The organism is Phycicoccus sonneratiae, assembly GCF_016887965.1.
Classification (GTDB): Bacteria; Actinomycetota; Actinomycetes; order Actinomycetales; family Dermatophilaceae; genus Phycicoccus; species Phycicoccus sonneratiae.
Genome location: NZ_JAFDVD010000026.1, coordinates 1 through 57,100, shown reverse-complemented (window position 1 = coordinate 57,100; position 57,100 = coordinate 1). Strand labels below are relative to the sequence as shown.

53 protein-coding genes (1 of these 53 cut by a window edge) are annotated in these 57,100 nt (G+C 74.2%); 23 read left to right on the top strand and 30 right to left on the bottom strand.

Annotated features, from left to right (window positions below; all coding sequences use genetic code 11):
• The 5 genes in view from JQN70_RS18840 to JQN70_RS18820 are tightly spaced (at most 55 nt apart) and all read right to left on the bottom strand, a layout consistent with a single transcriptional unit that may run on beyond the window.
• Positions 1–661 carry the 5' portion of a threonine aldolase family protein gene (locus JQN70_RS18840; RefSeq protein WP_204132923.1) on the bottom strand. Its footprint begins 386 nt before the window's first position, so the window shows 661 of its 1,047 coding nt (coding positions 1–661); it begins with the start codon at positions 659–661; its stop codon lies beyond the left edge, outside the window.
• An 8-nt stretch (positions 662–669) separates the two neighbouring features.
• Entirely contained in the window at positions 670–2,022 is a 1,353-nt protein-coding gene (locus JQN70_RS18835; RefSeq protein ID WP_307836087.1) for a class II 3-deoxy-7-phosphoheptulonate synthase, read from the bottom strand.
• A gap of 55 nt (positions 2,023–2,077) precedes the next feature.
• Complete coding sequence (locus JQN70_RS18830) at positions 2,078–2,797, bottom strand: response regulator (RefSeq protein ID WP_204132921.1); 720 nt, start codon at positions 2,795–2,797, stop codon at positions 2,078–2,080.
• Entirely contained in the window at positions 2,794–3,975 is a 1,182-nt protein-coding gene (gene macS, locus JQN70_RS18825) for a MacS family sensor histidine kinase (RefSeq protein WP_204132920.1), read from the bottom strand. Before macS ends, JQN70_RS18830 begins: the two co-directional genes overlap by 4 nt.
• A gap of 8 nt (positions 3,976–3,983) precedes the next feature.
• Positions 3,984–4,814, bottom strand: coding sequence for a lysophospholipid acyltransferase family protein (locus tag JQN70_RS18820; RefSeq protein WP_204132956.1), 831 nt, complete (start codon positions 4,812–4,814; stop codon positions 3,984–3,986).
• Positions 4,815–4,957: 143 nt separating this feature from the next.
• Here JQN70_RS18820 and JQN70_RS18815 point away from each other — a divergent pair, with 143 nt between their 5' ends.
• Positions 4,958–5,506, top strand: coding sequence for a hypothetical protein (locus JQN70_RS18815; RefSeq protein WP_204132919.1), 549 nt, complete (start codon positions 4,958–4,960; stop codon positions 5,504–5,506).
• Between the two features lie 30 nt (positions 5,507–5,536).
• Here the strand turns inward: JQN70_RS18815 and JQN70_RS18810 are convergent, their stop codons facing one another.
• The 4 genes from JQN70_RS18810 to JQN70_RS18795 are packed head-to-tail and all read right to left on the bottom strand — an operon-like array spanning position 5,537 to position 8,045.
• Positions 5,537–6,217, bottom strand: a complete 681-nt coding sequence (locus tag JQN70_RS18810; RefSeq protein WP_204132918.1) for an endonuclease/exonuclease/phosphatase family protein — start codon at positions 6,215–6,217, stop codon at positions 5,537–5,539.
• A gap of 7 nt (positions 6,218–6,224) precedes the next feature.
• Positions 6,225–7,250, bottom strand: a complete 1,026-nt coding sequence (locus JQN70_RS18805) for an ROK family glucokinase (protein WP_204132917.1) — start codon at positions 7,248–7,250, stop codon at positions 6,225–6,227.
• Positions 7,243–7,593: a hypothetical protein gene (locus JQN70_RS18800; RefSeq protein WP_204132916.1), complete on the bottom strand. Its 351-nt coding sequence runs from the start codon at positions 7,591–7,593 to the stop codon at positions 7,243–7,245. Before JQN70_RS18800 ends, JQN70_RS18805 begins: the two co-directional genes overlap by 8 nt.
• 8 nt (positions 7,594–7,601) lie before the next feature.
• A complete protein-coding gene (locus JQN70_RS18795; protein ID WP_204132915.1) occupies positions 7,602–8,045 on the bottom strand; it encodes an SRPBCC family protein in 444 nt (147 codons plus the stop codon).
• A 74-nt stretch (positions 8,046–8,119) separates the two neighbouring features.
• Here JQN70_RS18795 and JQN70_RS18790 point away from each other — a divergent pair, with 74 nt between their 5' ends.
• On the top strand, positions 8,120–9,910 hold the full coding sequence (locus tag JQN70_RS18790; protein WP_204132914.1) for an AMP-dependent synthetase/ligase: 1,791 nt from the start codon (positions 8,120–8,122) through the stop codon (positions 9,908–9,910).
• Positions 9,903–11,261, top strand: coding sequence for a hypothetical protein (locus JQN70_RS18785; RefSeq protein ID WP_204132913.1), 1,359 nt, complete (start codon positions 9,903–9,905; stop codon positions 11,259–11,261). Before JQN70_RS18790 ends, JQN70_RS18785 begins: the two co-directional genes overlap by 8 nt.
• Here JQN70_RS18785 and JQN70_RS18780 read toward each other — a convergent pair.
• The 3 genes from JQN70_RS18780 to JQN70_RS18770 all read right to left on the bottom strand — a co-directional run bounded on the left by JQN70_RS18780 (position 11,218) and on the right by JQN70_RS18770 (position 19,213).
• A complete protein-coding gene (locus JQN70_RS18780; RefSeq protein WP_204132912.1) occupies positions 11,218–12,498 on the bottom strand; it encodes a hypothetical protein in 1,281 nt (426 codons plus the stop codon). The two genes, JQN70_RS18785 and JQN70_RS18780, sit on opposite strands and share 44 nt — an antisense overlap.
• A 46-nt stretch (positions 12,499–12,544) precedes the next feature.
• The gene (locus JQN70_RS18775; RefSeq protein ID WP_204132911.1) at positions 12,545–12,802 is read right to left on the bottom strand and encodes a hypothetical protein; all 258 of its coding nucleotides are present in this window, start codon (positions 12,800–12,802) and stop codon (positions 12,545–12,547) included.
• A 90-nt stretch (positions 12,803–12,892) separates the two neighbouring features.
• Entirely contained in the window at positions 12,893–19,213 is a 6,321-nt protein-coding gene (locus JQN70_RS18770) for an Ig-like domain-containing protein (RefSeq protein WP_307836086.1), read from the bottom strand.
• 189 nt (positions 19,214–19,402) lie between these two features.
• On the opposite strand from JQN70_RS18770, the gene JQN70_RS18765 reads away from it, so the two are divergent.
• From JQN70_RS18765 to JQN70_RS18750, 4 genes are read left to right on the top strand one after another with little or no spacing between them, the layout of a single operon-like run.
• Positions 19,403–21,121, top strand: coding sequence for a DEDD exonuclease domain-containing protein (locus tag JQN70_RS18765; RefSeq protein WP_204132910.1), 1,719 nt, complete (start codon positions 19,403–19,405; stop codon positions 21,119–21,121).
• Positions 21,122–21,175: 54 nt separating this feature from the next.
• Entirely contained in the window at positions 21,176–21,577 is a 402-nt protein-coding gene (locus tag JQN70_RS18760) for a VOC family protein (RefSeq protein ID WP_204132909.1), read from the top strand.
• Positions 21,578–21,606: 29 nt separating this feature from the next.
• Positions 21,607–22,377 (top strand): dienelactone hydrolase family protein, encoded by a 771-nt coding sequence (locus JQN70_RS18755; protein WP_204132908.1) that lies wholly within the window; start codon positions 21,607–21,609, stop codon positions 22,375–22,377.
• A 9-nt stretch (positions 22,378–22,386) separates the two neighbouring features.
• A complete protein-coding gene (locus JQN70_RS18750; RefSeq protein ID WP_204132907.1) occupies positions 22,387–22,668 on the top strand; it encodes an Lrp/AsnC family transcriptional regulator in 282 nt (93 codons plus the stop codon).
• Positions 22,669–22,968: 300 nt separating this feature from the next.
• On the opposite strand, the gene trpD is transcribed toward JQN70_RS18750, so the two are convergent.
• Together trpD and JQN70_RS18740 are read right to left on the bottom strand one after the other, a co-directional pair.
• Positions 22,969–24,042, bottom strand: coding sequence for an anthranilate phosphoribosyltransferase (gene trpD, locus JQN70_RS18745; protein WP_204132906.1), 1,074 nt, complete (start codon positions 24,040–24,042; stop codon positions 22,969–22,971).
• A 5-nt stretch (positions 24,043–24,047) separates the two neighbouring features.
• Positions 24,048–24,494: a response regulator gene (locus JQN70_RS18740; protein WP_204132905.1), complete on the bottom strand. Its 447-nt coding sequence runs from the start codon at positions 24,492–24,494 to the stop codon at positions 24,048–24,050.
• A 128-nt stretch (positions 24,495–24,622) separates the two neighbouring features.
• On the opposite strand from JQN70_RS18740, the gene ctaE reads away from it, so the two are divergent.
• From ctaE to JQN70_RS18710, 6 genes are all read left to right on the top strand, one after another.
• Entirely contained in the window at positions 24,623–25,300 is a 678-nt protein-coding gene (gene ctaE / locus JQN70_RS18735) for an aa3-type cytochrome oxidase subunit III (RefSeq protein ID WP_204132904.1), read from the top strand.
• A 52-nt stretch (positions 25,301–25,352) separates the two neighbouring features.
• The gene (gene qcrC, locus JQN70_RS18730) at positions 25,353–26,162 is read left to right on the top strand and encodes a cytochrome bc1 complex diheme cytochrome c subunit (protein WP_204132903.1); all 810 of its coding nucleotides are present in this window, start codon (positions 25,353–25,355) and stop codon (positions 26,160–26,162) included.
• Between the two features lie 48 nt (positions 26,163–26,210).
• Positions 26,211–27,359 carry a cytochrome bc1 complex Rieske iron-sulfur subunit gene (gene qcrA / locus JQN70_RS18725; protein WP_204132902.1) on the top strand — a complete coding sequence of 383 codons (1,149 nt, stop codon included), beginning with the start codon at positions 26,211–26,213 and terminating at the stop codon, positions 27,357–27,359.
• On the top strand, positions 27,356–29,104 hold the full coding sequence (gene qcrB / locus JQN70_RS18720) for a cytochrome bc1 complex cytochrome b subunit (RefSeq protein WP_204132901.1): 1,749 nt from the start codon (positions 27,356–27,358) through the stop codon (positions 29,102–29,104). The genes qcrA and qcrB overlap by 4 nt, the downstream gene beginning before the upstream one ends.
• A gap of 80 nt (positions 29,105–29,184) precedes the next feature.
• Positions 29,185–30,612, top strand: a complete 1,428-nt coding sequence (locus tag JQN70_RS18715) for a serine hydrolase domain-containing protein (RefSeq protein WP_204132900.1) — start codon at positions 29,185–29,187, stop codon at positions 30,610–30,612.
• Between the two features lie 8 nt (positions 30,613–30,620).
• Complete coding sequence (locus JQN70_RS18710) at positions 30,621–30,974, top strand: metallopeptidase family protein (protein ID WP_307836085.1); 354 nt, start codon at positions 30,621–30,623, stop codon at positions 30,972–30,974.
• A gap of 9 nt (positions 30,975–30,983) precedes the next feature.
• Here the strand turns inward: JQN70_RS18710 and JQN70_RS18705 are convergent, their stop codons facing one another.
• From JQN70_RS18705 to ctaC, 3 genes are read right to left on the bottom strand one after another with little or no spacing between them, the layout of a single operon-like run.
• Positions 30,984–31,397, bottom strand: coding sequence for a cytochrome c oxidase subunit 4 (locus JQN70_RS18705; RefSeq protein ID WP_204132899.1), 414 nt, complete (start codon positions 31,395–31,397; stop codon positions 30,984–30,986).
• 3 nt (positions 31,398–31,400) lie between these two features.
• Entirely contained in the window at positions 31,401–33,158 is a 1,758-nt protein-coding gene (ctaD, locus tag JQN70_RS18700) for an aa3-type cytochrome oxidase subunit I (protein WP_204132953.1), read from the bottom strand.
• Between the two features lie 23 nt (positions 33,159–33,181).
• Positions 33,182–34,066 carry an aa3-type cytochrome oxidase subunit II gene (ctaC, locus tag JQN70_RS18695; protein ID WP_434063756.1) on the bottom strand — a complete coding sequence of 295 codons (885 nt, stop codon included), beginning with the start codon at positions 34,064–34,066 and terminating at the stop codon, positions 33,182–33,184.
• Positions 34,067–34,159: 93 nt separating this feature from the next.
• Here ctaC and JQN70_RS18690 point away from each other — a divergent pair, with 93 nt between their 5' ends.
• Together JQN70_RS18690 and JQN70_RS18685 are read left to right on the top strand one after the other, a co-directional pair.
• Complete coding sequence (locus JQN70_RS18690; RefSeq protein WP_307836084.1) at positions 34,160–35,323, top strand: aminotransferase class V-fold PLP-dependent enzyme; 1,164 nt, start codon at positions 34,160–34,162, stop codon at positions 35,321–35,323.
• Positions 35,320–35,580, top strand: a complete 261-nt coding sequence (locus JQN70_RS18685; RefSeq protein ID WP_204132897.1) for a sulfurtransferase TusA family protein — start codon at positions 35,320–35,322, stop codon at positions 35,578–35,580. Before JQN70_RS18690 ends, JQN70_RS18685 begins: the two co-directional genes overlap by 4 nt.
• Here JQN70_RS18685 and aat read toward each other — a convergent pair.
• The 4 genes from aat to JQN70_RS18665 form a co-directional block, all read right to left on the bottom strand.
• Entirely contained in the window at positions 35,523–36,242 is a 720-nt protein-coding gene (aat, locus tag JQN70_RS18680) for a leucyl/phenylalanyl-tRNA--protein transferase (protein WP_204132896.1), read from the bottom strand. The genes JQN70_RS18685 and aat overlap by 58 nt on opposite strands.
• 11 nt (positions 36,243–36,253) lie before the next feature.
• Positions 36,254–37,237 (bottom strand): carbohydrate kinase family protein, encoded by a 984-nt coding sequence (locus JQN70_RS18675; RefSeq protein WP_204132895.1) that lies wholly within the window; start codon positions 37,235–37,237, stop codon positions 36,254–36,256.
• A 77-nt stretch (positions 37,238–37,314) separates the two neighbouring features.
• Complete coding sequence (locus JQN70_RS18670; RefSeq protein ID WP_204132894.1) at positions 37,315–37,686, bottom strand: HesB/IscA family protein; 372 nt, start codon at positions 37,684–37,686, stop codon at positions 37,315–37,317.
• A 154-nt stretch (positions 37,687–37,840) separates the two neighbouring features.
• Positions 37,841–39,007 carry a glycerate kinase family protein gene (locus tag JQN70_RS18665; protein WP_204132893.1) on the bottom strand — a complete coding sequence of 389 codons (1,167 nt, stop codon included), beginning with the start codon at positions 39,005–39,007 and terminating at the stop codon, positions 37,841–37,843.
• Positions 39,008–39,313: 306 nt separating this feature from the next.
• Between JQN70_RS18665 and JQN70_RS18660 the strand changes: the two genes are divergently transcribed.
• Entirely contained in the window at positions 39,314–39,829 is a 516-nt protein-coding gene (locus JQN70_RS18660) for a DinB family protein (RefSeq protein WP_204132892.1), read from the top strand.
• Between the two features lie 55 nt (positions 39,830–39,884).
• On the top strand, positions 39,885–41,081 hold the full coding sequence (gene nadA, locus JQN70_RS18655) for a quinolinate synthase NadA (protein WP_307836083.1): 1,197 nt from the start codon (positions 39,885–39,887) through the stop codon (positions 41,079–41,081).
• Positions 41,082–41,084: 3 nt separating this feature from the next.
• Here nadA and JQN70_RS18650 read toward each other — a convergent pair whose 3' ends face one another.
• Positions 41,085–42,125: a glutathione S-transferase family protein gene (locus tag JQN70_RS18650; protein ID WP_204132891.1), complete on the bottom strand. Its 1,041-nt coding sequence runs from the start codon at positions 42,123–42,125 to the stop codon at positions 41,085–41,087.
• 14 nt (positions 42,126–42,139) lie between these two features.
• Positions 42,140–43,441: a dipeptidase gene (locus JQN70_RS18645; protein ID WP_204132950.1), complete on the bottom strand. Its 1,302-nt coding sequence runs from the start codon at positions 43,439–43,441 to the stop codon at positions 42,140–42,142.
• A 149-nt stretch (positions 43,442–43,590) separates the two neighbouring features.
• Between JQN70_RS18645 and JQN70_RS18640 the strand changes: the two genes are divergently transcribed.
• Positions 43,591–44,172 (top strand): DUF3043 domain-containing protein, encoded by a 582-nt coding sequence (locus JQN70_RS18640; protein ID WP_204132890.1) that lies wholly within the window; start codon positions 43,591–43,593, stop codon positions 44,170–44,172.
• A gap of 19 nt (positions 44,173–44,191) precedes the next feature.
• Here the strand turns inward: JQN70_RS18640 and JQN70_RS18635 are convergent, their stop codons facing one another.
• Together JQN70_RS18635 and gcvT are read right to left on the bottom strand one after the other, a co-directional pair.
• On the bottom strand, positions 44,192–44,407 hold the full coding sequence (locus JQN70_RS18635) for a hypothetical protein (RefSeq protein ID WP_204132889.1): 216 nt from the start codon (positions 44,405–44,407) through the stop codon (positions 44,192–44,194).
• Positions 44,404–45,507 (bottom strand): glycine cleavage system aminomethyltransferase GcvT, encoded by a 1,104-nt coding sequence (gene gcvT / locus JQN70_RS18630; protein WP_204132888.1) that lies wholly within the window; start codon positions 45,505–45,507, stop codon positions 44,404–44,406. Before gcvT ends, JQN70_RS18635 begins: the two co-directional genes overlap by 4 nt.
• A 57-nt stretch (positions 45,508–45,564) precedes the next feature.
• Between gcvT and JQN70_RS18625 the strand changes: the two genes are divergently transcribed.
• On the top strand, positions 45,565–47,094 hold the full coding sequence (locus JQN70_RS18625) for a leucyl aminopeptidase (protein ID WP_204132887.1): 1,530 nt from the start codon (positions 45,565–45,567) through the stop codon (positions 47,092–47,094).
• Positions 47,095–47,155: 61 nt separating this feature from the next.
• On the opposite strand, the gene JQN70_RS18620 is transcribed toward JQN70_RS18625, so the two are convergent.
• Both JQN70_RS18620 and JQN70_RS18615 read right to left on the bottom strand, forming a co-directional pair.
• Positions 47,156–47,347 (bottom strand): DUF5302 domain-containing protein, encoded by a 192-nt coding sequence (locus JQN70_RS18620; protein ID WP_204132886.1) that lies wholly within the window; start codon positions 47,345–47,347, stop codon positions 47,156–47,158.
• Between the two features lie 77 nt (positions 47,348–47,424).
• Positions 47,425–47,751 carry a hypothetical protein gene (locus JQN70_RS18615; RefSeq protein WP_204132885.1) on the bottom strand — a complete coding sequence of 109 codons (327 nt, stop codon included), beginning with the start codon at positions 47,749–47,751 and terminating at the stop codon, positions 47,425–47,427.
• A gap of 160 nt (positions 47,752–47,911) precedes the next feature.
• Between JQN70_RS18615 and lpdA the strand changes: the two genes are divergently transcribed.
• Genes lpdA through JQN70_RS18600 form a run of 3 tightly spaced genes read left to right on the top strand, consistent with a single transcriptional unit; the run spans position 47,912 to position 52,178 of the window.
• Positions 47,912–49,294, top strand: coding sequence for a dihydrolipoyl dehydrogenase (gene lpdA, locus JQN70_RS18610; protein ID WP_204132884.1), 1,383 nt, complete (start codon positions 47,912–47,914; stop codon positions 49,292–49,294).
• Positions 49,295–49,333: 39 nt separating this feature from the next.
• Positions 49,334–51,274, top strand: coding sequence for a 2-oxoglutarate dehydrogenase, E2 component, dihydrolipoamide succinyltransferase (sucB, locus tag JQN70_RS18605; protein WP_204132883.1), 1,941 nt, complete (start codon positions 49,334–49,336; stop codon positions 51,272–51,274).
• 13 nt (positions 51,275–51,287) lie between these two features.
• Complete coding sequence (locus tag JQN70_RS18600) at positions 51,288–52,178, top strand: TIGR01777 family oxidoreductase (protein ID WP_307836081.1); 891 nt, start codon at positions 51,288–51,290, stop codon at positions 52,176–52,178.
• Between the two features lie 32 nt (positions 52,179–52,210).
• On the opposite strand, the gene JQN70_RS18595 is transcribed toward JQN70_RS18600, so the two are convergent.
• Positions 52,211–53,707: a serine/threonine-protein kinase gene (locus JQN70_RS18595; RefSeq protein ID WP_204132882.1), complete on the bottom strand. Its 1,497-nt coding sequence runs from the start codon at positions 53,705–53,707 to the stop codon at positions 52,211–52,213.
• Between the two features lie 69 nt (positions 53,708–53,776).
• On the opposite strand from JQN70_RS18595, the gene JQN70_RS18590 reads away from it, so the two are divergent.
• A complete protein-coding gene (locus JQN70_RS18590; protein ID WP_204132881.1) occupies positions 53,777–54,511 on the top strand; it encodes a Type 1 glutamine amidotransferase-like domain-containing protein in 735 nt (244 codons plus the stop codon).
• 12 nt (positions 54,512–54,523) lie between these two features.
• Here the strand turns inward: JQN70_RS18590 and JQN70_RS18585 are convergent, their stop codons facing one another.
• Both JQN70_RS18585 and JQN70_RS18580 read right to left on the bottom strand, forming a co-directional pair.
• Positions 54,524–55,555 carry a Gfo/Idh/MocA family protein gene (locus tag JQN70_RS18585; RefSeq protein WP_204132880.1) on the bottom strand — a complete coding sequence of 344 codons (1,032 nt, stop codon included), beginning with the start codon at positions 55,553–55,555 and terminating at the stop codon, positions 54,524–54,526.
• A partial coding sequence (locus JQN70_RS18580) for an MMPL family transporter (RefSeq protein ID WP_204132879.1) occupies positions 55,552–57,100 on the bottom strand: 1,549 nt, incomplete at its 5' end. The genes JQN70_RS18580 and JQN70_RS18585, both read right to left, overlap by 4 nt.

Below are 57,100 nucleotides of genomic sequence, written 5' to 3'. Positions count from 1 at the left end.
TCGCCTCCGCGGAGCCGACGAGCACCGAGCCGACCGGTGCCCCGAGGCCCTTGGACAGGCACACCGACACCGTGTCGAACTGCGACCCGTACTCGGCCAGCGACACCCCGGACGCCACGTGCGCGTTCCACAGCCGCGCGCCGTCGAGGTGCATCGCGACGCCCGACGGCCGTGTCGCGGAACGGACCTCGCGGATGGCCTCGATGGGCTGCACCGTGCCGCCACCGAAGTTGTGCGTGTTCTCGACGACGACGAGCGCGGTCTCGACCTGGTACGGCCCGACGCCGGTCGTGACGAGCGACATCGGCCCGGCCGGGTCGAGCAGACCGCGCACTGACGGCCAGGTGCGTGACGTGATGCCCGAGAAGGCCGCCGCCGCACCGAGCTCGGCGCGCACCACGTGCGCCTGCTGGTCGGCGACCATCTCCTGGCCGGGAGCGACGTGCAGCCGCAGCCCGAGCTGGTTGGCCATCGACCCCGTCGGCGCGAAGAGGGCGGCCTCGTGGCCGAGCAGGGCCGCGACCCGCTCCTCGAGCGCGGCGACCGTGGGGTCCTCGCCGAACACGTCGTCGCCGACGTCGGCGCGGGCCATCGCCTCGCGCATCGCGTCGGTCGGGCGGGTCAGGGTGTCGGACAACAGGTCCGCGACGAAGGAAGCCATGGGCCGGATCAGTCCTGGGCCAGCATCTCGGCGACGAGGAAGGCCAGCTCGAGGCTCTGCTGGTGGTTGAGCCGCGGGTCGCACACCGACTCGTACCGGGTGCCGAGGTCGGCGTCGAGGATCTTCTCCGAGCCCCCGATGCACTCGGTGACGTCGTTGCCGGTGAGCTCGACGTGGATGCCGCCCGGGTGCGTGCCGAGGCCCTGGTGCACCTCGAAGAAGCCGCGCACCTCGGCGACGACGTCGTCGAAGTCGCGGGTCTTGAAGCCCGAGGCCGACGAGAAGGTGTTGCCGTGCATCGGGTCGCAGACCCAGGTGACGAGCGCCCCCGACGCGGTGACCTTCTCGACGATCGCCGGCAGCGCCTCGCGCACCCGTCCCGCGCCCATCCGGGTGATGAACGTCAGCCGGCCGGGCTCGCGGTCGGGGTCGACGACGTCGATCATCCGCAGCAGGTCGTCGACGTCGGCGTTCGCGGACACCTTGACGCCCACCGGGTTCCGCACACGTGAGACGAAGTCGATGTGCGCGCCGTCGAGGTCGCGGGTGCGCTCCCCGACCCAGATGAAGTGGCCCGAGGTGTCGTACAGCTGCCCGGTGCGCGAGTCGACGCGGGTCATCGGCCGCTCGTAGTCGAGGAGCAGCGCCTCGTGCGCGGAGAAGAACTCCGTCGTGCGCATGGCGTCGAAGTCGGCGCCGCACGCGGCCATGAACCGCATCGCCTTGTCGATGTCGCGGGCGAGGCGCTCGTAGCGGGCGTTCGCCGCGTTGGCGACGAAGCCCTTGTTCCAGTCGTGGACGTGGCGCAGGTCGGCGAAGCCACCGGTGGTGAAGGCCCGCACGAGGTTGAGCGTGGCGCTGCTCGCGTGGTACCCGCGCACCAGCCGCATCGGGTCCGGGCGGCGAGACTCCGGCGTGAAGTCGTAGTCGTTGACCATGTCGCCGCGGTAGGCCGGCAGCGTGACGCCCTCGCGGGTCTCGTCGTCGCTCGAGCGCGGCTTGGCGTACTGCCCGGCCATCCGCCCGACCTTGACGACCGGCATCGACGCGCCGTACGTGAGGACCGCGGCCATCTGGAGGATGGTCTTGACCCGGTCGCGGATGTTGTCGGCGGTGGCCGAGACGAAGGTCTCGGCGCAGTCGCCGCCCTGGAGCACGAAGGCCTCGCCGCGGGCCACCGCGGCCATCCGGTCCTTGAGCACGTCGCACTCGCCCGCGAACACGAGCGGCGGATAGGTGGCGAGCGTCCCGACGGCCTCGTCGAGGGCGGCGCGGTCGGGCCAGACCGGCTGCTGGGCAGCCGGGAGGTCGGCACCGGCGGCGAGCCGCTGGAGGGGGTCCGGGGACGTGGTCGTGCTCACGAGCGTCAATGGTAGGTGGGCGTCCGGCATCCGGGACAGCGGGCCCGCATCCCGGTCACGCGCTCGGCGCGGGGTCCTCGTCCTCGAGCCCGTGGGCCAGCGCGAAGCGCACGAGCTCGACGCGGTTGTGCAGGTGCAGCTTGCCGAGGGTGTTCTGCACGTGGTTCTGCACCGTGCGGTGCGAGAGGAAGAGCTGGGCCGCGATCTCCTTGCTCGACATCCCCGTGGCGACGAGCCGCAGCACCTCGGTCTCGCGGGCGGTCAGCTGCGGGATGGGGCGCTCGGGGTCGGCGGGCGCCGCCGGCTCCGTGGTGCCCGCCGCGCCACCCAGGCGGCGGAACTCGCCGAGCACGAGGCCCGCCAGCCCGGGCGTGAACACCGCCTCGCCGCGCCCGGTCGCGAGCACGGCCTCGAGGATCTCGGTGGGCGAGGCCGACTTCACGAGGTAGCCGGTGGCGCCGGCCTTGATGGCCGCGAGGACGTCCTGCTGCTCGCCGCTCGCCGAGAGGATGAGGACGCGGGTCGGCAGGTCGCCGAGCGCGCGGCACACCTCGTCGCCGCGCATCCCCGGCAGGTTGAGGTCGAGGACGAGCACGTCGGGCCGGGTGGCGCGGGTGCGTCGCACGGCCGAGGGGCCGTCGGAGGCGGTGCCGACGACCTCGACCCCGCGGGCCACGAGGTCGCGCTCGAGCGCCGTGAGCCACAGCGGGTGGTCGTCGGCGACGAGCACGCGGGGGGAGTCGGTGCCCGGCGGCGTCGGCTCGGCGTCGGTCATGGCTGGTTCCCCCTCGTGCGCGGGACGATGATGCGCACCGTGCATCCTGCCCCGGGACGGGTGCTCCACGTGGCCGAACCACCGAGGTCCTCGACGCGCCCGCGGATCGAGGAGCTGACGCCCATCCGGCCGCGGGCGGCGGCGGCCTGCACCTCGGCCGGGTCGGCGCCGACGCCGTCGTCGCGCACGGTGAGCTCGACGCCGGCCGCGTCGCCCTCGAGGAGCACCCAGGCCCGGGCCCCCTCGCCCGCGTGCCGCTCGACGTTGTCGAGCACCGCGGTGAGGGCGGCGTCGAGCTCGCGGGCCACCTGCGGGTCGACGAGCAGCGGGTCACCGGGGACGGACACGGTGACCCCCGGCCGCTCGTGCGCCGTGACGGCGAGGCGCAGGTCGACCTCGGAGCCCTCGACGCCGTGCAGGTCGACGGCCGACCCACCGGGCGCCCCGGCGCCGGAGACGAACCGGCGCAGCGCCCGCTCCTGGTCGGCGGCGAGCGTGGCGAGCTCGTCGGCCTCTCCCCCGAGCTCGGCCCCGCGGCGGTGGATGAGGGCGAGCGACTGGAGCACGCCGTCGTGGACGACGCGCGCGATCCGCTCGCGCTCGCGCAGCCGCTCGCGCTCGAGGAGGACCTGCTCCTCGCGCTCGAGGCCGGAGCGGGCGAGGTCGACGGCCAGCCCGATGAGGCCACCGAGCAGGACGAGGATGACGATGTTGTGCACGGTGCCCTGCGTCGGGCGGCCGGCGATCTCGACGAGGTCGGCCACCGCGATGACGCCGGCCGCGACCAGACCGCCGCGCGCGCCCGCGACGACGGCCGCCCCCGCCACCGACCCGGCGGCCCAGACGGTCGGCAGCGTGAACTGCCCGGCGGTGACCGCCGCCATCCCGTCGGCGAGCGGGGTGGCGAGCACCGCGGCGGTGGCGATGACGACCTCGACGACGAGGACCGTGCGCCCGCGGCGGCGATAGAGCAGCAGCCCGAGCGACCACGCGGCCATCACCGCGAGGACGAGGACCGCGACCCAGGGCCGGACCATCTCGGTGCGGCGCTCCCACGCGAGGACGGCCGCGTAGGCGGTGGCGAGCGGGCGGAAGACGTCGAGGCCGCGGTGGAAGGCCTCGACGACGACCGGCTCGCGGCGCCCCGTGCGGGGGGAGCGCGGCCCGAGGACCCCCACGTCGCCCCTCAGCTCGCGCGCCGCTCCGGGCCGGCGTCGCGCCGGTCGGCGGCGGACCCGCCCTCGTCGAGGCCTTCGCCGTCGAGGGCGTCCTCGAGCTCGTCGGCGGCCCGACCCGGCCGGGCGGCCTCGGCGGCCTCCTTGGCCTTGTTCTTCTTGTCGCGGGCGATGCGGTCCTTCATCGCCGTCGCGTACATGTCGACGTACTCCTGGCCGGAGAGCTCCATGAGCGCGTACATGATCTCGTCGGTGACCGAGCGCAGGACGAAGCGGTCGCCCTCCATCCCCTCGTACCGGGAGAAGTCGAGCGGCTCGCCGACCCGGACGCCGATGCGGACGAGCTTCGGGATCTTCGTGCCGGTGGGCTGGGCCTTGTCGGTGTTGATCATCGCGACCGGGACGACCGGCACGCCCGCCTCGAGGGCCATCCGGGCGACACCGGTGCGGCCCTTGTAGAGCCGGCCGTCGGGGCTGCGGGTGCCCTCGGGGTAGAGGCCGAGCAGCTCGCCGCGGCGCAGGACCTTCAGGCCCGAGCTGAGCGCGGCCTCGCTGGCCCGCCCGCCCGAGCGGTCGATGGGCAGCTGGCCGACGCCCTTGAAGAACGCGGCCGTGAGCCGGCCCTTGAGCCCCACGCCGGTGAAGTAGTCGGACTTGGCGAGGAAGGTCATCCGCCGGGGCACGAGCAGCGGCAGGAAGATCGAGTCGGAGAACGAGAGGTGGTTGCTCGCGAAGATCGCGGCGCCGTCCTCGGGGATGTTCTCCTCACCCTCGATCCAGGGTCGGAAGAGGAGGCGGAGGACCGGCCCGAGGACGACCGTCTTCAGCACCCAGTAGAACAACGGACCACCCTTCATCGCGTCTCGCGGGAAGCCTAGTGCACCCTCGCGGTGTTGCCCCCAGGTCACCGGGGGCGTCCCACGACCCGGAGGCACCCAGCCGGACGTGCGAAGATCGTCGCGGCCCCCGACCGCGAGGAGTGATCGTGACCGACCGCCCCGGTGAGATGGACGAGCGCGACGTCGACGAGCGCTTCGCGTCCATCGTCGCGGCGTGGGACGGCCCCAAGCCCGCCGCGGCACCGTCCGGCCCGTCGCCGGAGGCCGACGCCGAGGACGGTCCGGAGCCCGCCGACCCCGACGCCGCCGACCTGGGCGACGACGCCGACGAGCCCCCCGCGGCGCGTCCTCCGTGGGTCAACCCCTCCCCCCTCGACATCGTCGTGCCCGCCTCCTCCTGGCGGGTCGCCGAGTCGCCGGCGGCGGACGCCGCGAAGCCCGCCACCGACGAGGACGACGAGCACTTTGAGCCCCCGGCCGTGCACCTGCCCCCGCAGGAGGACCTCCACTTCTGGGGCGCCGTGCTCGGGCTCGTCGCCGGGCCCCTGTGCCTCGTCTACGTCGCGATGGCCCGCCCGTTCCACAGCACGCGGTGGTTCCTCGCGGGACTGTTCCTCTCCCTCGCCGGCTTCGCGCTCCTCGTGCTGCGCCAGCCCCGGCACCGCGACGACACCGACGACGGCGCCCGCGTCTGACGCTCGGGCCTGCGCGAACCGGGCTGTCGCTCAGGGGATCTCGAGGTCGACCCAGGTCGGGCGGTGGTCGCTGGCCGCGGCCCACACGGTGTCCGGCAGCAGCACCTCGCGGTGCGGCAGCACCCGCAGTCCGGGCGAGGCGAAGACGACGTCGAGCCGGCGCCGCGGCCGGGCCGCCGGGAAGGTCGGGGTCGCCGGCGACACGAGGTGCAGCCGGTCCGGCACGTCGATGAGGCGCCAGGCGCCGCCCGTGTCGTCCTCGTTGAGGTCGCCGGCGAGGACGAGCGGGCCGGCGTCCGCGATGCGCGCCAGGATGCGCTCGGTGTGGGCGACCCGCTCCGGCGGCCGCAGGCTCAGGTGCACCGACACCGCGGTGACCTCGGCGTGCCCGACGGCCACCCGCACCACGGCGTAGCCACGGGTCCGGTCCGGCCAGCGCACCGGCAGCCGCACGTGATCGGCCGCGAGGGCCCGCACCCGCGACGACGTGAAGACGGTCGTGCCGCCGCTGCCGCGGTGCCGGCCGGTCCACCGCATCCCGCAGGCCCGGGCGAACCGGGCCGTGCGCCACCCGGCGAGGAGCCGGCGCGGCACCTCCTGGAGGCAGAGCACGTCCGGGTCGACGGCGCGCACGACCCGTGCGGCGAGGCGGTGGTCGTCGAGGAAGTCGCGGGTGTTGTACGACGCGACGCGGAACCGCTCGGCGGTCACCGGGACCTCAGCCGTCGGCGTGCTCGGCGCGGTCCGCCCGGTCGGCGGCCTCGGCCCACGCGAGGTCGGCGGCCCCGACCCGGGCCAGGTCGGCCGCCCCGACGAGGCCCGCCTCGTTCCCGAGCTGGGCGGCGACGATGGACGCCTCGGGCCGGTACCCGCGACCGGTGAGCTGGCGGCGGAAGGCGACCCGGGCGGGCTCGAGCAGGAGGTCGCCGGCCGCACTGACCCCCCCGCCGATGACGAAGGTGCCGGGGTCGAGGGCGGCGGCGAGGTTCGCGATGCCGACACCGAGCCAGCGCCCGATCTCGCCGAGCAGCTCGCGGGCCAGCGGGTCGCCGTCGCGCGCGGCCTCCGTGACGAGCGGCCCGGTGAGCTCGCCGGGGTCGCCACCGACGCGCTCGAAGAGGTCGGAGACGACCGGGCTGCCGGCCGACATCAGCGACCGGGCCTCCCGCACGAGGGCGTTGCCGGAGGCGTACTGCTCCCAGCAGCCCCGGTTGCCGCACTCGCAGCGGATGCCGTCGGGGACGACCTGCATGTGGCCGAACTCCCCCGCGATGCCGAACCGGCCCCGCAGCACGCGGCCGTCGATGACGATGCCGCCGCCGATGCCCGTGCCGAGGTTGACCATGACGAGGTGGCTCTCGCCGCGTCCCGCGCCGAAGCGGTGCTCGGCCCAGATACCGGCGTTGGCGTCGTTGTCGACGAAGATCGGCAGCGCGAGCCGCTCGCCGAGCGAGGCCCGCAGCGGCTCGTTGCGCCACGACAGGTGCGGGGCGAAGACGACGGTGGCCCGGTCGGCGGCGACGAACCCGGCGGCGCCGATGCCGACCGCGACGACCTCGTCACCGTGCCCGAGCAGCTCCTCGACGGCGGAGACGATGGTGTCCTCGACCACCCGGGGGCTCGTCGAGCGGTGCGGGGTGTCGCGCCGCGTGCGGTGCAGGACGCTCCCCGAGGCGTCGACGACCCCGGCGGCCACCTTCGTGCCCCCGATGTCGACGCCGATGGCGAGCGGGCCGTCAGGCATCGTCGTCCTCCCGCGGTCGGTCCTGGCGGGCCCGTGACGCCGCGAGGTCGCCGAGCACCGACGCGGCGAAACCGGCGAGCTCGGCGAGGCCGCTCAGGGTCTCGGGGCTCAGCTGGCGCACGAACGCCGAGGTGCGGCAGACGGGGCACCACTGGCACACGGGGTCGTCGCACGAGAAGCCGCCCGGCTCCGTGCGCTCCTCGCGCGGGCCGGCGCCGCCGGTGTCCCGTCCTCCGGCGGGCGGGCCGTCGCCCGCGCCCTGGCCACGGCGCAGGCTCTCGAGGAGGCGCCCGGCCTCCTCGGCGACGCTCCCCACCTCGTCGTGCCAGCCCTCCGCCGTCATCGTGCCGCTCAGCCCTCGACGCGCTTCTTCAGCTCGCTGAGCGCCGCGTCGATGATGAGCTTCTCGGCCTTGCGCTTGAGCATCCCGATCATCGGGATGGTCAGGTCGACCTCGAGGTCGTAGCTGACCCGCGTGCCGGACCCGGCCTCGGCGAGGGTGTAGCTGCCGGTGAGGCCCTTGAGCAGCGAGGCGCGCACGAGGTGCCACGACACGACGCCGGTGCCGTCCTCGGCGACGTCCCAGTCGTACTCGAGGACGTACTGGTCCTTGATGGCGCCGGCGTCGAGGGTGAACTCGACCTGGTCGGCCCAGCCGTCGCCGTCCTCGGTGAGGACGCTGCACTCCTTCACCTGCTCCGCCCACTCGGGGTAGGACTCGAACGCCGCGATGACGTCGAGGACCTCGCCGGGTGCGGCGGCGATGTCGATCGTGGATCGGGTGCGGTCGGCCATGGCACCGCAGGCTACCCGTCCCCCGGGGCCTAGAGTTGAGGGGTCTGCCCACCCGCGCACGAAGGAGTCCGACGGTGCACGAGACGTCCACGCCGCTCGTCCTGCCCACGACGAGCGATGGCACCCTCGGTGACCTCCCCGCCCGGCTCGCCGGGCAGGACCCGGGACGCGTGACCTTCTCGGTCCGCTCCGGGGGCGGCTGGACGGCCGTCACGAGCGCGACCTTCGCCGCCGAGGTCGACGCCCTCGCCAAGGGCCTCGTCGCCGCGGGCGTCGGGGTGGGCGACGTCGTCGGCATCATGAGCCGCACCCGGTACGAGTGGACCCTCGCCGACTTCGCGCTCTGGGCCGCCGGGGCGGTGCCCGTGCCGATCTACGAGACCTCCTCCCCGGACCAGGTCGAGTGGATCCTCTCCGACTCCGGCGCCGTCGGCATCGTCGTCGAGACCGAGGGCCACCTCGCGGCGGTCGACCGAGTCCGCGACCGCCTGCCCGGGCTGCGGCACACCTGGGTCATCGACCACGGCGACGTCGACTCCCTGAGCCGCGACGGCGCCGACGTCGACGACGCCGAGCTCGCGGCCCGCCGCGACGGGCTGACCCGCGACAGCCTCGCCACGGTCATCTACACCTCCGGCACGACCGGTCGGCCCAAGGGGGTCGAGCTGAGCCACGGCAACTTCCTCACCCTCGCCGAGAACACCGCCGAGCAGATCGCCGCGGTCGTCAAGGGTGACGGCGCCTCGACGCTGCTCTTCCTCCCGCTCGCGCACGTCTTCGCCCGCTTCATCGAGGTGCTCGCCGTCACGGCCGGGGTCCGGATGGGCCACTCCTCCGACCTCAAGACGCTCATGGACGACTTCGCGTCCTTCAAGCCGACCTTCATCCTCGCGGTGCCGCGCGTCTTCGAGAAGGTCTACAACTCCGCCGAGGCCAAGGCCGAGGCCGGCGGCAAGGGCAAGATCTTCGCCGGCGCGGCCGCCACCGCCATCGCGTGGTCGGAGGCCCTCGACGCCGGCGCCGTGCCGCTCGGCCTCCGGCTGCGGCACGCCGTCTTCGACAAGCTCGTCTACGCCAAGCTCCGCGAGGCGATGGGCGGCCGCGTGCAGTACGCGGTCTCCGGCGGGGCCCCGCTCGGCACGCGGCTCGGCCACTTCTTCCGCGGCATCGGCGTCTCCATCCTCGAGGGCTACGGCCTCACCGAGACCACCGCGCCGGCCACCGTCAACCTCCCCGACGCGATGCGCATCGGCACCGTCGGCCCGCCGCTGCCCGGCGTCGACATCCGCATCGCCGACGACGGCGAGATCTGCATCAAGGGCGTCAACGTCTTCCGGGCCTACCGCGGCAACGAGCAGGCCACCCACGACTCGGTCAAGGACGGCTGGTTCCACACCGGTGACATCGGCGAGCTCGACGACGCCGGCTACCTGCGGATCACCGGACGCAAGAAGGAGATCCTCGTCACCGCCGGCGGCAAGAACGTCGCCCCTGCGGTCCTCGAGGACCGCCTGCGCGCGCACCCGCTCATCAGCCAGTGCATCGTCGTCGGCGACGGCAAGCCGTTCATCGCCGCCCTCGTCACCCTCGACGAGGAGATGTACCCGGGCTGGGCCTCGAACCACGGCCTCGACGGCGTCCCCTTCGCGAAGGCCAAGGACGACGAGCGCATCCTCGCCGAGGTCCAGAAGGCCGTCGACGACGCGAACACCGCCGTCTCCAAGGCCGAGTCGATCCGCAAGTTCGTCATCCTCGACGCCGACTTCACCGAGGAGTCGGGCCACCTCACCCCGTCGCTCAAGCTCAAGCGCAACGTCGTGATGCGCGACTTCGGCGACGAGGTCGACGCCCTCTACGGTGGCTGACGCCCTCCGCGGGCGGCCGGTGGCGGCCCCGGCGCTCGTCCTCGGCGCCGCGTGGCTCGCGTGGTTCGGGGTGCTCCAGTGGAGCGTCGTCCGGTTCCGCGTGCCCATCCTGCTCACCCTGACGGCCTGCACGGCGCTGCTCGCGTGGTGGCTCGTGCGGCGCACCGCGGTGGTGCTGCCCCGGTGGCTGGCGCCGGCCGTCGTCCTCGTCTCGGTGGCCCTCACCCTCGTGGTCCCCCTCTTCTCCTACCTGCGCGGAGGTTGGCTCACGGCGGCCCTGACCGTGCCCACGGTCGGTGGGATCGCCTGCGCCGCACTGCTGCTCGTCCCCACACGGTGGGCACCCGCCGCTGCCCTCGGGGCGGCCGCCCTGACGCACACGGCGCTCGCGGCCGTGACGATCGTCGGTGACAAGGCGCCGCGCATCGACGTGTGGGTCGTGCTCCAGCAGGGTGCGGACGCCATCGCGCGCGGTGAGAACGTCTACACCCAGCAGTGGACCGACTCCCCCGGCGTCCAGGACTTCTTCCCCTACCTCCCGTGGATGGCGGTGCTCACGGCGCCGGGCCGCTGGGTGGCCGGCGACGTCCGGTGGATGCTGCTCGTCTGGACCCTCGTCCTCCTCGCCGGCCTCTGGGCGCTCGCCGGCACCGACCGGGCGCGCACGGCCCGGGCCGCCGCCGTGGCCGCGGTCCTCGTCCTCGCGCCGGGCACGCTGACCCAGGTCGACCAGGCCTGGACCGAGCCGGTGCTCGCCGCCCTGCTCGTCTGGTGGGCGGCGCTGGTCCGGCGCGGCCACGCCTGGTGGGCGGTGCTGCCGCTCGCCCTGGCCTGCGCGAGCAAGCAGCACCTCGCCCTGCTCGCCCCCGTGCTCCTCGTGTGGCAGCCCTTCGGGTGGCGGCGCACGCTCGCCACCGGGGGCCTCACCGGGCTGCTCGTCCTGCCGTGGGTGGTCGCCGACGCCGGGGCGTTCCTCGGCGACACGGTGACGACCCTGCTGACCTTCCACCCGATCCGGTTCGCCAACACCTGGTACCTGTACTTCCTCAACGAGCACGGGGTGACCCTGCCGTTCGCGGTCACCGGGGCCGCGATGGTCGCCGGGGTCGGAGCGGCGGTCCTCGCCGTGTGGCGGCGGCAGCCACCGGTCGACGAGGTGCTGCGCTGGCTGGCCCTCGTGCTCGCCGTCGCCAACCTCGTCAACAAGCAGGCCTTCTACAACCAGTTCTGGCTCACCGGCGCCCTCGTCGCGGCCTCGCTCGTCGTGCCGGCCCTGCGCCCGGGCGACGACGACCCGCCCGGCGACGTCAGCCGGCGAGGGCGCCCAGCCGCTGCCGCCACTGCCCGGTGAACCCGGCGCGGTCGGTGCCCAGCACCTCGGGCATCGCGGCGTCGCAGGTGCGTTCGGTCGCCTCGACGGACCCGGTGCCGGAGCACGCGCGGACCAACCGGCGCAGCGCCGCCTCGCCGTGGCGCTCGGCGACGAGCTCGGCGGCCTGCCACGCCGCGAGGTAGCCCACCTCGATGTCACCCACCGCGGGGTCGAGCGAGCTCGCGTCCGGCAGCCGGGTGGGGCCGGTGCCGTCGCGGACGGCGGCCGTGAGCGGCGCCAGCAGCGCCGAGCGGGGCACGTCGGCCCGGGCGTACCCCACGTGGTCGGCGTACCCCTCGGCCAGCCAGGGGGGCGCCGCCCCGGGCACGCTCGCCCGGACCGCGACGTGGGTCAGCTCGTGGGTGAGCACGACGTCGCGGCCGGAGGGGGTGAGCCGGCGCCGGGCCTGCGGGTCGAGGACCACGCGGTCGGCGACCGCCCGGCCGTCGGGTCCGAGCGGGCCGTCGGTCGTCGCGGCGACGCGTCCCGGTCCGTCGCCGACGCCGCCGCCCAGCGCGGCCGCCTCGGCCACGGTGTCGGGGACGAGGACGAGCACCCGGCCGGGCGCGCCGGGCCAGGACCGCGTCAGTGACGGCACGGCCCGCTCGACGGTGCGGGCCGCCTCGTCGAGGGCCGCGTCGCCGGCCGTTCCCGCGACGACGGCGTGGGCGGTGCGGCGGACGGCGAGCCCCGGCATCGCGACCCAGGGCGGCGCGGGCTCGCCGTCGACCGGGCGCTCGGCGGCCACCCGCCAACCGCTGCCGACCCCGGCGACGGCGTAGCGGACGCGGGCCGTGCGCTCGCCCCGGTCGGTGCCGGCGAGACGGTAGCGGAGGGTGACCTCGACGGCCGCGGGGTCGTCGACCGGAGCGAGGACGTCGTGCGTGAGGCGCTCGACGCCCAGGGCCCGGGCCGCCGCCAGCCCCTCGACCTGGCGCCGGCCGTCGTCGGCGGCGGGGCCGAGGACGGTGGCCGTGAAGGCGGCGGCGTCACCGGCGAGGACGGCCGCCTCGCGCCGGCTCAGGAGCGCGTCGACGGCCGAGGCCACCGCGGAGGGGTCGGGGGTCGAGGTGGTGGCCGTCGTGGGGGGACGGGTCGTGGCCGGTGGGGCACCGGGCCCCTCGGAGCCCGTGCAGCCCGCGAGCAGGAGGCCGACGGCCAGCGCGCCGACGAGCCGGACGCGCGGACCGCGGCGGGTCGGGGGTCGGCCGGGCACCGGCACATCGTAGGGAGCCGACCTGCGCGGGGCGGCGGACCGTGGGTCAGCCGACGGCGCGCCCGCTCCCCCCGGCGACCCCCGGCTCGAGCCGGGCGCGGGCCCGGGCCGCGGTCTCGGCGTCGACGAGGCCGGCCCGCACGAGGCGGGTGACGGCCGCCCGCTCCTCGGGGTCGAGGGAGGTCTCGGACCGGGTGCCCGGCTCGGTGAGCGAGAGGAACACGGGCACCATGCAGTCGTCACAGTGCAGCTCGCGCACGGGGCACGTGCGGCAGTCGACGGTCATGACGTCGGGTCGGGTCATGCGGCTCACCCCTTTCCAGGTGTTGCCCACGACGCTAGGGGGGAGCACCGACACCGCCCCCGGACAGGGCTCACCCCCGGCGCTCGGGCGCTACCAGTTGAGCGAGTCCGAGACCCCGTCGCAGGTCGCCGTCACCCTCCCGGTGCCGCCGTAGAAGTTGTCGCTCTCCTTCGTGGCGTTGCCGCCCATCGACATCCCGGACCAGCCGCTGACCCCGCGGCCGTCGAGCTGGAACGAGCAGCTGACGCCGCCGGAGAAGCCGGACGTGCGCACGGCGATCCACCGGCAGCCCGAGGAGGTGCAGGAGCCGTTGCCCGTGTTGCACGACCGTTGTCCGCACGTGCTGCCCTTGAGGACGGTGACGGTCTTGGGGTCGGGGATCGACTGCGCGTCCGGCCCGGCCCAGGCCGACCACCCGGCCGCGGACCTCTGGCGCACCTCGAGGCGGTAGGTGTTGCCCGGCGAGCCGGTGAAGCTCACCTGGGTCCGGTTGCCGCCGTAGGTGGCGTCGACGGCCCCCCGCACCTGCACGTCGGTGATGTTCCGGCCGTTCTCCGGCAGGTTCCAGCTCCACGTGATGGTGTTGCCGCTGCGGGTGCTGCGCAGCCCGGTCGGCGTGAGCGTGTCGCCGTATGGCGTCGCGGTGTCGGACACCTTCGTCGACTCCTGCCCGCCGGAGTTCACGGTCCAGACGGTGATCGTCCGGGCACGGGTCGGGCTGGTGTCGAAGGGGCCGACGGGGAAGGTCACCTGCGAGCCCGGCGCGCACCCGCAGGCGTGCGAGCCGGAGAGGCCGCCACCGGACCAGCGGATGGTCGTGAACGAGCCGGCCCGCGGCTTGCCGACACCGACGGTCAGCTCGATCCGCTTGTTGCTGGCCGGCGTCGCGGCCTTGACCGTGGGCGTCGAGGGCTGCCCGATCGAGGTGAACGTCGAGGCGTTGGCCTTCGGCGACTCGAGGTCGGCGCCGTTGGTGAGGGTCGCGGTGTACTCGTAGGTGCGCCCGTCGTAGGGGATGACGACGTTGGCGGTGCGCACCGAGGGCGAGGTGTCGGTGACCTTGGTCCAGCCGCCGCCACCGACGCGCTGGTAGAGCGAGTACCGCGTCGTGGGTGGCCCGTTGGGCGAGCCCTGCTGCCACGACACCGTGAGCGTCGCGCTGTCCTGCGCCGGGCCGGGACCGCTGGCGGCGATGGCCGGGGCCGGCAGGGCGGCCGGCGTCCCGGCCGACTGCATCGTGACGGCGGGGCCGAAGGGTCCGGCCCCGAGCTCGTTCCACGCCTGGACCTGCACCGACTGCTCGGCCATGTTGTCGAGGCCGGCGACCGTGGTCTGCCGCGTCGGGGCGGCGACCGTCTGCGTCTTCGTCTGCCCGGTCGAGGAGATGAGCCGCACCACGTAGCGGCGCAGGTCGCTGCCCTGGTTCTCCGGCTGGTCCCAGGCGATCGCCAGCGTGTGGTCGCCGCGCGAGACCATCCGCACCCCGGTGACCGCCTTCGGGAGGGTGTCGGGACGCACCGCGGCCGTGGGCGGGGACTGCGGGCCCTCCCCGACCCCGTTGACGGCGGCGACGGTGAACCGGTAGTCGCGGCCGTTGGTCAGGCCGGTGACCGTGCACGGGCTCGCCGAGCAGGTCGTCGTGCCGGACGAGCCCCCCGTCCAGCGCACGACGTAGGAGCCGACGACCGAGCCGCCGTCGTAGGTCGGGGCGAGCCAGGAGACGCGCGCCTGGCCACCGGCGTCGCGGTCGGCGACCGCCTGGGCCTGCCGCGGCACCCCGGGCTTGCCGAGCATCGTCACCGAGATGCGGCCCTTGGCGGTGCGCTTCGGGCCGTCGCTGACGGTGAGCCCGATGGTGGCCGTCGGGGAGGGCTGGGTCCCGACCTTCAGCGTGACCGAGCAGCCCGACGCCGCGGCCGTGATGCCCGTGCCGCGCTCGACGGCGGCGGCCGACACCGTGCACGAGGGTCGCGGGAGGGGCGAGTCGAGGTAGGGCGAGATGTCGACCGTGCGCGACTCCCCCTCCTTGAGGCCGGCGACCGTGATCGGTCGGACCGTGGGCGGCGGCAGCGGGTCGTCGGGGTCGGTGCCCGCCGCGCCGCCGAAGGCCGGGTCGTCGGCGCCGATGACCCGGACCGCGATGGTCGACGGGCTGGTCGTCCCGGGCGACGAGACGGTCAGCCGGCCGCGCGAGCTGCGGGCGTCGGTGTCGGCGTGGAGGGTGAGCGTGCGGTTGCCCGGGCCGCCGACGGACAGGTCGGCGTCGGCCTCGGTCTCCCAGCGGGTGCTGAACTCGACCCGGTCCATCGTCATGCCCACCGGCAGCCAGGCGTGGCAGTAGGTGGGGATGTCGACCCGTCGGTCGAGCCCGCCGGCGAGCACCGTGACGTCGCCGTCCGGGCAGCGCAGCAGCGGCACCTTGGGACCGATCTGCACGGGGATGGAGACGTAGGCCGTACCGAAGTCCTTCTGCCCCACCGCGTCCTGGTCGGTGACCTCGACCATGACGGCCGCCGGCCCGACGTACCCGTTCGACGAGGTGAGCTGCAGGGTGCGGTTGTCGGTCAGCGAGGCGGCCAGGTCCTGCGCGGGCGAGGCGCTGAGCGTGTCGGCGGTGGTCACCGAGACGACCCGGTCGCGCGGCGACTTCACGTAGTCGCCGAGCGCCACCGTCCTCGAGGAGTCGGGGTCCATCTCGATGACCTTGCCGGCGACGACGAACGGCTGGCCGTTGGCGCCGGTGGGGACGTTGACGACGGCCATCGCGCGCAGGCCGTCCTCGTCCTCGATGACGTAGGGAGCGGCGTACGGGTGGTCGAGGACCTTGACCCGGACCCGGCCGTCCTCGATCGTCGCGTCGTTCGAGAGGACGTCGACGATCTTGAGGGTCGCCGGGTCGGAGTCGACGTCGGTGTCGTTGGCGAGGACGTCGACGAGGGTGCTCGTCTCCCCGGGCTTGGGGGCGGCGACGTCGTCGTTGGCGACCGGCGGGTTGAGGTAGCCCTTGACCGCGCGGACGAGGATGGAGGCCCGGCTGGGGTCGAAGAGGCCGTCGCTGATCGAGTAGACGAGCTGGTGGACCGCGGTGGTGTCCGCCGGGACCTTCGTCTGCACGGTGTTGTCCGCGTCGACCCGCCACTCCTTGAGCCGCTCCGCGGGGTTGAGGCTCTCGGTCTCGACGTCGACGACGTCGCCACGCGCGATGAGGTCGTTCGTCAGCGGCTTGACCGTGACCGTCTTCCCGGGCGCGGCGAACACCTCGTCGGGCACCGCCACCGGCGGCTGGGCGTCGCCGGGCTGCACGACCCCGACCCGCACCCGGGCCCGGCTCGTGGCCCCGAACCGGTCGCGGACCTCGTAGGTGATGACCTCGGTGCCGGCCGCGAGCGGGAAGGACTCGTACCGGATGGTCGAGGGGCCGATGGCGACCACCCGGCCGAGGGCGAGGTCGACCGGTCCGCCGTCGGCGCCGACGACGCCGGTGACGGTGACGCTGTCGCCGTCGGGGTCGACGCCGAAGGTCGGCACCGTCATCGTGATCGGGTCGCCGGCGGTCACCGTCGCCGTGAAGCTGCGCGCCACGGGCGTCTGGTTGACCCGCTGCGCGTTCGGCAGCGGCGTGACCTGGATGCGGACCCGCCCGGTCTGGGCCCGGGAGCGCATGCCGTCGGCGTACGCGGCGTACTCGACGGTGACGAACTTCTCGGCCCGCAGCCCCCGCGCCTCCGGGACGTACCGGATGACGTTGCCCGAGGCGAAGGCCTGCGGGGCGTCGCCCTTGCTGATGACCTTGACGCTCGCGGGGTCGAGGCGCAGCGGGATGCCGTCGGCCATCGTGTCGTTGTCGAGGACCGGGATCGAGACCGTGTCGCCCTCGCGGACCGTCGCGGTGTCGTCCTGCACGAGCGGGACGGCGTCCTCGACCGGCGGCTGCTGGAGCACCGAGACCTGCCCGGTGACCCGCTGCGTGCCGTCGCTCACCGTGTACGTGACCGTGCCGCGGCGACCGCCGGCGTCGGCGTCGAGCGGGGCCGGCTCCGTGGCCTCGAGCCGCACCCAGCGGCCCTGGTAGATCGAGGGCCGGATCCAGGACGAGTCGCCGCTGGACGACACGGCCGCGGTGACGAGGACGTCGCCCCGGGGCGAGTAGTCGTTGGCGAGGACGTCGACGACCGTGGGCGCCTGGTCGTGCAGGGTCGCGGTGTCGGGCACCGAGACCGGCGGCGCCCCCTCGGGCGGCGGCGTGAGGTCGACCCGGATGCGACCCGGCGCGGCGCCGGCGCCCGTGGTCGCCGAGTAGCTCAGCTCGTAGGTGCCGGGCGCACTGCCGGTGACGGTGACCTGGCCGGTGGCGAGGTCGGTGTCGACCTGGAGCGGGCCGACCGGGCGCACCTCGGACCGCAGCCGGAGCGTGGCGTCCGGCTCCCCCGGGTCGGCGCCGGCGATGTCGTTGCCGAGCGGCTCGACCTGCAGCGGCTTGCCGACGACGCCGCGGACGGCGTCCGGCTGGGTGCGCGGTGCCATGAACTTGCTGTCGCCGCTCGGGCTGATGACCTGCGCGTCGACGCTGCCCTTCGTCGTGCCGCCGCGGCCGTCGGTGACGACGTAGCCGACCGGCTGGCGGCCCTCCTCGACCGGGGCGGTGAGGGTGACCCGGCCCTGACCGTCGACGACGCCGCCCTCGACGTCGGCGCGGGCCGCGAGGACGTCGTTCTCGGGGTCGCGCCAGTCGGCGAGCACCGGAACCGACAGCCGCTTGCCGGCGATGACGGGGTACGGCTGCTGCGAGAGGCGGGCACCGGCGCGCAGCCGCGGGGGGCCGTTGACCTCCTCGGGCACCACGCGCACGGACACCTTCGCGGCGGCCTTCGAGGTCGTCTTGCCGTTGTTGACCTTGTACGAGAAGTCGAAGGTCCGCCCCTCGGTGCCCTCGGGGACGGCGACGTCGATCGACTGCCCGTCCGCCGACACCGTGGCCGACACGCCCTCGAGGCCCGGGCGGGTGACGTCGCGCTGGTCGATGGCGAGCACCGACCCCGCGACGTCGGTGTCGTTGTCGAGGACGTGCAGCTTGCTCGTGCGCCCGGGGCGGACCGACTCGGCGTCCGGCTTGGCCGTGGGGGGCTGCTGCGCGGCGGTCTCGTCGACGAGGTTCTCGTCCTTCTTCTTGTTCTTGTCGTCCTGCTTGACCGGAGGGGTCAGCGCGTCCCAGTTGTCGATCTTCGTCGGCTTGTCCTCGAGGTCCCACACTCCGCCGTTGTCGAGGTCGTTGAGGACGACGAGCCCGCGGTTGACGCGGAACGCCACCCCGTCGCGCGTCGGCTGGGCACCGTCGGCCGGGAGCGTGGCCGTCGGCTCGTCGCCGGTACGACCGCAGTTCGCGCCGTAGAAGACCCGTCCCTCCTCGGCCCACGCCGCGTGGACGCAGCCGTCGAGGACGACCGGACGCGTGACCAGCGTGGCCCCGGGCACCCGGTTGACCCGCTCGCCGACGACGACCCCACCCGGGGAGACCCCGCCGTCGAGCGGCACCTGCACCGCGCGGCCGACCGACTCGACGACCACGGTGGGCGCCTCCGGGCCGGGCTGCTGGAGCGCCGCGACCCGCTCGCCGTCGACCGTCACCTGCGCGTCGAGGCCGTCGGGGTCGGCTGCGGTGTAGACGACGTCCGTGGCGGGGTCGTAGGCGACCCAGTCGCGCCCGACGGCGGTGACGTCGGGGGCCGAGGAGCGCAGCCGGGTCGGGACGACCACCGGTGTGCCGAACCCCGCGGCCGTGGGCGCGACGGTGGTGACCTTGCCGTCGGCCCCGGAGACGGCGTGGACGACCCCGTCGGTGTCGACGGCGATGGCGGCGTTCTTCCCCACCGTGGCGACCGGCTTGGCGCCGACCGCGACCCCGGGGAAGGACTCCGTCCCGGCCTTGGGGTCGACCCGCTGCGCGTAGACCTTGCCGCTCGCGGGGTCGAGCAGGGCGAGGGTGCCACCGCGCAGGTCGACGGCGCGCGGGACGAACCGGCCGTCGGCACCCGCGGGCGCGGCGGCGACCGTGGCGACGGGGTCGCCGGCCGCCGAGGTGCGCACGTCGATCGAGAAGAGCTCGCCGGTGCCCGTGTTCAGCCCGAGGACGACGGCGCCGTCCTGGAGGACGTCGAGGCCGCTGCCGGCCGTGGCGTCGGTGGCGACACCGGTGTCGAGCTGGCCGATCGGCACGTTGGCCTTGGCGAACTTCGCCTGCTGCGCCGAGCTGACCCACACCCCCGCGTCGTTGAGGTCGCTCTCGTGGACGGTGGTGCCGTCGCTCGCCATCGCCGCGTACCCCAGCCCGGAGGCCACGACGACCACCGCGAGCAGGCTCGCGAGCCGCCGACGGGCCCGCGAGGCGGCACGGGCTGACGCGCGTCGAGCCACGACTCTCCTCCTCGGACCCCGGTCGGCGCCGGGTCCCCGCCGGCGCCGTGACCTGCACACCCTAACCTCGCGACGGGGCTCCCGAGCACGCTTCGCCCCCACCGGGCCGACATCCGGATGGGGAGCACTCCCCCCGCGTGCCCGCGCGCCTCGGCCGGGCTGTCGGCCCCGCGATCTACGGTTCCGGGCATGACGATGGTCCAGGGCACGTTCGACGACCTGGGCACGCCGCTGGCGAGCGTCAGCTTCGTCGTCGTCGACCTCGAGACCACCGGGGGCAGCCCGGCCGAGTGCGGCATCACCGAGATCGGCGCGGTGCGCGTGCGCGGCGGCGAGGTCGTCGGCGAGTTCCAGACCCTCGTCAACCCCGGCGAGGCCATCCCGGCCTTCATCGCCGTCCTCACCGGCATCACCGACGCGATGGTCGCCGACGCCCCGCGCATCGAGTCGGCGCTCCCGGCCTTCCTCGAGTTCGCCGCGGGCTCGGTCCTCGTCGCCCACAACGCCGGCTTCGACATCTCCTTCCTCAAGGCGGCCGCGCGGCGCACCGACCACGAGTGGCCGCGCTTCCCCGTCCTCGACACCGTGCACCTGGCCCGCCAGCTGGTCCGTCGCGACGAGGTGCCGAACCACCGGCTCGCCTCCCTCGCACGGCTGTTCCGCTCGACGACGACCCCCGACCACCGGGCGCTGCACGACGCGCGGGCCACCGTCGACGTCCTCCACGGGCTCATCGAGCGGGTCGGCAACCTCGGCGTGCACTCCCTCGAGGAGCTCCTCGACTACACGGCGCGGGTCTCCCCCGCGCGCCGCCGCAAGCGCCACCTCGCCGACGACCTCCCCGACCAGCCGGGCGTCTACCTCTTCAAGGACGGCGACGGCCGCGTCCTCTACGTCGGCACGTCGGTGTCCATCCGCACCCGGGTCCGCTCGTACTTCACCGCCTCCGAGCACCGGCGCCGGATGGGCGAGATGGTGCGCCTCGCCGAGTCGGTCAGCCCCGTCGTCTGCGCCACCACCCTCGAGGCCGAGGTCCGCGAGCTGCGGTTGATCGCCGAGCACAAGCCGCGCTACAACCGGCGCTCGCGTCACCCCGAGAAGGCGCTCTGGGTCAAGCTCACCGTCGAGCCCTTCCCCCGGCTCTCGGTCGTGCGCACGGTCGCCGACGACGGCGCGCGCTACCTCGGCCCGTTCGGGTCGCGGCAGTCCGCCGAGGCCGCCGTCGCCGCAGTCCACGAGGTGCTGCCGCTGCGCCAGTGCGTCGAGCGGCTCTCCCCCACCCGGCCGCGCTCGGCCTGCGCCCTCGCCGAGATGGGCCGCTGCGGCGCCCCGTGCACCGGCGCCCAGGGGGTCGACGAGTACGCCGAGGTCGTCGAGCGCGCCGCCGAGCTCCTCGCCGGCGGCACCCGCGACCTGCTCGTCGCCCTCCAGGAGCGGATGGCCGAGCTGTCGGCCGGCCAGCGCTTCGAGGACGCCCAGGTCGTCCGCGACCGGCTCGTGGCGCTCGTGCGGGGCGCCACCCGCTCCCAGCGCCTCGACCCCCTCGCCCGCATCCCCGAGCTCGTCGCCGCGCGCCGCTCGGTCACCGGCGGCTGGGAGGTGGTCTGCGTGCGCCACGGCCGGCTCGCCGGCAGCACCACCTCACCCCGCGGCGCCGACCCGATGCCGTACATCGCCGCGCTGCGGGCCAGTGCCGAGGTCGTCGCCGCCCCCGTCGCCCCGGCGACGGCGGCCACCGCCGAGGAGAGCGAGAAGGTGCTGCGCTGGCTCGAGTCCCCCGGCGTGCGGGTCGTCGAGGTCGACGGTCCGTGGACCTGCCCGGTCGCGGGGGCGGCGGCCGTCCGTGAGGAGCTCGAGCCCCTCGAGGCCTCCCGTCGCCGCACGGCCGGCTTCGCGGGCGTGCGCTGACCCTCCCCACGCTTCCGGACGCGGACCGTCCGCAACGACCCGTACCGTCGGGCCATGAGCGCCACTCCCCTCCTCGACCTCGTCGTCCTCGACTGCCCCGACGCCCTGGCCCTCGGCCGCTTCTACGCCGAGGTCCTCGGCTGGGAGCTCGAGGACGACTCCGACGCCGACTGGACCACCCTCGTGCCGCCGGGTGGCGGGGTCACCCCCGAGCGCCGCGACGGCCGCACCTCGCTGGCCTTCCAGCGCATCGAGGACTGGGTCGCCCCCACCTGGCCGGGCGGTCGCCACCCGCAGCAGTTCCACCTCGACCTCGCGGTGCCCGACATCGCCGCGGCCGAGCCCGCCGTCCTCGCCGCCGGTGCGAGCGTCCACGAGCACCAGCCCTCGGAGAACGGCGGCTTCCGGGTCTACCTCGACCCCGCCGGCCACCCGTTCTGCCTCGTCCGGGGCTGAGCGCCGGTCCGCCGCGTAGCCTCGCGCGGGTGAGCGACCTCCACCTCGTCGACGTCCCCGTCCCCGGCGGGTCCGCCGAGGCCCACCTCTCCCTGCCGCCGGACGGCCACGGACCGGGCGTCCTGCTCGTCATGGACGCGATCGGGCTGCGCCCGCAGATCGCCGCGATGGCCGACCGGATCGCCTCGTGGGGGTACGTCGTCCTCGCGCCCAACGTCTTCCACCGCGAGGGCACGGTCGCCGAGCTGCTGCCGACCGGCGACCTGCGCACCCCCGAGGGACGGGACGCCGTGATGGCCGAGGCGATGCCCCGCGTCCGGCGGCTCACGAGCGACCTCTCGCGCCCCGACGTCGTCGCCGTCCTCGACCACCTCCGCGGTCTCGACGCGACCGACGCCGGCCCGGTCGCGGTCGTCGGCTACTGCATGGGCGCGCGCATCGCCCTGCGCGCCGCCGGCGACCACTCCGACGTCGTCGCGGCGTGCGGCGGGTTCCACGGCGGAGGCCTCGTCACCGACGAGCCGGACAGCCCGCACCTCTCCCTCGCCACCGCCCGCGCGGAGGTCGTCCTCGGCCACGCCGACCGGGACCGCTCGATGCCCCCGGAGGCCGTCACCGCCCTCGGCGCCGCCCTCGAGGAGGCCGGCCTCCCGGCGACGAACGCGGTCTACCCGGACGCCCCGCACGGCTACTCGATGGCCGACACCGCGATGTACCAGGAGGCCGGCGCCGAGCGTCACTTCCGCGAGCTCGAGGCCCTGCTCTCGCGCCGCCTCGGGGGCCCCGCGGCGGATGGCTAGGCTGGCCGGGTGATCACCGCCATCGTCCTCATCACCGCCGACGTCGACCGCATCCCCGAGGTCGCCCAGGAGATCGCCGAGCTCGAGGGCGTCACCGAGGTCTACTCGGTCGCCGGCGACGCCGACCTCGTGGCGATGGTCCGGGTCCGCCGGCACGAGGCGCTGGCCGACGTCATCGCCGACCGGCTCAACAAGGTCGAGGGCGTCACCGGCACGAACACGCACATCGCGTTCCGCACCTACTCCTCCCACGACCTCGAGTCGGCCTTCAGCCTCGGCATCGAGGACTGAGCCGCCCCGCCGGCGAGCACCCCCCAGCACGCCACCAGGAAGCCCACCTGGTAGCAGAAGCGGGGCGATCACCCCCGGTACGCCACCAGGAAGGCTTCCTGGCGACCGGATGGGGGTGGCAGTGCCGCTGGCCCAACCCCAGTACGCCACCAGGAAGGCCACCTTGGCGGCAGACGCGGGGCGATCACCCCCAGCACGGCACCAGGAAGGCTTCCTGGCAGCAGAAGTGGGGTGATCACCCCCAGCACGCCACCAGGAAGGCTTCCTGGGGGCCGAGTGGGGGTGGTGGTGACGCCCGCCTCAGCGGCCGGCCAGCTCGCGGGTCGTCGCGACCCAGCGCTCGAGCAGCCCGGCCGCGGCGCCGGAGTCCAGCGCCTCCTGCGCGCGGCGCACCCCGGCCCCGAGGGCGTCGGCGAGGGCCGCGTCCGAGGGCGCGCCCTCGAGCCCGGCGGCCACGGCCAGCGCCATCCCCGCGTTGAGGACGACCGCGTCGCGCACCGGACCGGCCTCCCCGGCGAAGAGCCGGCGGGCGACGTCGGCGTTGAACGCGGGATCGCCCCCGCGCAGCGCCTCGACGGGCGCGGTGGGCAGCCCGACGGCCTCGGGGCCGACCGACAGCTCGGCGACCTCGCCGTCCCGCACCCACCAGACGGTGGACGTCGTGGCCAGGGTCAGCTCGTCGAGCCCGTCGTCACCGCGGAAGACGGCCGCCGCGCGCCCGCGACCGGCGAACACCCCCGCGAGCAGGGGCGCCAGCCGGGCGTCGGCGACCCCGACCGCCGCGTAGGTCGGCTGCCCCGGGTTGGTCAGCGGACCGAGGGCGTTGAAGGCCGTCCCCACCCCCAGCCCGGAGCGGGCCGCGGCCGCGTGCCGCATCGAGGGGTGGAAGGCGGCCGCGAAGCAGAAGGTGATGCCGGCCCGGCGCGCGACTTCGGCGACCTGCTCGGGCGCGAGGGTGAGGTCGACCCCCAGCTCCTCGAGGACGTCGGCCGACCCGGAGGACGAGGAGGCGGCGCGGTTGCCGTGCTTGACGACCCGCAGCCCGGTGGAGGCGACGACGACCGAGGCCATCGTCGAGATGTTCACCGAGTGCATCCGGTCGCCGCCGGTGCCGACGATGTCGGTGCTCGGGCCCTCGACCTCGATGCGGTGCGCGTGCTCGAGCATCATGTCGGCGAGCCCGCGCAGCTCCTCGACGGTCTCGCCCTTGGCGCGCAGCGCGACGAGGAAGCCCGCGAGCTGCACGGGGGTGGCCTCGCCGCTCATCACCTGGTCCATCGCCCAGCGCGCGGTGTCGGTGGAGAGGTCCTCGCCGCGCAGCAGCGCCGTGAGGAGGTCCGGCCAGGTGAGCCCTGCGGACGCGGTGGACGCCACGCGCGTCAGCCGACGGAGACCCGCTCGCGCGCGAGGCGGGCGAGGGCCTCGGCGACCGCGATCGGGTCGAGCGGGTGCGGGACGGCGTCGTCGGCGAGCGACCAGCCGGCCAGCCACGCGTCCTGCGGGCGCCCGGTGAGCACGAGGACCGGCGGGCAGCGGAAGATCTCGTTCTTCAGCTGGCGGCACAGCCCGAGGCCCCCGGTGGGCGCGGCCTCGCCGTCGAGGACCGCGACGTCGACGCCCCCGGCGTCCATCGCCTCGATGACCGCCTCGGCCGTCGCGCACTCGTGCCACGACACGACCTCGACGTCCCGGGCCGGCCGGCGACCGGCCGCGGCGCGCACGGCGTCGCGGGTGGTGATGTCGTCGCTGTACAGGAGGACCCGGACGCGGTGGATGCCGTCGGTGGCCTGCGTGGACGGGCCCGCGGGGGCGTGCGCATCGGTCATGCAGGCATCGTAGCGAGGGGTCACGGGCCGCTCCGACACGCCCGCTCACCGGGAACACCGCGCCGTTCCGGGGCGTTGTCGAGCCTTTCGGGGGGTCGCCTCGTCACACCCCCTCCGGTGTCGGCATAATGCGGGTCGTGGCGACTTCTGCAGCAGCTTCGGTCAAGCACTCCGGACCGGTCCCGTCCATCCCGGGCTCGGGCCCCGCGACGCGGCCGAACATGGTCGCCGTCGGCACCATGGTCTGGCTCTCCAGCGAGCTGATGTTCTTCGCGGCGCTGTTCGCGTTCTACTTCACCCTGCGGGGCCACCTGCCCGACCTCTGGGACGAGCGCACCGCGATGCTCAACGTGCCCTTCGCCTCGGCGAACACGCTCATCCTCGTCATCTCCTCGGTGTGGTGCCAGCTCGGCGTCCTCCAGGCCGAGCGCGGGGTCGTCGCCCGCCCCGTCGGCACCCGGCTCACGCGCATCAGCGCCTGGGGCATGCGCGAGTGGTACGTCCTCACCTACATCTTCGGCGCCGTCTTCGTCGCCGGCCAGGTCTACGAGTACGCCCACCTGATCATCGAGGGCGTCACGCTCTCCTCCGACTCCTACGGGTCGATCTTCTACCTCGCCACCGGCTTCCACGGCATGCACGTCACCGGTGGCCTCATCGCCTTCCTCCTCATCCTCGGGCGCACCTTCACGACACGCCGCTACTCCCACGCGCAGGCCACCGGCGCGGTCGTCACGTCGTACTACTGGCACTTCGTCGACGTCGTCTGGATCGCGCTGTTCCTCATGATCTACGTCCTGAAGTGACCTCTCCCGCACGCCGACACGCCACCGACCGCAGCAGACGACAGGAAGCACCGTGAACGCACTGGCAGCCCGCCGCCGGCACCCGGCGGCGATCGCCGTCCTCCTCATGATCGGCCTGTTCCTCACCGGCGCGGTCTACGCCGCCGTCGCCCCGGAGCCCGCCGACGCCACGACCAAGGCGCTGCCCGCGCAGTCGGTCGAGGAGGGCAAGGCCCTGTTCCGGGCCAACTGCGCCACCTGCCACGGCCTCAACGCCGAGGGCCGCGCCACCGGCCAGGGCGACAAGGTCGCCGGTCCCCCGCTGGCCGGCGTCGGCGCCGCCGCGGTCGACTTCCAGGTCGGCACCGGCCGCATGCCGATGGCCCAGCCCGGCGTGCAGGCCCAGAAGGGCACCGTCAAGTTCGACGAGGACCAGATCGCCGCCCTCGGCGCGTACGTCGCCTCGCTCTCCCCCGGCCCGGCCGTCCCCTCGGACGAGGCCGTCGACGCCTCCAAGGGCGACCCCGCCCTCGGCGGCGAGCTGTTCCGCGTCAACTGCGCGATGTGCCACAACTTCGCCGGCTCCGGCGGCGCCCTGACCCGCGGCAAGTACGCCCCGGCCCTCAAGGACGTCTCCGCCAAGCACATCTACGAGGCGATGGCCACCGGCCCGCAGAGCATGCCGGTGTTCAACGACGCCAACGTCACCCCCGAGAACAAGCGCGACATCATCGCCTTCCTCGACACCGTCGACCGCCAGGAGAGCCCGGGCGGGCTGACCCTCGGCTCGCTCGGCCCGGTCACCGAGGGCCTCTTCGCGTGGGTCTTCGGCCTCGGCATCCTCGTCGGCTGCGCCGTCTGGCTCGGCTCCAAGGCCGCGTAGCGGCCGCCACCGTCCACCACCTTTCGTCGACGACAGATCGGTATCCCGATGAACGAGCAGGACACCCCCACCACCGGTTCCGAGGTGGCCACGGGCGACGGGCACGGCCAGGCCGTGCGCCTCGACGAGGGCCACGTCGTGGGGCAGGGCGGCATCCCCGAGCGGTTCACCAACCCCGGACTCCCCCACCACGTCCCGCGGATGGCCGACCTCGACGAGGCCGCCGCCCAGCGGGCCGAGAAGCAGGTCGCCACCCTCTTCGGCATCTCCATCCTCGGCACCCTGCTCTTCCTCGTCCTGTACTTCCTCGTCGACGTGAACGAGACCGTCTACGTCCCGGGCATCGGCGCGACGAGCGCCGCGAACGTCGGGCTCGGCGTCACCCTCGCGATGAGCCTGCTCGGCATCGGCTTCGGCGCGGTCCACTGGGCCAAGACCCTCATGCCCGACACCGAGGTCGTCGAGGAGCGCCACCCGATGCGCGCCACCGACGCCGACCGCTCGCGCGTGGTCCAGGTGCTCTCGGAGGGCGGCGCCAGCTCGCAGATCACCCGCCGACCGCTCATCAAGTACACGCTCGGCGGCGCGTTGGCCCTCTTCCCCCTCGGCCTCGTCTTCCAGGTCGGTGGCTCGCTCGGCAAGCTGCCGCAGAAGAGCCTGTCGCTCACGTGGTGGAACGGTGGCCCGAGCGGCCCCGGCGAGATCCCCGAGTTCAAGCCGCTGCGGCTCATGAAGGACCCCGAGAACCAGCCGATCAAGGCCTCCGACATCACCATCGGCTCGGTCGTGCACGTCATGCCCGAGGGGCTGCTCCCCGACCCGAAGACCCAGGAGGGTGGCGCCGAGCACCTCCTCGAGGAGAAGGCCAAGGCCGCGGTGCTCCTCATGCGCCTCGACCCGAGCCAGATCAAGTCCCAGAAGGAGCTCGACTGGGGCTACCAGGGCATCGTCGCGTACTCGAAGATCTGCACCCACGTCGGCTGCCCGGTCGGTCTCTACGAGCAGCAGACGCACCACCTGCTGTGCCCGTGCCACCAGTCAACCTTCGACGTCACCCAGGACTGCAAGGTCATCTTCGGCCCCGCGAAGCGTCCGCTGCCACAATTGAAGATCACCGTCGACGACGAGGGCTACCTCGTCTCCACCCAGCCGTTCCGCGAAGCGGTCGGCCCGAGCTTCTGGGAGCGTGGCCAGTGAGTACCTCCACCGCACGCCCCGCCGACGCGCTCCGCGACGGCGACAGCGCACCCCAGGCGCCGCCCTCGGCCGCCGCCAAGAAGATCGGTGGCGTCGCCGGCTGGGTCGACGACCGCACCGGCGCCGCCAAGCCGGTCGGCTACCTCATGAAGAAGGTCTTCCCCGACCACTGGTCCTTCATGCTCGGCGAGATCGCCATGTACTCGATGATCATCTGCCTGATCACGGGGGCCTTCCTCACCTTCTGGTTCGTCCCGAGCGCCGGCCACACGATCTACGACGGGTCGTACGTGCCGCTGCGCGGCGTCGCGATGTCCGAGGCGTACAAGTCCACCCTCGACATCTCGTTCGACATCAAGGGCGGACTCGTCATCCGCCAGATCCACCACTGGGCCGCGCTGATGTTCATCGTCGCGCTGACCGTCCACATGTTCCGGGTCTTCTTCACCGGCGCCTTCCGCAAGCCGCGCGAGATCAACTGGGTCATCGGATCGGTCCTCGCCCTCCTCGCGATCATCGAGGGCTTCGCCGGCTACTCCCTCCCCGACGACCTGCTCTCCGGCACCGGCATCCGCGCGATGGCCGGCTTCGTCCAGACCGCGCCGGTCATCGGGTCCTACCTCGTCTACGGCATCTTCGGTGGCCCGTTCCCCGGCGAGATGATCATCCCCCGGCTCTACTCCGCCCACGTGCTCCTCATCCCGGCGATCCTCATCGGGCTCTTCACGGCCCACATCGGGCTCGTCTTCGTCCAGAAGCACACCCAGTTCCCCGGCCCGGGCCGCACCAACGAGAACGTCGTCGGCTACCCGGTCATGCCGGTCTACGCGGCCAAGGCCGGCGGGTTCTTCTTCATCGTCTTCGGCGTCATCGCGCTCATCTCGGCGCTCGTGCAGATCAACCCGGTCTGGGCCTACGGCCCGTACGACCCGTCGCCGGTCACCGCGGGCTCCCAGCCCGACTGGTACATGGGCTTCGCCGACGGCGCCCTCCGGCTGCTGCCGGGCTGGCTGGAGTTCCACTTCTGGGGCTTCACCCTGTCGCTGAACATCGCCCTCGGCGCCCTCGTGCTGCTGCCGCTCGTCTACACCGTGCTCGGCATCTACCCCTTCGTCGAGCGGTGGGTCACCGGTGACGAGCGCGAGCACCACCTGCTCGACCGGCCGCGCAACGCGCCCACCCGCACCGCGATCGGCATGGCCGGCATCACGGCGTACACGGTGTTCATGTTCGCCGCGGGCAACGACATCATGGCCATCAAGCTCGGGATGTCGATCAACGACATCACCTGGTTCTTCCGGATCGGGTTGTTCGTCCTGCCGCCCATCGCCTTCTGGGTGACCAAGCGGATCTGCCTCTCGTTGCAGCGCCGCGACCGCGACACGGTCCTCCACGGCCGCGAGTCCGGCACGATCATCCGCACGCCCGGCGGCCGCTTCTTCGAGCGGCACGAGGCCGGCCTCCCCGAGGAGCAGTGGGTCCTCGTGCAGCACGACGCCGTCTCCCCGCTGCAGCTCGAGGCCGAGGTCGACGAGCACGGCGTGGCCCGTCCAGCGCACCGCAAGGACAAGGTCCGGGCCGCCCTGTCGCGGTTCTACTTCTCCGACGCGGTCAACCCGGTCACGCCGGCCGAGCTTGCCGCGGCGCACCACCACGGCCACGAGACCGAGGCCATCGAGGGCACGCACGCCGCAGAGATCGAGACGGGGTCGCGCGACGACGACCTCGTCCGCCGGATCGAGTGACCCGTCCCGACGACGACGCGAGGGCCGCACCCCACCGGGTGCGGCCCTCGTCGCGTCCCGGGTGGTCCTAGGCTGAGGCAGTGACCGACGCCGACACGCTCCCCCCGACCACCGACGGCCTCCCCCGCAGCACCCCCGAGGAGCAGGGCGTCCCCTCCGGCGCGGTCCTCGCGATGGTGCGGCGCTGGGAGGAGCTGGGCGTCGAGCCGCACAGCGTCGTCGTCCAGCGGCACGGGCACGTCGTCGCCGAGGGCTACTGGGCGCCGTACGCGCGCGACGGCATCGCCCTGATGTACTCGGTGAGCAAGACCTTCACGGCCCTGGCCGTCGGCCTCGCCGTCGGTGAGGGGCTGCTCCGCCCCGAAGACCGGGTCGTCGACCTCTTCCCGGAGGCCGCGCACGTCGCCGGCCCGCGGGCGGCCGTCCTCACCCTCCACGACCTCCTCGCGATGCGGACCGGGCACCGCACCGACACCCTCGTCCACCGGGTCGCGCGCCCGGCCGACTTCCCCGAGAGCTTCCTCGCGACGGAGCCCGAGGAGGAGCCGGGGTCGTTCGTCTACCACAACGGCGCGACCCTCCTCGCCGGCATGGCGGTGCAGCGTCGCAGCGGGCAGCGCCTTCTCGACTACCTGCGCCCCCGCCTCCTCGACCCGCTCGGCATCGAGGACGCCGCGTGGCTGAACGACCACGGCATCGACCAGGGCTTCTCCGGTCTGCACGTCAGCACGACCGCGCTGGGCCGGGTCGGCGAGCTCGTGCTGCGCGACGGCGTCTGGCAGGGCCGGCGGGTCGTCCCGGAGGGCTGGATCGGGCGGATGACGACGAACTGGACCGACACGACGACCGATCCGGGGACGCTGGACTGGCAGCAGGGCTACGGCTACCAGATGTGGCACAACGTCATGGGCGGGGTCCGCCTCGACGGCGCCTTCGGGCAGTTCTCCGTCGTCGTGCCCGAGGCCGACCTCGTCGTCGCCCTCACCGAGTGCACGGACCACGCCCAGGACACGCTGACCGCCATCCGCGAGGTCCTGCTGCCCACCCTGACCGACGACGCCCTCCCGGCCGACGAGGCCGCCCAGGAGGCCCTCACGGGCCACCTGGCGGCCGCAGAGGTGCCGCACCCCTCCCCTGCCCCCGACGTGGACCCCGGCGCCGGTCCGTGGAGCTTCGCACACGAGCCGACCGCCGACGTGACCGCCCTGACCCGCGTCGACGTCGCGCGTGGCGCGGACGGGTGGGCCGTGACCCTCACCGAGGGCGAGCGGGTCACCGAGGTCCCGTGCGGCGACGGCCGGTGGCCCGCGGCCGACGACGCCCCGTTCGTCGGTGCCGCGGCCTGGACCGCCCCGGACGTCTTCCAGGCCCGTCTCTGCGCCCTGCGGACGCCGCACGTGCTGACCCTCCGGTGCTCCGGGGACGCCGTGACGGCGTCCTGGAACGGCCAGCCGCTCACCACCCCGGTGCTCGGGGTCCTCCGGCCCTCGCCGGCCGACGCCGGCTGACCGGGCCGGTGGAACCACTCTCCCCCGAGGCGTTCGACGGCATCGTCGAGGACGCCCTCGACGAGGTGCCCGAGGAGCTCATGGCGATGCTCGACAACGTCGTCTTCCTCGTCGAGGACGAGCCCCCGGCCGAGGACCCCGAGCTGCTCGGGGTCTACGACGGGGTGCCGCTCACCGAGCGCGGCGACCCTTGGGCCTCCGGCACCCTCCCCGACCGCATCGTCCTCTTCCGCGGGCCGCTCACCCGGATGTGCGCCGACCTCGAGGAGCTGACCGACGAGATCGCGGTGACCGTCGTCCACGAGATCGCCCACCACTTCGGCATCGACGACGACGCGCTGCACGAGCTCGGCTGGGGATGACCCACCGGGTCAGAGGGCGTGCTCGCCCTTCCAGTACTCGAACGTCCAGCCGACGAGGGCCGGGATGGCGAAGAACGCGCCGATGATGAACAGCCACCACCCGACGGCCAGGCCGAGGAAGCAGGTCGCCGCGGCGGCCGCGAGGAACAACGGCTGCCACGAATGCGGGCTGAAGAAGCCGTACTCGCCCTGGATCTCGTCGATGTCGCCCAGCGGGTCGTCGGCGGGGTCGCGGTCGAGCTTGCGCCGGGTCATCCAGAGGTACCAGGCGATCATGAACCCGAGCAGGCCACCGAGGATCAGGCCGGTGACGCCGACCGACTCCATGCCGAGGTCGGTCGTGCTCGTCCAGTAGCCGTAGATGCCCGCCATGAGGAAGGCGAACACCCCGACGAGGATGCCGATGCGCTCCATCGCTCGCATGGGTCAGAGCTCCTTGTCCGTGCGGTCGTGCTCCTCGACGAACGCGTTGTCCTCGAGGTCAGCCGGGCCGAGCGCCGAGACGAGGGAGCTGTCCTTGGTGTGCCCGGCGTCGTGCGTGCCGGCCGGGGCCGCCTCCGGGTGGTGCAGGTCGAACGCGGGGCGCTCGGAGCGGATGCGGGGGATGCGGTCGAAGTTGTGCCGCGGCGGCGGGCACGAGGTGGCCCACTCGAGCGAGGCGCCGTAGCCCCACGGGTCGTCGGTCTCGACGAGCGGGGCGGTGCGCCAGGTCTTCCAGACGTTGTACATGAACGGCAGCATCGAGGCGCCGAGCAGGAAGGCCCCGGCGGTGGAGATCTGGTTGCCGAGGGTGAACCCGTCCTCGGGCATGTAGTCGGCGTACCGCCGGGGCATGCCCTGGATGCCGAGCAGGTGCTGGACGAAGAAGGTCGTGTGGAAGCCGATGAGCAGCATCCAGAAGTGGATCTTGCCGAGCTTCTCGTCGAGCATCCGCCCGGTGAGCTTGGGCCACCAGAAGTAGAACCCGGCGAACATCGCGAACACCACGGTGCCGAAGACGACGTAGTGGAAGTGCGCGACGACGAAGTAGCTGTCGGACAGCTGGAAGTCGAGGGCCGGGCTGGCGAGGATGATGCCGGTCAGGCCACCGAAGAGGAAGGTGACGAGGAAGCCGAGCGCCCAGAGCATCGGCGTCGAGAAGTCGAGCTTGCCGCCCCACATCGTGCCGATCCAGTTGAAGAACTTCACTCCGGTCGGGACCGCGATCAGCATCGTCATGATCGCGAAGAACGGCAGGAGCACCTGGCCGGTGACGTACATGTGGTGCGCCCAGACGCTGACCGACAGGGCCGCGATGGCGATGGTCGCGTAGACGAGGGTCTTGTAGCCGAAGATCGGCTTGCGCGAGAACACCGGGAGGATCTCGGAGATCAACCCGAAGAACGGCAGGGCGATGACGTAGACCTCGGGGTGGCCGAAGAACCAGAAGATGTGCTGCCACATGATGGCGCCACCGCTGGCCGGTTCGAAGACCTGCGCCCCGAACCGTCGGTCGGCGCCGAGCGCGAAGAGCGCGGCGGCCAGGGCCGGGAAGATCAGGAGCACGAGGATCGAGGTGACGAGGACCGTCCACGTGAAGATCGGCATCCGGAACATCGTCATGCCGGGCGCACGCATCGTGAGGATCGTCGTGATGAAGTTGACGGCACCGAGGATGGTGCCGAAGCCACCGAGCGCGAGGCCGAAGACCCAGAGGTCACCGCCGATGCCGGGGCTGTAGGTGTTGTCGGACAGCGGGGCGTAGGCGAACCACCCGAAGGCCGCCGCACCACCCGGGGTGAGGAAGCCCGCGCCGGCGATGATGCCGCCGAACAGGTACAGCCAGTAGGCGAACATGTTGAGGCGCGGGAACGAGACGTCGGGGGCGCCGATCTGCAGCGGCATGAGGGCGTTGGCGAACCCGGCGAACAGCGGGGTCGCGAAGAGCAGCAGCATGATCGTGCCGTGCATCGTGAACAGCTGGTTGTACTGGTCCGGGTTGTCGACGATCTGCAGGCCCGGCTCGGCGAGCTCGGCGCGGATGACGAGGGCCATCACCCCGCCGAGGAGGAACCAGATGAACGCGGTGATGAAGTAGAGGTTGCCGATGACCTTGTGGTCGGTGGTCGTGACCCACTTGACGACCGTGGACCCCGGGGCGAGGCGGTAGCTGCGCGCGTGGGCACCACTGGCCTCGCGGAACATCGGGCTGTCGCTGGCGGCGCTCATCAGTTCCCTCCACCGGTCGGGGCGTCCTGGCCCTCCATCAGCTGCTCACGGTTGAGCGTGTTGTTGAGCAGGCCGGTCTGGTCGGCGGCCCGCAGGTCGGCCATGTGGGCGTCGTACTCCTCGCGGGAGACGACCTTGACGTTGAACAGCATCTGGGAGTGGTAGGCACCGCAGAGCTCGGCGCACTTGCCCTTGAACTGGCCCTCCTGGGTGGGCACGACCTGGAAGCGGTTGACCCGCCCCGGGATCATGTCCATCTTCTGGAGGAACGCCGGCACCCAGAACGAGTGGATGACGTCGCGGGCGGTGAGGACGAACTCGACCCGCTCGCCGACGGGGAGGTAGAGGGTCGGGATGGTCTCCTCGGCCCCCGGCTTCCCGGTGAGGATCGCCTGCGTGCCGACCTCGTGGGTGTCGTCCTCGACGTAGTTGAAGTCCCAGCTCCACTGCTTGCCGACGACGTTGACGGTGAGGTCGGGCTTCTTCGAGGTGTCGACGAGGTAGGCCTCGTCACGCGCCGTGTAGTAGAAGAGCACGACGACCATGAGCATCGGGACGACGGTGTAGAGGATCTCGATCGGGATGTTGTAGCGCAGCTGCACGGGCAGCTCGGTGTCGTCGTGCGCGCGGCGGTAGGCGGCGATGCACCAGACGATGAGGCCGATGACGAGCAGGCCGACCGCGATGGCCGCGATCCAGGCGCCGATCCAGAGCGAGGTGACGCGCTCGCCACCCTCGGTGACGGCGTGCGGGAGCCATCCGGTGGTGTGGTCGCCACGGAGGTCGCCGCTGGCGCACCCACCGAGCGCGAGGGTCCCCACCGCGCCGAGGAGCACCAGGGTGCCGAGCCGGCGGCGGGGTGTGGAGAGGTCCTGCTGACGCACCGCTGCAACCCTTCGGGTCGGGGGACTGACGATCGGTGCAAACCCTACTGCACGGGTACCTTCCGGGGCATGCAGGGGGGCTACCGTGCAGCCGTGGCGCACACCACCGTCGAACCTTCTCCGACCCCTCCGCCCGAGGGTGTCCTCGACGCCTCCCGGGGGCCCCTGCACCCGCTCGCCGCACGCACCCTCGAGGCCGCCGTCGGGGCGGTCTGGGGCGACCCCGCCGCCCGCCACGCCCCCGGCCGCGCCGCCCGTGCGCACCTCGACACGGCCCGCGCCGTCCTCGCCGGGGCGCTCGGCGTCGCCCCCGCCGAGCTGTCCCTCCACCCCAGCGCCGAGGACGCCCTCGACGTCGGCCTGCGCGGTCTGCTGCACGCCCGGCGGCGGGTCGGTGAGCGGGTCGTGCTCTCGGCCGTCGAGCGCTCGGTCCTGCTCCTCGGGGCACGCGACGCCGAGCCGGTGCCGGTCGACGCCTCCGGCCGGGTCGACGAGGACGCCTTCGCCGCGGCGCTCGGCGAGCCCGGGGTGGCCGCGGCCGTCCTCCAGAGCGCGAACGGCGAGGTCGGGACACGCCAGCCGCTGGCGACCCTCGACGCGGCCGCCCGGGCCGCCGGGGTCCCGCTCCTCCTCGACGCCACGGCCTCGCTGGGCCGCGACCCCCTGCCCGCGGCGGGGTCGGTCGTGGTCGCCGACGCCGCGTCGTTCGGCGGCCCGCCGCTCGGGCTGCTGGCGGTGCGCGCGGGGACCCGCTGGTCGCTCCCGGGCCCGCGCCGCGAGGCCGAGCAGGGGCGGGCCCTCGCCGCGCCGTGGGTGCCGCTCGCCCTCGCCGCCGCCGAGGCCTGGCGCCAGGGCGAGGCCGCCGCGTCGACCGACGCCGAGGAGGCCCGGGCCCTGGTGCAGCACGTCCGGGCCGCCGCGGCCACGGTGCCGGACGTCGAGGTCGTCGGCGACCCGGACGACCGCCTCCCCCACGTCGTCACGCTCAGCGCGCTGCTCGCCGACGGCGAGGCGCTCGTCGACGAGCTGGCCCGGCACGGCCTCGCCGTGACGTCGGGGTCGGCGTGCACCGCGAGCGTCCTGCGGCCCAGCCACGTCCTCGCCGCGATGGGCGTCCTCACCCACGGCAACCTCCGGGTCGTCCTGCCGCTCGCCGCGGTCTCCCCCGGCCGGGCGGACGACGTCGAGCGGTTCTGCGCGCTGCTGCCCGACGTCGTGCGGACCGTCCGGCGCCGGATGGGGACCGAGGACCTGTGAGCGCTCCCCCGCTCGTCGACGCCCGTGGCACCCGGTGCCCCGTGCCGGTGGTGCGGGTCGCGCGGGCGGCCCGGGACCTCGCACCCGGCGCCGTCGTCGTGCTGCTCGCCGACGACGTCGCGGCCCGTTCCGACGTGCCGGCCTGGGCCCGGATGCGCGGGCACGCGGTCGACGTCGAGGACGAGGACGGCTGGACGCGCTACACCGTGCGCGTCGGCGGGAGGTCGGCGGCGAGGTCGGCGGCGAGGTCGACCTGAGGCGCCTCGAGCGCTCGCGCGAGCCCCTCGAGGTACTGCGCCCGCGGCCACTCCTGGGCACCCATCCGGCGCAGGTGGTCGGTCGCCCACTGGACGTCGACGAGCCGTCGCGGGTCGCCGTCGGCGTGCGCCCGCCGGACGAGCTCGACGAGCGCGACCTTCGAGGCGTCGCGCGCCCGGTGGAACATCGACTCCCCCGCGAAGAGCCCCCCGACCGACACCCCGTAGAGGCCGCCGACGAGCTCGCCGTCCTGACGCACCTCGACGCTGTGCGCCCAGCCCAGCTCGTGGAGGCGGGTGTAGGCGTCGACGAACTCCGGGGTGATCCAGCGGCCCTCGCGCGAGGGGTCGGCGCAGGCCTCGACGACCTCGCGGAACGCGGTGTCGACGCTCACCTCGAAGCGGCCGAGCACCTTGCGCAGCGACGGGCGCACCCGCAGCGCGCCGACCGGCACGACCCCCCGCGGGTCCGGCGACCACCAGCCGACCGTGCCGTGGCCGTCGCGCCCCAGGCCCATCGGGAAGAGCCCGAGCCGGTAGGCGGCGAGCAGGGTGCCCGGCTCGAGGTCGGCGCCGGCGGCGACGAGGTCGTCACCGGGGGTGGCGCGGGCCGCGTCGAGCTGCCACGGGGTCTCCGGCGGCTCGACGGGCGGGAAGGGCACGACCCCTCGCGTCAGTCGCGGACCGTGCGGACGAAGGGGGCGATCTCGGCGGCCGCGTCGGCGCCGTAGGCGCTCGTGACCCGCTCGAGGAAGCTCGTCCGGCCGACCTGGTACTCCTGCGTGCCGACCGTCTCGAGGACGTGGGCGGCGAGGACCGACCCGATCTGGGCGCACCGCTCGTGGCTGAGCCCGCCGGCGAGGCCGACGAGGAACCCGGCCCGGAAGGCGTCGCCGACGCCCGTGGGGTCGACCCGCTCGACGTCGCCGGCGACCGGCACGTGCACGGGCTCCTGCCCCTTGGTGCGGATCTCGGCGCCGTCCTTGCCGAGGGTGATGACCCGCGTCGTCACGCGGTCGTCGATCTCCTCCTGGCTCCAGCCGGTCTTGGTCGACGTCAGGTGCGACTCGTACTCGTTGGTGATGAGGTAGTCGGCGCCGTCGACGAGCTTGCGGATGAACGGGCCGTCGGCGAAGGCCAGCTGCTGGGAGGGGTCGGCGATGAACGGGATGCCCCGGGACCGGCACTCCTCGGTGTGGCGGAGCATCGCCTGGGGGTCGTCGGCGCCGATGAGCACGAGGTCGAGGTCCCACTTCTCGTGGATCGGACCGAGCTCGATCATCCGGGCCTCGGACATCGCCCCCGCGTAGAAGGTGGCGATCTGGGCCATGTCGTCGTCGGTGGTGCAGACGAAGCGGGCCGTGTGCTGGGTGTCGGAGACGTGGACGTGGTCGGTGACGACGCCGTGGCGGGTCAGCCAGCTGCGGTAGTCGCCGAAGTCCTCCCCCGCCGCGCCGATGAGCAGCGGCCGGGCGCCGAGGACGGCCATCCCGAAGCAGATGTTGCCGGCGACCCCGCCCCGCCGGATCTCGAGGCGGTCGGCGAGGAAGCTGACCGAGATCTTGTCGAGCTGCTCGACGACGAGGGAGTCGGCGAACCTCCCGCGGAAGGTCATGAGGTGGTCGGTGGCGATGGACCCGGCGACGGCGATCTGCACCCGAGCAACCTACCCGTACCCGGGGACGCGGACGGGCCCGGACCCCACCGCGGGGGTCCAGGCCCGTCCGGGCTGCGTCAGCTGAAGCTGTCGCCGCAGGCGCAGGAGCTGCCCGCGTTGGGGTTGTCGATGGTGAAGCCCTGCTTCTCGATGGTGTCGGAGAAGTCGATGGTGGCGCCCTCGAGGTACGGGGCGCTCATCCGGTCGACGACGACCTCGACACCGTCGAAGTCGCGGACGAGGTCGCCGTCGAGGGTGCGCTCGTCGAAGTAGAGCTGGTAGATCAGGCCCGAGCAGCCGCCCGGCTGGACGCCGACGCGCAGGCGGAGGTCGTCGCGACCCTCCTGCGAGAGCAGCGACGCGACCTTGGACGCGGCGACGTCGGTGAGGACCACGCCGTGCGCGGCGACCTCGGGGGTGGCCTCGGTGGTCTGGAGCTGGTCGCTCATGGAGGTGTCTCCTCGTGCGGTCGTGGAGGGGCCGGTGGCCCGGTCACGGGGTGCAACCCGTGGGGGGCCCCGGGTGTTCCCGGACCCGTTCAGGATACGTCGCCGGGGTGACGTCCCGGGTCGGCGCCCCGTGCAAGGGCTCGGCGGGGTCCGGTCAGCGGCCGGGCGACCAGGTGCGGGCCACCCGCGCGGTGCGGGTCCGCAGCGTGCCGACGGGGTCGGCGAGCATCCCCTCGACCTCGGACGGGTGGTCGGCGACGGCGTAGCAGCCGGCCAGGCCGGTGGTCATCGTCTCGCGGCGCCCGACGAGGACCTCGCCCGCCACGCAGACGACCGGCCGGGCCGCCGCCGTCCCGGCCTCGGCGACCCCGGAGACGACCGACCCGCGCAGCGAGGTCCAGTCGAGCCGGTCGGTGGCGGTGACGACGAGGTCGCTGCCGGCCGCGGCGACCTCGAAGCCGGTGACGTGCAGCGCCTCGGCCACCGCGCCGGTGCAGCGCGCGCCGAGGGCGAGGAGAGCCAGGCCCAGCCCACCCGCGGCGCCGGCGCCGGGCTCGCGGTCGAGGCGGCGTGGGGCGCCGGTGAGCAGGTCGATCGGCGGGCGCGGGAGGGCGCGGACCAGGAGGTCGGTGAAACGGCCGAGGGCCCCCTCGAGCGCCTGGGCGTGCTCGGGCGCCGCGCCCTTGCGCGGGGACTCGACGGCACTGGTGCCGGCCAGCCCGAGCAGCGGGGTGGTGTCGTCCGTGGCGAGGACGAGCTCGACGCCGGCGAACCGGTCGAGGACCTCGGCCAGGTCGGCGAGGGCGTCCTCCGGGACGTCCCCGAGGGCCAGCCCGCCGCGGGCCAGCGCCGTCGCCGGTCCCGCGCCGAGGGCCGCGAGCATCCCGGCGCCGGCGTCGTTCGTCGCGCCTCCCCCGACCCCGACGACGATGCGCGTCGCGCCCTCGGCGAGGGCGGTGGCGAGCAGCTGGCCGACCCCCCAGGTGCTCGTGACGCGCGGGTCGCGCTCGTCGGCCGCGAGGAGGTGCAGCCCGGTGGCCTGGGCGGCCTCGACCCACGCCGTGCGGCGCTCACCCTCGTCGTGCAGGAGGACCGCGGCGGGCACCTCGCGGCCGAGAGGGTCGCTGACGGTCGTCGCGACGGTCGTCCCGCCGACGGCGCGTTCGATGACGTCGAGGAAGCCCGGGCCGCCGTCCGAGAGGGGCAGCTGGCGGACCTCGTCGTGGGGGGCGCCCTCGGCCCAGCCCTCGGCCATCGCGGCCGCCACCTGGGTGGCCGCCAGCGTGGTGCCGAAGGTGTCCGGGGCGAGGAGCACGCGCACGCTGCGAGGGTAGCGGGATGGGGTCGTACGGGTCCTGCCCGCCGGGGCCGCGCGGCTGTGGCGGCGGGCCGCGACCCCCGGAGGGCGCGGGACCGGCCCGGGGTGGCTGGAGGCCCGGCCCGGGGTGTGTCTGCGGGTCTTCTCGGGTGAGTCAGCATGCGAAGCAACCGAGAGTCCCCGCACCCCCACCCCCGCACGGTCGGCCGGCCACGCGAGACAGGCCGTCAGCCACGACGTCGTGTCGGTGCCCGGCGCTAGCGTCGGCCGTACCGGTCGGCGGCGGCCGGCCCGACGAGAGGGATGCCCATGTCCGAGCCCACCGGTACCGACCTCGACCCCGAGCGCACCTCCCTCCTCGAGGCGCTCGCCCAGCAGCGGTACTTCCTCCTCCACACCGTCGAGGGACTCACCGACGACCAGGCCCGGCTCACGCCGACGGTCAGCGAGCTCTGCCTCGGCGGGCTCGTCAAGCACGTCGCCCTCACCGAGCGCGGCTGGACCGACTTCGTCGAGAGCGGCGCGATGGCCGGTGGAGAGGACGCCGACTACGCGGCCCGCGAGCGCGAGTTCCGCCTCCTCGAGGACGAGACGCTCGAGGAGGTCCTCGCCCTCTACCGCGAGGTCGCCGCGCACACCGACGAGCTGGTCCGCACGACCGACCTGTCGGCCGACCACGAGCTGCCCCCGGCGCCGTGGTTCCGGCCGGGCGAGCGGCGCAGTGCCCGGCGGGTCTTCGCCCACATCCTCGCCGAGACCGCCCACCACACCGGCCACGCCGACATCCTCCGCGAGAGCATCGACGGCCAGAAGTCGATGGGCTGAGCCGCGATCCGGTCAGGGGCCGGTGCCACGCCGGGGTGCGCCTACGATCGGGGCCGTGACGACCACCACCGGCGCGCCCCGCAACGCCCCCCTCCCCCTGCTCGTCCTAGGGCAGGGCCGCGACCTCGCCAGCGAGCGCGGCGTCGAGTGCCCGGGCGACCTGCCCGCGCCCTCCGACCCCGGACTCGTCGACCGGGCGCGGGCCGCCAAGGCCGCCCTGGGCGACCGCCTCTTCGTCCTCGGCCACCACTACCAGCGCGACGAGGTCATCGAGTTCGCCGACGTCACCGGCGACTCCTTCAAGCTCGCGAAGGAGGCCGCGGCGCGCCCCGACGCCGAGTACGTCGTCTTCTGCGGCGTGCATTTCATGGCCGAGTCCGCCGACATCCTCACGGCCGACACCCAGACCGTCGTCCTGCCCGACCTCGCGGCCGGCTGCTCGATGGCCGACATGGCCGCGATCGACCAGGTCGAGGAGTGCTGGGACGAGCTCGTCGAGGCCGGCGTCGCCGACGCCACGGTGCCGGTCACGTACATGAACTCCTCGGCCGCCATCAAGGCCTTCACCGGGCGCCACGGTGGCACCATCTGCACCTCCTCCAACGCGAAGACGGCGCTGACCTGGGCGCTGGAGCAGGCCGGCGAGGGCGGCAAGATCCTCTTCCTGCCCGACCAGCACCTCGGCCGCAACACCTACGCCCGCGACCTCGGCCGCCCGCTCGAGGACTGCGTGGTCTGGGACCCGCACCGCCCGATGGGTGGCCTCACCCCCGACCAGCTGCGCGACGCGACGATGGTCCTCTGGCGCGGCCACTGCTCGGTGCACGGGCGGTTCTCCGTGGAGGCCGTCGAGGCCGCCCGCCGCGAGGTCCCCGACGTCCGGGTCATCGTCCACCCTGAGTGCCGCCACGAGGTCGTCGAGCTCGCCGACGAGGTCGGCTCCACCGAGAAGATCATCAAGACGATCGCGGCGGCCCCGGCCGGCACCGCGTGGGCGGTCGGCACCGAGCTCAACCTCGTGCGGCGGCTCGCGGCCGAGTTCCCCGAGCAGCGGATCGTCTTCCTCGAGAAGAACGTCTGCTACTGCTCGACGATGAACCGCATCGACCTCCCCCACCTCGTCTGGGCGCTGGAGTCGCTCGTCGAGGGACGGGTCGTCAACGCCATCCGGGTCGACCCCGACGTCGCGCACCACGCCCGGGTCGCCCTCGACCGGATGCTCGCCCTGCCCGGCGAGACCAGCAAGGACTGAGGGTCAGACCCGGACGAGACCGTCCGGGCCGACGTGCGGGTTGTGCGCGGTCGGCACCCGCTCGCCCTCCGGGGGCGGCCCGGGCGGCGTGCCGTCGCCGAACGGCCGCCCGCCGAGGTCCTCGCGCCCGTGCGGCTCGGCCCATCCCGACAGGTCCGGCCCCGCGGGGACGACGCCGGTCGGGTTGATGTCGCGGTGGACCTCGTAGTAGTGGCTCTTGACGTGGACGAAGTCCGTCGTGTCGCCGAACCCCGGCGTCTGGAAGAGGTCACGCGCGTACGCCCACAGCACCGGCATCTCGGTGAGCTTCTGCCGGTTGCACTTGAAGTGCCCGTGGTAGACGGCGTCGAAGCGGGCGAGGGTCGTGAACAGCCGGACGTCGGCCTCGGTGATGCTCTCCCCCATGAGGTAGCGCCGGTCGGCGAGTCGCTCCTCGAGCCGGTCCAGCGCCACCCACAGCCGCTCGTAGGCCGCGTCGTACGCCTCCTGGGTGCCGGCGAACCCGCACCGGTAGACCCCGTTGTTGACCTCGGTGTAGACGAAGCGCATCAGCTCGTCCATCTCCTCGCGCAGGGCCTCCGGGTAGAGGTCGGGCGCGCCGTCGCGGTGGTGCTCGCGCCACTGCGTCGACAGGTCGAGGGTCAGCTGGGCGAAGCCGTTGGTCACGACCTCGCCCGTCGGCACGTCGACGACGCAGGGCACGGTGATGCCGCGCGGGTAGCCCGGGAACCGCTTCTCGTAGGCGTCCTTGATCCGGGGGATGCCGAGCACGGGGTCGACGCCACCGGGGTCGAGGTCGAAGGTCCAGCTGTCGGAGTCGTGGGTCGGCCCGCAGATGCCCATCGAGAGCACGTCCTCGAGCCCGAGCAGACGCCGGACGATGATCGCCCGGTTGGCCCACGGACAGGCCCGGGCCACGACGAGCCGGTAGCGCCCGGCCTCGACCGGCCACTCGTGCTCGCCGTCACCGGCGACGGTGATCCGGTCCTCGATGTAGTTCGTGTCGCGCTCGAACGACGCCTCGACGTAGGTTCCCTGGGCCATGGTCCGATCCTGCCTCAGCGGGGCAGCGCGCCGAGCCGGGCGAGCAGGACGGCCTCGGCCACGCAGACGCGCTCGAACTCGCCGAGGTGCAGCGACTCGTTGGCGCCGTGCGCCCGGGCGTCGGGGTCCTCGACCCCGGTGACGAGGATGGCCGCCTCGGGGAACTGCTCGGCGAAGGCCGCGACGAAGGGGATGGACCCGCCGACCCCGATGTCGACCGGCGGCACGCCCCAGGCGTCGGCGAAGGCGGCCCGGGCCTGGTCGTACACCGGACCCTGCGCGTCGGCGGCGAAGCCGAGCCCGCGGTCGTCGAGGTGCACCTCGACCTGCGCGCCCCACGGCGCGTGGGCCTCGAGGTGGGCCTTGAGCAGCGCGTAGGCCTCCATGTCGTCCTCGTCCGGCGCGAGACGCATCGAGATCTTCGCCGACGCGCTCGGGACGAGGGTGTTCGAGGACTCGGCGACCGACGGCGCGTCGATGCCGATCGTCGTGATCGACGGCCGGGTCCAGATGCGCGACAGCAGCGACCCCGACCCGATCGTGGACACCCCGTCGAGCAGGCCGGACTCCTCGCGCAGCCGCGACTCCGGGTAGTCGAGGTCGGCGGCGACGCCCGAGCGCAGCCCCTCAACGGCGACGTCGCCGGCGTCGTCGTGCATCGTCGCCAGCAGGCGCACGAGGGCGGTGATGGCGTCGGGCACCGCGCCACCGAACATCCCCGAGTGGATGCCGTGGTCGAGGGTGCGGACGGTGACGACGACGCGGATCATCCCGCGCAGCGTCGTCGTCAGGGCCGGCTCACCGACCGCCCAGTTCGTCGAGTCGGCGAGGACGATGGCGTCGGCCCGCAGCTTCTCGCCGTGCCGCTCGAGGATGGTCGCGAGCGAGTCGGAGCCGACCTCCTCCTCGCCCTCCACGAAGAGGGTGACCCCGACGGGCAGGTCGTCGCCGTGGGCGCGCAGGGCGGCGACGTGGGCCATGATCCCGGCCTTGTCGTCGGCGGCGCCCCGACCGTAGAGCCGGCCGTCGCGCTCGGTCGGCTCGAACGGCGGGCTGTCCCAGAGCGCGTCGTCGCCGGGCGGCTGCACGTCGTGGTGCGCGTAGAGCATCACGGTGCGCGACCCGGGCGGGCCGTCGCGGTGGCCGATGACCGCCGGGCGCCCGCCCTCGCGGACGATCTCGACGTCGAGGCCCTCGGCGCGCAGCAGGGCCGCGGTGGCCTCGGCGCTCGCCTCGACGTGCGCCTGGTCGAAGGCGTCGAGCGACACCGAGGGGATGCGGGTCAGCGCCTCGAGGTCGGCCCGCACCTGCGGCATGAGCTCGTGGATGCGGTCGCGCAGGGCGCCGGTCTGGTCGTCGGAGAGCACGTCGGTCACGCCTCCGGACCCTACCGACCGCGAAGCGCCGGCAGCGGCGGGGCTCCGGCCGCGACGGGCCACCGCCGGCGAGCACCTACAGTTGGAGGGTGTTCGGACGCAGCAAGACCACCAACGACCAGCTCGCCGACGAGGCGCTGACCCCGGCGCGCGAGGGGGCGAAGAACCGCCCCACGCCCAAGCGCCGCGACCAGCAGGCCGCCCGTCGCCAGCCGCTCGTCGTCGCCGACCGCAAGGAGGCCAAGCAAATCGAGCGGCAGAAGCGCCGCGAGCAGCTGGCCCGCACGCGCAAGGCCCTCGAGACCGGCGACGAGGCCGGCCTGCCCCCGCGCGACAAGGGTCCGGTCCGCCGCTACATCCGCGACTACGTCGACGCCCGGCGCAACCTCGGCGAGTTCCTCCTGCCGATCATGCTCATCGTCCTCGCGCTCTCGCTCGTGCGGCAGCAGACGATCTTCACGATCAGCGTGGCCCTCACCTGGGCCTCGGTGCTCGCCGTCGTCGTCGACAGCGTCCTCATGTGGCGTGGCCTCAAGAAGCGGATCGTCGCGAAGTTCGGGGCCGACGCCCTCCCCCGCGGCGCCGTCGCCTACGCCGTGATGCGGGTCTTCCAGCTGCGCCGGCAGCGGATGCCCAAGCCGCAGGTCGCCCGCGGCCAGTACCCCTCCTGAGCCGGCCCGCCGGCTCGCCTCAGGGCGCCGCCTCGAGGCTCATCGGCCCGTAGACCACGGTGCCGTCGCGATACAGGGTCACCGACGCGACCCCGGCGTCGGCGAGCTCGTGCCACACCTCGCCGAACCAGCTCTCCGCGTCGGACTGGGTCGGGAAGGCCGTCGTCGTCGTCGGCTCCCCGGCGACCTCCGCGCCGCCGGCGTCGGCGAAGGTCCAGGTCCACTGCTCGCTCACGACGACCGCACCCCCGCCTCGACGAACGGCGGCTTGGTGACGGTGGCCGGGACGTCGCGCCCGCGGACGTCGACGACGACCTCGTCACCGAGGGTGACCGACCGGTCGAGCAGGGCCAGGGCGATGCCCTGCTTGCGGGTCGGCGAGAAGGTGCCCGAGGTGACCTCGCCGACGACCGCCCCGGAGGCGTCGCGCACCGCGCAGTGCGAGCGCGGGATGCCGCGCCCGGTGACGACGAGGCCGCGCATCAGCGGCGACTCCTTCGCCGCGCGCTGCGCCGTGAGCGTCTCCTTGCCCCAGAAGCCCTCCTTGTCCCAGCCGACCGCCCAGGCCGCTCCGGCCATGACGGGCGTGATGTCGAGGGACAGGTCGTTGCCGTGCAGTGGGTAGCCCATCTCGGTGCGCAGCGTGTCGCGGGCCCCGAGCCCGGCGGGCAGGCCCCCCTCCTCGGCGACCGCCGCGGCGAGGGCGTCCCAGACCGAGCCGGTGACGTCCCACGCGGGCACGATCTCGTAGCCGCGCTCACCCGTGTACCCGGTGCGGCAGACGATGACCGGCAGGCCGTCCCACTCGGTCTCGACGAAGCTCATGTAGTCGTGGTCGACCGGCAGGCCGAGGCGGGTGAGCACCTCGTCCGAGCGCGGGCCCTGCACGGCGAGGACCCCGTACGAGTCGTGGAGGTCCTCGACGACGACGCCCTCGGGCGCGGCGGCCGCGAGCAGCTCGACGACCCGGGCGGTGTTGGCCGCGTTGGGGATGAGGAAGACGTCCTCGTCGCCGCGCAGGTACTGGATGAGGTCGTCGACGACGCCCCCGGACTCGGTGCAGCACATCGTGTACTGGGCCTGGCCCGGACCGATGCGGCGCAGGTCGTTGGTGAGGCAGGCGTTGACGAAGTCGGCGGCGCCGGGGCCGGAGACCCGGGCCTTGCCGAGGTGCGAGACGTCGAAGAGGCCGACCCGCTCGCGGACGGCCGTGTGCTCGGCGACGACCCCGCCGCCCGGGTACTCGATCGGCATCGACCACCCCCCGAAGTCGGCCATCTTGGCGCCCAGCGCCACGTGCCGGTCGTGGATCGGCGAGTGCTTGAGGTCGGTCATGGTGGGCACGTTACCGCGCCCCCGGGAGGCCCCCGGCGCCCCGGATAGTCTGCCGGCATGACATCACTGACCGTGACGACCAAGACCTCCGCAGACCTGCCCGTCGACGCCCTCGTCGTCGGCTCGGTGCGCACCCCGGACGGTGCCGACCTCGCCACCGGGCACGGGCTGCCCCGCAAGGCGGTCGTGCACCTCCAGGCCGTGCTCGCCGACCTCGAGGCCACGGGACGCGCGGACGAGGTGCACCGCGTCGTCGCCGTCCCCGGGGTCAAGGCCACCTCGGTCGTCGTCACCGGCCTCGGCGACGGCGACGCCCGCCGCACCGCCTTCGACCACACCGTCCTGCGCGAGGCCGCGGCCGCGGCGCTGCGCGCGGTCCGCACGAAGAAGAGCGTGGCCGTGGCCCTGCCGACCCCCGACGTCGAGAGCGTCTCCGCCGTCGCCGACGGCGCGTGGTCGGGCACGTACGTCTACGACAAGGCCGCCCCGCTGGCCGGCCGCCGGGGCCGCGGCGCCGCGACCAAGCCCGCCGCCGGCCCGAAGGTCACCGTCGTCTCGGGCGCCGGGCAGCCGCGCGCGGTCAAGGAGGCCGTCGCCCGCGCCGCCACCGTGGGCGCCGCCCGCGACTGGGCGCGCGACCTCGTCAACACCCCGCCGAACCTGCTCTTCCCCCAGTCCTTCGTCGAGGCGGTCCGCAAGCGGGTCGCCGACTCCCCCGCCAAGGTCACCGTGTCCGTGCTCGACGAGAAGGCGCTGCTCAAGGGCGGCTTCGGCGGCATCACCGGCGTCGGCCAGGGCTCGGTCAACCCGCCGCGCATCGTCACGATGTCGTACTCCCCGTCCGGCGCCAAGGGCTCGGTCGCCCTCGTCGGCAAGGGCATCACCTTCGACTCCGGCGGCCTCAACCTCAAGCCGAGCAGCGGCATGGTGACGATGAAGTCCGACATGGCCGGCGCCGCCGCCGTCGCCGCGGCCGTCGTGGCCGCCGCCGAGCTCGGGGGCCCGGTCGCCGTCACCGGCTACCTCTGCCTCGCCGAGAACATGCCCGGCGGCACCGCCCAGCGCCCCAGCGACGTCGTCGTCATGCGTGACGGCACGAGCGTCGAGATCCTCGACACCGATGCCGAGGGGCGGATGGTGCTCGGCGACGGGATCTGCCTCGCGAGCGAGAAGAAGCCCGACTGGATCGTCGACATCGCCACCCTCACCGGCGCCCAGATGATCGCCCTCGGCGACGACATCGCCGGGGTCATGGGCAACGACGACGACTTCCGGGCGAGCGTGGTCGCGGCGGCCGACGCGGCCGGCGAGGGCGCCTGGCCGATGCCCCTCCCCGTCGCGCTGCGGGCCAAGCTCGAGACGCCCACCGCCGACATCGCCCACAAGGGCGACCGCGCCGGCGGCATGCTCACCGCCGGTCTCTTCCTCCAGGAGTTCGTCGGCGAGGGCATCCCGTGGGCCCACGTCGACATCGCCGGCCCGTCGTTCAACGAGAAGGGCCCCAAGGGCCGGACGCCCAAGGGCGGCACCGGTTTCGGGGTCTCCACCCTCGTCACGCTCGTCGAGGGGCACCGCCCGCGCCGCTGACCGCGCAGACGACGGCGGGCACCCCGGGTGGGGTGCCCGCCGTCGTCGCGTGCGGGGTCGCTCAGCCGCTCTTGCGGCGGAACATCTGCTGGCGGGCGCTCGTCTCGGGCCCGTGCGCGTGGTCGACCTTGCCGTGCTCGGCCTGGTCGGAGACGTCGGTGCCGCCGTGAGCCTGCTTCTTCTCCAGCGCGGCCTTGAACCGGGCCTTGACGTCGTCGGGCACGGCGGCGCGGGGTCGGTCCTTGGAGCTCATGGGTGCGGTCCTTCCGTCGGCGGGGATCGTGCCCCCACGCTCGCACGCGCGGCGGCCGGCGGCCACCGCTTTGTCGGTCAGGTGCGTCCGTCGCGGCGCTGGCGGGTGGTCCAGGCGCGCATCCGGGCCGGGTACCCGGTGAGGTTGACGTCGTAGACCGGGACGTCGAGCCCGCGCGCGACGTCGAAGGCCTGGGGACGGGACGGCAGGGCCCGGCGGGTCCACTCGCCGTCGTGCGCGATGAGGACGACGGTCGTGGCCGTGACGTTGGTGGCCGGCTCGACGTAGGCCTCGACCCCCCGGCGGCTGCGCGCGAACTCGGCCAGGTGCGTGCGCGCGCTCGCGAGGTCGCTGCCGTCGTGCGGCGTCGCCTTCCGGCCACGGCCACGTCTCCACCACGCCATGCGCACACGATAAGGGCTCGCCCTGCGGACCTCCGGCGTCCGCCGCGCGACGCGACCTCGTGCCGGGTCCTCGGGAGTGACAGGATGCGGGGCAGCGTCGGCGCCCACCACCCGCGGTGCGCCGCGCACGACCCGCCACCGCGAGAGGGAGCAGCACCGGATGCCGGCCACCGCCGAAGCCACCCACGACGTCGTCGTCCTCGGAGGAGGGAGCGGGGGCTACGCGTGTGCGCTGCGCGCCGCCGAGCTCGGCCTCTCCGTCGTCCTCGTCGAGAAGGACCTCCTCGGAGGGACCTGCCTGCACCGCGGCTGCATCCCGACCAAGGCGCTGCTGCACGCCGCCGAGGTCGCCGACGCGGCGCGCGAGGCGGGCCGCTTCGGCGTGCGCGCCAGCCTCGAGGGCATCGACATGCCCGGCGTCCGCTCCTACCGCGAGGGCGTCGTCGCGCGGCTGCACAAGGGTCTCCAGGGGCTCGTCAAGGCGCGCAAGGTCGAGTACGTCGAGGGCGAGGGCCGGCTCGACGGCCCCGGCACCGTCGTCGTCGGCGACCGCCGGCTCGTCGGGCGCCACGTCGTCCTCGCCACCGGCTCGTACGCCCGGACGCTGCCCGGCCTCGAGGTCGGCGGTCGGGTCATGACCAGCGACCAGGCGCTCGGCCTCGACGAGGTGCCGAGCCGCGTCGTCGTGCTCGGCGGCGGGGTCATCGGCGTCGAGTTCGCCTCCGTCCTGCGCTCGTTCGGCTCCGAGGTCACCGTCGTCGAGGCGCTGCCGCGGCTCGTGGCGGCCGAGGACCCGGCGTCGTCCACGGCGCTCGAGCGGGCCTTCCGCAAGCGCGGGATCACGGTGCGCACGGGCGCCCGGTTCGCCGCGGCGCAGGACGGTCCCGACGCCGTCACCGTGCGCCTCGAGGACGGCACCGAGCTCGAGGCCGACCTCCTGCTCGTCGCCGTCGGCCGCGGGCCGGTCACCGACGGGCTCGGCTACGAGGAGGCCGGCGTCCGGCTCGAGCGCGGGTTCGTCGTGCCCGACGGCCCGTGCCGCACCGGCGTCGAGAACCTCTGGGCCGTCGGCGACATCGTCCCCGGGCTCCAGCTCGCCCACCGCGGCTTCGCCCAGGGCATCTACGTCGCAGAGTGCATCGCCGGGCTCGACCCCGCGCCGGTCGACGAGGCGACCATCCCCCGCGTCACGTACTGCGACCCCGAGGTCGCCTCCGTCGGCCTCACCGAGGACCAGGCCCGCGAGGTGCACGGGGACGCGGTCGAGGCCTACGAGTACAACCTCGGTGGCAACGGCAAGAGCCAGATCCTCGGCACGCAGGGCTTCGTCAAGCTCGTCCGCGTCGTCGACGGCCCGGTCGTCGGCGTCCACATGGTCGGCTCGCGGATGGGAGAGCAGGTCGGCGAGGCCCAGCTGATCGTCGGCTGGGAGGCGCACCCCGACGACGTCTCGCCGTTCGTCCACGCCCACCCGACCCAGAACGAAGCGCTCGGCGAGGCCCACCTGGCGCTCGCCGGCAAGCCGCTCCACGCACACAACTAGAGTGATGACCGCCACCGCCCACGAAGGAGAGCACCACTGATGTCCGAACGTGTACAGATGCCCGCACTCGGCGAGTCCGTCACCGAGGGGACCGTGACGCGGTGGCTCAAGAGTGTCGGCGACGAGGTCGCGGTCGACGAGCCGCTCCTCGAGGTCTCCACGGACAAGGTCGACACCGAGATCCCGTCCCCCGTCGCCGGGGTGCTCCAGGAGATCCTCGTCGAGGAGGACGACACCGTCCCCGTCGGCGCCGACCTCGCCGTCATCGGTGACGGCGCGGCCCCCGAGGGCGGCTCCGGTGGCGGCGAGTCCGCCCCGGCCGAGTCGTCCGGCGACGAGGGCCCGGCCGACGAGGTGCAGGACCCCGCGGACGCCGGCGCCGTCGCCGAGGCCGGTGACGAGGGCGGTCAGGAGCCCGCCGAGCCGCAGGCCGACGAGTCGTCGAGCGCCTCCGCGTCTGACGAGAACGCTTCGGGCAGTGGCGAGTCCGGTGGCTCGGACGACTCCGACTCCGGTGGCTCGGGCGGCTCCGGCGAGGGCACGACCGTGCAGATGCCGGCGCTCGGCGAGTCCGTCACCGAGGGCACGGTCACCCGCTGGCTGAAGTCCGAGGGCGACGAGGTCGCGGTCGACGAGCCCCTCCTCGAGGTCTCCACCGACAAGGTCGACACCGAGATCCCGTCCCCCGTCGCGGGCACGCTGAGCAAGATCCTCGTCCAGGAGGACGAGACCGTGCCGGTCGGCGCCGACCTCGCGGTCGTCGGCGGGTCCGGCGGCGGCAGCGCACCGGCCGCCCCGGCCGAGGAGAAGCAGCCCGAGCCCGAGCCGGAGCAGCCGGCCGCCGAGGAGAAGGCCCCCGAGCCCGAGCCCGAGCCGGAGCAGCCCGCCGCCGAGGAGAAGGCGCCCGAGCCGGCCCCCGCGCAGGAGGCTGCCCCACAGCAGGTCCCCGACGCCGCCGCCGCGCAGGCCGACGACGCCCCGGCGCCCTCGTCGTCCACCGCCCCCTCGTCCTCGGCCGGCGGGTCCGACGACGCCAGCGCCTACGTCACGCCGCTCGTGCGCAAGCTCGCGGCCGACCACGGCATCGACCTCGCCACGCTCACCGGCAGCGGCATCGGCGGGCGCATCCGCAAGCAGGACGTCCTCGCCGCCGCGGAGGCGCAGAAGGCCCCCGAGCCCGAGCCGCAGGCCGCGGCCGCCGCTCCCTCGGCCCCGCAGGCGTCGGCCCCGGCCGCCACCACGAAGGCCCCGGTCGACACCAGCCTGCGCGGCACGACCCAGCCGATGTCGCGGCTGCGCAAGACGATCGCCCGCCGGATGGTCGAGTCGCTCCAGGTCTCGGCGCAGCTGACGACGGTCGTCGAGGTCGACGTCACCCGCATCGCGCGGCTGCGCGACCGGGCGAAGAACGACTTCGCGCAGCGCGAGGGCACCAAGCTGAGCTTCCTGCCCTTCTTCGCGCTCGCCGCGGTCGAGGCCCTCAAGGCCCACCCGACCGTCAACGCGAGCATCGAGGACGACGCGGTCACCTACCACGGCACCGAGAACCTCGGGATGGCGGTCGACACCGAGAAGGGGCTCATCGTCCCGGTCCTCAAGAACGCCGGCGACCTCAACATCGCGGGCCTGGCCCGCGGCATCGCCGACCTCGCGGACCGCACGCGGAGCAACAAGATCATGCCGGACGACCTCGCCGGCGGGACCTTCACCATCACGAACACCGGCTCGCGCGGGGCGCTCTTCGACACGCCGATCATCAACCAGCCGCAGGTCGGGATCCTCGGCACCGGGGCGGTCGTCAAGCGCCCCGTCGTCGTGACGGCCGAGGACGGCGGCGAGACGATCGCCATCCGCTCGATGGTCTACCTCGCCCTGTCCTACGACCACCGCATCGTCGACGGCGCCGACGCCGCGCGGTTCCTCACGACGATGAAGCAGCGCCTCGAGGAAGGGGCGTTCGAGGCCGACCTCGGCCTCTGACGGCCCCCGCACCGTGGCCCGCATCGCCGTCACCGGCTCGTCCGGCCTCATCGGCACCGCTCTCGTCGCCGCGCTCCGGGAGCGCGGCGACGAGGTGCTGCGCCTCGTCCGCCGGGCACCGTCGGCGGCCGACGAGGTGCGGTGGGACCCGGCGTCCCGGCACCTCGACCCGGCCGTGCTCGACGGGGTCGACGGTGTCGTCAACCTCGCGGGCGCCGGGGTCGGCGACAAGCGGTGGACGCCCTCGTACAAGCGCGAGATCCTCGCGTCGCGTACCGACGCGACGACGGCGGTGGCGCTGGCCGTGGCCGCCGCCGACCACCCCGTGCGGCTCGTCTCGGGGTCGGCGGTCGGCTTCTACGGCGACCGGGGCGACGAAGAGCTCACCGAGGCCAGTCCGGCGGGGACCGGTTTCCTCGCCGACGTCGTGCACGCGTGGGAGGCCGCGGCCCGGCCCGCGGTCGACGCCGGGGCGTCGGTGGCCTTCGTGCGCACCGGCATCGTCATGGCCCGTGACGGGGGTGCGATGGCCCCGCTGCTGCGCCTGGCCCGGCTCGGCCTCGGTGGGCCGCTCGGCCGGGGTCGCCAGTTCTGGCCGTGGATCACCCTCCCCGACGAGGTCGGCGCGCTGCTGCACCTCCTCGACCATCCTGAGGTCACCGGTCCGGTGAACCTCGCGGCCCCGGCGCCGGCGCGGCAGAAGGACGTCGCGGCCGCCGTCGGCCGGGCCCTCGGCCGCCCGGCCCTGCTGCCGGCCCCCTCCCCCGCACTGCGCCTCGTCGTCGGCGAGTTCGCCGGCGAGATCCTCGGGAGCCAGCGCATCGTCGGGCACGTCCTGCACGACAGCGGCTACCCGTTCGTGCACGCCGACCTCGACGCCGCGGCCCGCTGGGTCGTCGGCTGACCCGACCCTGCCGGCGGTCCCGCCCGGGCCCCTCACCCCGGACGGATCCCCGAGACCCGCCACCCGTCGGGCGTGCGCCGGAGGTCGACGAGCACCGGTTCGCCCGCCGACGCCGTGCGGGTCCGGGGCGCACCGCTCCCCTCGACGCGATAGGCGCCGGTGCCGATGCGGGCCCGCAGGACGGCGGAGTCCCTGCCGGCCGTGACCGCCCGGACCCCCGAGACGTCGTACGCGAGGCCGGCGTACCGGAGCCCGCCGGCCGCGAGGCGGCCGACGGCCGCGCGGTCGAACGCCGCCAGCGGACCGTCGGCGACCTCGGCCCCGGCGAGGTGACGGACGTCGCCCTCGCGGAAGGCCCGGGCCCGGGCGTCGGCGAGCACCTCGAGCAGCTCCGCGGCCCGCTCGGCCGGCGCCTGCGGGTCGGCCCGTGGGTCGGCGACCTGGTGGGCGGGCTCGTCCACCGGAGGGCTCGCGGACGACGGGGCGGGCCGCGGTGCCGCACGGGCCGGCTCGTCGCGCAGCGCGGAGGACCCGAGGACCGCGAGCAGCACGACGAGCGCCGTCGCCAGCAGACCAGCGGCCACCGGCCGCCACTGCGCGAGCCGGGCTCGTCTCCGCGGACGGGCTGCCGGCGGACGGTGCCGGCCCCCGGCCGGGCGGTCGCCGGCCACGGGCGCGGAGGGCGGCCGGCCGGCCGCGGCGCGCAGCCGGTAGGTGACCGCGCTGACGTCGTCGTCGCCCGCGACGAGGTGGAGCGGTTCGGGCTCGGCCGCCCCGAAGAGCAGCCAGGCGAGCTCGTCGGCGTCGGGCCGCTCGTCGGCCAGCGGGTGCACGGCCGCCTCGATCGCGGCGACGAGCGCCTCGGACCCCGTCCCGGCGCGGCACACCGACGCGAGGCCCGGCCGCAGCCCGGGGGCACCGGGCACCTCCCCCGCGAGGCAGAGCCACCCGAGCGCCCCGAGCGCGTAGACGTCGGAGGCCGCCGAGGGCTCGGCGCCCATGAGCACCTCGGGGGCGAGGTGCCCCGGGGTGCCCCACACGGCAGTCGGCGCCTCGCCGAGCACCCGGCCCACCCCGAGGTCGGCGAGCACCGGGCGCCCGTCGAGGTCGAGCAGGACGTTGCCCGGGGAGACGTCGCCGTGGACGACCCCTGCCGCGTGCAGCCGCCCGAGTGCGCCGGCGAGCGGCGCGAGCACCGTGACCACCTCGCCCGGGCCGAGGTGGCCTCGGGCCCGCACGAGCGCGGCGAGGCTGCCCCCGCGCATCAGCGGCATGACGAGCGCGACGCGGCCGTCGGGCAGCGCGGTGCACGCCTCGACCCCCAGCACGTGCTCGGAGGCGACCCGGCAGGCCACGGACGCCTCGCGCACGGCCGCCTCGGCGGCATCGGCGTCGCCCCCGGCGACCTTGACGGCGACCGGACGCGACCCCGCGAGGAGCACCCCCTCCCACACCTCACCCGACGAGCCCCGCCCGAGGAGCGCCCCCAGCTCGACACCGGGGACCTGCGGCGGGCTCGTCGTCTCCATCACCCCACCCTGCCCGCGACCGCGGAGGCCGCCGCGAGGTTTTCCACAGCCCCTCGTAGGGTGGCGGACGTGACGACCGACCAGCCGACGATCCTCGCCACGTCCGGCGGCTACCGCCCCGGCCACCGCACCTGGCTCGAGTTCGACGCCCTCGTCCATCACGCAGTCGATCTGTCCGGCGTGCACGGGCGGCGACCCCGGGTCACGGTCGTGGGCACCGCCTCCGGTGACCCCGAGGCGTACTCGTTCCGTGCCCTCGAGGCGGGGCGCGTCGCGGGCTTCGACGCGAGCGTCCTCTCGCTCTTCCCGATGCCGAACCTCGAGGACCCCGCCGCGCACCTCCTCGAGCAGGACGTCGTCTGGGTGAACGGCGGCTCGGTGGCCAACCTCCTCGCCGTCTGGGACGCCCACGACCTGCGTCCCGCGATGCGCGCCGCCTGGGAGGCCGGCGTCGTCCTCGCCGGCGTCTCCGCCGGGTCCATCTGCTGGTACCTCGGCGGCACGACCGACTCCTTCGGCCCGGAGCTGCGGGCGGTGACCAACGGGCTCGGGTTGCTCCCGTACGGCAACGGGGTGCACTACGACTCGGAGGCGCGGCGGCGCCCGCTCGTGCACCGACTGGTCGCCGACGGCACGCTGCCGGAGACGCACTGCACGGACGACGGCGTCGGCCTCGTCTACCGGGGAACGGCGCTCGTCGAAGCCGTCTCCGAGCGGGACGGCGCCGCCGCCCACGTCGTCACGCGCGACGGTGACGGCGCCCGCGAGGAGCGGCTCGAACCCCGTCGGCTCACCTCTCCCTGAGGCCGATCCGGCTCAGCGCGCCGGGGTGACGACCGTGACGACGCGCCCCTGCGCGGCCGAGGCCCGCGCGGCGTCGACCACCGCGAGGGTGTGGACCGCGTCCCACGGGTCGACGGGCATCGCGGCCTGCGGGTCCGGCGCACGCAGGGCGGCGGCCACCGCGCGGTAGAGGTCGGCCTGCGACGAGACCGCCCGGGCGACCGGTTCGCGCTCGGTCCCGCGGTACAGCCAGCCTGACTGTGCCGCACCGGCATCCGCCTGCGCGCTCCAGACGTGCTCCTCCCCCTCGAAGTCGGCGAGCACGTACGCGCCCGTCGTCCCGAGGAGGCGGACCCGTGGTCCGGGCGCCGCGGCCACCGAGCTCGCCGCCAGGTGCGACACCACACCCCCGTCGTGGGTGCAGACGAGGAAGGCGTCGTCCTCGGCCGTCGTCGTCCGGGCCGCCACGGTCGCGAACACCGTCCCCACCGGACCGAACAGCTGCACCGCGGCGTCGACGAGGTGGGTGTGCAGGTCGAGGAGCAGCCCTCCGCCCTCGGTGGCCGGCAGGGTCTCGCGCCAGCGCTCCTTCGGCACCGGGCGCCATCTCTCCCAGCGCATCTCGTAGCGGAACGGCTCGCCGACCAGGCCCTCGGCGACGACCCGAGCCACCGTCGCCTGCTCGGCGTCGTACCGGCGGTTCTGGAAGACGGTCAGCGGGACGCCGGCCGCCGCCGCGTACCGCACCACCTCCGCGGCCGACGGGGCGTCGAGGGCCAGCGGCTTGTCGACGACGCACGGCAGCCCGGCGTCGACGACCTGCCGCACCTGGCCGGCGTGGCCGCCGCTCGGCGTGGCGAGCACGACGAGGTCGAGCCCGTCGACCATCAGGAGCTCACCGAGCCCGTCGACCACCTCCACCCCGGGCAGGTCGGACCGCGCTGCGGCGGAACGCTGCTCGTCACGGGTCGACACCGCCACGACGTCGAGGCCGGCCTCGAGCAGCCGCGGGGTGTGGATGTCGCGGCCGGCGAACCCGTACCCGGCGAGGCCGACACGCGTCACGCAGGGCGCCCCCCGTCGGCCGGCTCCTCGGCGGGAGGGTGGACCCCCGCCGCGTGGTGACCCGGACCGGACCGCCCGCCGTCGGCGACGAGCCGCGAGGGCCACCACACCCGGGGGCCGATGTCGTGGGCGAGCGCCGGCACGAGGAGGGAGCGGACGACGAAGGTGTCGAGCAGCACACCGAACCCGACGATGAAGGCGATCTGCACGAGGAACTGGATGGGGAGCACCGAGAGCGCCGAGAAGGTCGCCGCGAGGACGATGCCCGCGCTCGTGATGACTCCACCGGTGACCGCGAGCCCGACGAGCACGCCCGGTCTCGTGCCGCGGACGAGCGCCTCCTCGCGCACGCGCGTCATGAGGAAGATCGAGTAGTCGATGCCGAGCGCGACGAGGAACACGAAGCCGTACAACGGGATCGACGGGTCGCCGCCGGTGAAGCCGAGGACGTGGTCGAAGACCAGGGCCGAGATGCCGATCGTCGCGGCGAACGACACGACGTTGCCGACGACGAGCACGAGGGGCGCGAGGAGCGAGCGCAGCAGCAGCGCGAGCACGACGAAGATCACCGCGAGGATGGTCGGCACGATGACCTTGAGGTCGCGGCTGCTGGCGTCGAGGACGTCGAGGTTCGTCGCGGCGTTGCCGCCCACGAGGGCGTCGGGGCTCACCTCGTCCAGCGCCTCGCGCAGCCGGCGCACGGTGTCCTCCGCGCCCTCGCTGTCGGCGGCGTCCTTCGTCGTGGCCTGGACGAGCACCTGCCCGTCGACAACCTTCGGCGGCTGCGCCGGCTGCCCCTGCTGCGGCGGGGTCAGCCCGAGGTAGGCCGACTCGATGCCGCGGTCCTCCTCGACGACGGCCAGCGCCTGCTCGGCCTGCGCCTCGGGCACGACGAGCTGGAGCGGCTGCGCTGCACCACCCGGGAAGTGCCTCCCGAGCACCTCCTGGGCCGTGATCGAGTCGACGTCGGTGAGGAAGGTCTCCTCGATGGTCGCGCCGCTCGCCTTGAACGACGGCACGAACGCGGCGGCCGCGAGCAGGGCCACGAGCGTGAGCACCCACGTACGGCGCGGGTGCGTGCCGACCGTCCGCGCGACCCGGCCCCACAGCCCGCGCCGGGACTCAACGACGTCCTCGGCGTGCTCGTGGTCGACCTTGGGGGCGAACGGCCAGAAGATCGTGCGCCCGAAGAGCAGGAGCACGGCGGGCAGGAAGGTGACCGAGGCCAGCAGTGCACCGGCGATGCCGAGGGCACCGACCGGCCCGAGCCCGGAGGTGCTGCGCAGCTCGGCGAGCAGGAGGCAGAGCAGGCCGAGGATGACGGTGGCCGCCGAGGCCCCGACCGGCTCGATCGCCCCGCGCCAGGCCCGCTTGAGCGCCTCCCACGAGCTGTGCTCGTCGTGCAGTGCCTCCTTGAACCGACTGACTGTGAGGATCGACAGCGCAGCCTGATGGTGCTGGGCTGTGGTCGACCGCCTCGGGTGTGACCCTCCGACTGACTGGCTTCGTGCCTTGGCCGCGACTTGTCCGCTCGGGGTGGTCGGC

Bases quoted from the DNA above. Each gene is read 5' to 3' on its own strand.
- JQN70_RS18830 (WP_204132921.1), bottom strand. From the start codon at position 2,797: ATGACCGACGCCGAGCCGACGCCGCCGGGCACCGACTCCCCCCGCGTG.
- JQN70_RS18805 (WP_204132917.1), bottom strand. From the start codon at position 7,250: ATGCCTGACGGCCCGCTCGCCATCGGCGTCGACATCGGGGGCACGAAG.
- JQN70_RS18800 (WP_204132916.1), bottom strand. From the start codon at position 7,593: ATGACGGCGGAGGGCTGGCACGACGAGGTGGGGAGCGTCGCCGAGGAG.
- JQN70_RS18795 (WP_204132915.1), bottom strand. From the start codon at position 8,045: ATGGCCGACCGCACCCGATCCACGATCGACATCGCCGCCGCACCCGGC.
- JQN70_RS18775 (WP_204132911.1), bottom strand. From the start codon at position 12,802: ATGACCCGACCCGACGTCATGACCGTCGACTGCCGCACGTGCCCCGTG.
- JQN70_RS18765 (WP_204132910.1), top strand. From the start codon at position 19,403: ATGACGATGGTCCAGGGCACGTTCGACGACCTGGGCACGCCGCTGGCG.
- JQN70_RS18760 (WP_204132909.1), top strand. From the start codon at position 21,176: ATGAGCGCCACTCCCCTCCTCGACCTCGTCGTCCTCGACTGCCCCGAC.
- JQN70_RS18740 (WP_204132905.1), bottom strand. From the start codon at position 24,494: ATGACCGATGCGCACGCCCCCGCGGGCCCGTCCACGCAGGCCACCGAC.
- ctaE (WP_204132904.1), top strand. From the start codon at position 24,623: ATGCGGGTCGTGGCGACTTCTGCAGCAGCTTCGGTCAAGCACTCCGGA.
- qcrA (WP_204132902.1), top strand. From the start codon at position 26,211: ATGAACGAGCAGGACACCCCCACCACCGGTTCCGAGGTGGCCACGGGC.
- JQN70_RS18705 (WP_204132899.1), bottom strand. From the start codon at position 31,397: ATGCGAGCGATGGAGCGCATCGGCATCCTCGTCGGGGTGTTCGCCTTC.
- ctaD (WP_204132953.1), bottom strand. From the start codon at position 33,158: ATGTTCCGCGAGGCCAGTGGTGCCCACGCGCGCAGCTACCGCCTCGCC.
- JQN70_RS18670 (WP_204132894.1), bottom strand. From the start codon at position 37,686: ATGAGCGACCAGCTCCAGACCACCGAGGCCACCCCCGAGGTCGCCGCG.
- JQN70_RS18660 (WP_204132892.1), top strand. From the start codon at position 39,314: ATGTCCGAGCCCACCGGTACCGACCTCGACCCCGAGCGCACCTCCCTC.
- JQN70_RS18650 (WP_204132891.1), bottom strand. From the start codon at position 42,125: ATGGCCCAGGGAACCTACGTCGAGGCGTCGTTCGAGCGCGACACGAAC.
- JQN70_RS18645 (WP_204132950.1), bottom strand. From the start codon at position 43,441: ATGCCGCAGGTGCGGGCCGACCTCGAGGCGCTGACCCGCATCCCCTCG.
- gcvT (WP_204132888.1), bottom strand. From the start codon at position 45,507: ATGACCGACCTCAAGCACTCGCCGATCCACGACCGGCACGTGGCGCTG.
- JQN70_RS18625 (WP_204132887.1), top strand. From the start codon at position 45,565: ATGACATCACTGACCGTGACGACCAAGACCTCCGCAGACCTGCCCGTC.
- JQN70_RS18620 (WP_204132886.1), bottom strand. From the start codon at position 47,347: ATGAGCTCCAAGGACCGACCCCGCGCCGCCGTGCCCGACGACGTCAAG.
- JQN70_RS18615 (WP_204132885.1), bottom strand. From the start codon at position 47,751: ATGGCGTGGTGGAGACGTGGCCGTGGCCGGAAGGCGACGCCGCACGAC.
- lpdA (WP_204132884.1), top strand. From the start codon at position 47,912: ATGCCGGCCACCGCCGAAGCCACCCACGACGTCGTCGTCCTCGGAGGA.
- sucB (WP_204132883.1), top strand. From the start codon at position 49,334: ATGTCCGAACGTGTACAGATGCCCGCACTCGGCGAGTCCGTCACCGAG.
- JQN70_RS18595 (WP_204132882.1), bottom strand. From the start codon at position 53,707: ATGGAGACGACGAGCCCGCCGCAGGTCCCCGGTGTCGAGCTGGGGGCG.